The organism is Streptomyces sp. NPDC058307 (assembly GCF_042880295.1).
Taxonomy (GTDB): Bacteria; Actinomycetota; Actinomycetes; order Streptomycetales; family Streptomycetaceae; genus Streptomyces.
This window is the reverse complement of the sequence record NZ_JBHVYZ010000044.1, coordinates 1-57383: the sequence shown is the minus strand read 5'-3', so window position 1 is coordinate 57383 and position 57383 is coordinate 1. Positions and strand designations below refer to the sequence as shown.

Genomic DNA, 57383 nt, shown 5'->3' with positions numbered 1-57383 from the left:
CTGTCGGTGTCGCCCCGCTGCTCGATCCGAGGCGCGCTGCCCTGACCCGGCACGACGACCGGAGGCTCGGCGGGGCCGTGGCCCTGCGCTCCCGTGGTTTCGGGGCCGCCCGCGGACGCGCCCCAGCTCGCGGAGCCGTAGGCGTGACGGGTCCGGTCGGTGGGCGGCCGGGGTGAGGAGCCGCCGCCGGCGCGGCCCTCCTCCATGCCTGCCGACACCCTGCCCCGCGCGCGTGGCGGCCGCTGCGCCTGTGCGGGGACCGAGCCGGCCACACCTGTGCCGTTCTCGTGAGCTCCCGTCGTCCCGCGCCCCGGCACAGGGCTCACGCTCGGCCCATGACCACCGCCGCCGTTCGCTTCACCGGCCGATGCCGAACCTCCGTGTGCGGGGCTCCCGCCCGGAGTCACCCGTACATGTCCCTCGCCGTCCGGTTCCGTCCCGAGCCGTCGCCCCCCGCTCGGCGAGAGCCGGAGCACCGACTCGCCGATCCTCAGAAGCGCTCCCGGGGTGAACCGGACCGGGCGGGTGCCCACGCGGGAGCCGTCCAGGGTCGTGCCGTTGGTGGAGTCGAGGTCGGCCACCGAGACGCGGCCGTCGGGGGCGACCGTGACCGCGCAGTGCAGGCGGGAGACGTCGGGGTCGTCCAGGGGCACGTCGGCGTCGGCGGAGCGGCCGATGTGGATCTGGCCGCCGTGCAGCAGATGGACGCCGCCGGCGTCGGGGCCGGCGACCACGTGGAGCTGGGTGGGGGCGTCGTCGAGCTCCGGGTGGGGCTCGGGGGCCGCCGGGGCGCCCAGGGACAGCACGGCGCCGTCGATCAGCGGGGGCTCGCCCAGGGTGGCGCGCTGGGCGTCCAGCCGCTCGCCGTCCGCGTACAGCACGACGGGACCGCCGCCGCGCTCGGCCTCACCCGCGCGCGAGGCGCCGTCCCCTGGGACCGCCGAGGCGAGCGCGGTGGCCACCGCGGCCAGTGCGGTGCCGACGGGAGCGGTGACCAGCACGTCGCGGCTCGCGGCGCGGCCCCGGGTCCGGTCGGGCGGGCCCAGCGGGTCTACGACGGTCAGCCGGATCTGCATCGCCGTCAGCGGTCCCTTCTGCTCGGACGCGGACATCCCCACCCCGCACGAGCACCATCGGCCAGTACTGCACGCATCCTCGCACCTGACACTGACAACGCGCCCGTCGCCCGAGGGCAAGTGATCTTGATTGGTCAGCTCTGCCCCCAAAAGTGCCTGACCACTGCCGCGCCGGTGATCACTTGAGATCGGTCACGTCAACGTCCGGCAACCGGGGACCCGGACGGAGCGTCTTTCCTTCGAACGTGCTTGGCAGCGCTTACGTAGTGCTGTGAGGAGCGGCACTACAGTGGGTCGGAACGACAGCCAGCAGCAGGGAGTGCATGACGTGCGGCCGGTAGGCAGCAAGTACTTCCTCGAGGAGCCGCTCGGACGCGGTGCCACGGGGACCGTGTGGCGTGCCCGCCAGCGGGAGACCGCGGGCGCCGAGGCCGCCGTACCGGGACAGCCCGGCGAGACCGTCGCGATCAAGGTCCTCAAGGAGGAGCTCGCGAGCGACCCGGACATCGTGATGCGGTTCCTGCGCGAGCGCTCCGTCCTGCTGCGGCTGACCCATCCGAACATCGTGCGGGTGCGTGACCTGGTCGTCGAAGGCGATCTGCTCGCCCTGGTCATGGACCTCGTCGAGGGCCCCGACCTGCACCGCTATCTGCGCGAGAACGGGCCCTTCAGCCCCGTCGGCGCCGCCCTGATCACCGCCCAGATCGCCGACGCCCTCGCCGCCAGCCACGCCGACGGCGTGGTCCACCGCGACCTCAAGCCCGCCAACGTCCTGCTGCGGCAGTACGGCGGCCAGATGCACCCCCTGCTGACCGACTTCGGCATCGCGCGCCTCGCGGACTCCCCGGGCCTGACGCGGACCCAGGAATTCGTCGGCACGCCCGCGTACGTCGCGCCCGAGTCCGCCGAGGGCCGCCCGCAGACCTCCGCCGTCGACATCTACGGCGCCGGCATCCTGCTGTACGAGCTGGTCACCGGCCGTCCGCCGTTCGCCGGCGGTTCCGCACTCGAAGTCCTGCACCAGCACCTGAGCGCCGAGCCGCGCCGCCCCTCCACGGTCCCCGACCCGCTGTGGACGGTCATAGAGCGCTGTCTGAGCAAGAACCCGGAGCGCCGCCCCAGCGCCGAGAACCTCGCGCGCGGGCTGCGTGTCGTCGCCGAGGGCATCGGCGTGCACGCGAACTCCGCGCAGATCGCAGCGGCGGAAAACGTCGGCGCGCTGCTGCTGCCCGACCCGGACCCGGCCGCCGTGCCGGACACCCCGGGCGCCGCCGACCCGACACAGGTGCTGCCGCACAGCGCCGCGGGCGGCTACGACCCGAACGCCGCGACCAGCTTCCTGCCGCACACGGGCCCCGGGAGCCCCGTCGGCGCCGCCGACCCCACCGCCGTACTCCCGCACCGGGGCGCGGCCGATCCGACGGCCGTCATGCCGCCGGTACCGCCCGGACAGCCGGGACAGCCGGGACAGGGGCAGTACGGGCAGCAGGGTCAGCGCGGACAGCAGCCCGGCGGGCCCGAGGACCCGCACCCCTGGCAGAACCAACTGCGCGCGGCCCGCGACCGCAACGAACAGACGCAGGTGCAGTACCTCGACCCCAACGAGGACCCGCTGCGCCGCCGCCCCCAGCGGCAGGTCGCCCGACCGCAGCCGCAGCAGCCGCCCCAGCGGCAGCAGCGACCCCCGCAGCGGCCGCCGCAGGGCAATTACGGCCGTCAGCCGCAGCAGCAGCCCCAGCAATACGCCCCGCAGCAGCAGCAACCGCAGCGGTACGCGCCTCCGCCGCAGTCCGAGCGCCCTGCGCGCGAGCCCCGGCAGCGCAGCGCCAACCGGATGCGGATCCCGGGTCTGGGCTGCCTCAAGGGCTGTCTGTTCACGATCGTCATCCTGTTCGTCGCGAGCTGGCTGATCTGGGAGCTGAGCCCGCTGCAGGACTGGATCGGCACCGGCAAGGGCTACTGGCAGCAGATCGGGGACATCGTCGACACCGTCAGCAAGTGGATCGGGGATCTGGGCGGAAACTCCTCAGGTCAGCAGTAACTCTGGGGATTTGTCGACACCCAGCGGGTGATTTCCGTCTCCGCGGTGAAGGTTGGCTCTTCCGGCGCGTAGTTTTAGCGACAACACGCGTCTGTAGGAGCAGCCTTGGCACGGAAGATCGGCAGCCGGTACACCGCCAACCAGATCCTGGGGCGGGGCAGCGCCGGCACGGTGTGGCTGGGCGAGGGCCCCGAGGGTCCCGTCGCCGTCAAGCTGCTGCGCGAGGATCTCGCGTCCGACCAGGAACTCGTCGGACGCTTCGTCCAGGAGCGCACGGCTCTGCTGGGCCTGGAGCACCCCCACGTGGTCTCCGTACGCGACCTCGTGGTCGACGGCAACGACCTCGCGCTCGTCATGGACCTGGTCCGGGGCACCGATCTGCGCACCCGGCTCGACCGGGAGAAGCGGCTCGCCCCCGCGGCGGCGGTGGCGATCGTGGCGGATGTCGCGGACGGGCTGGCCGCCGCACACGCCAAGGGGGTCGTGCACCGGGACGTGAAGCCGGAGAACATCCTGCTGGACATGCAGGGGCCGCTGGGCCCCGGGGGCGCGCATCCCGCCCTGCTGACGGACTTCGGTGTGGCCAAGCTCATCGACTCGCCGCGACGGACCAGGGCCACGAAGATCATCGGGACGCCGGACTATCTGGCGCCGGAGATCGTCGAGGGGCTGCCGCCGCGGGCGTCCGTGGACATCTACGCCCTCGCGACCGTCCTGTACGAGCTGCTGGCCGGGTTCACGCCGTTCGGGGGCGGGCATCCCGGGGCGGTGCTGCGGCGGCATGTGACGGAGACGGTGGTTCCGCTTCCTGGCATCCCCGACGAGCTGTGGCAGCTGATGGTGCAGTGTCTGGCCAAGGCGCCGGCCTCCCGGCTGCGGGCGTCCGAGCTGGGGACGCGGTTGCGGGAGCTGCTCCCGTTGCTGGCCGGGATGCCCCCGCTGGACGTGGACGAGCCGGACGCGGAGCAGGACGAGGAACCGGACGGGGAGGCACCGACGGCGGCCCCCGACGGTGAGGCCGTGTCCTCCGGGCGGCCGGCGCGGCGGGGAGCCGTGCCGCTGGTGCCGGGCGCCAAGCCCGCCGACTCCAACCGGGACACGCACACCTCGATGAGGGTGCCGGCGCCCGACGAGCTGGCCGGGGGCGCGCGCGGGACCGCCCGGGTGCCGAGGCCCGCCGGGGCGCCGCGGCCGGGCTCCGCGCGCCACCGGGCGACCACGCGGCGGCGGCGGCTGGTCGTGGGGATCGCGGGACTGGTGCTGGTCGCGGCGGCGGGCGCCGGGATATGGGCGGCCACCTCGGGCGACGACGCGGGAGCGTCACCGCAGGACACGAAGAACTCGGCGCCCGCCTCCCCCTGAGCGGGCGGCGGGCCGGGGGACGACCGACGTCGGTTGCCACAGCCGTTAGGCTGGAGGGCGTGGCAGTCGTCGATGTATCCGAAGAGCTCAAGTCCCTCTCCTCGACCATGGAGTCGATCGAGGCCGTTCTGGACCTCGACAAGCTGAGGGCAGACATCGCCGTGCTCGAGGAGCAGGCGGCCGCGCCGTCCCTGTGGGACAACCCGGACGAGGCGCAGAAGATCACCAGCAAGCTGTCCCACCTCCAGGCGGAGGTCAGGAAGGCGGACGCGCTGCGCGGCCGCATCGACGACCTCTCCGTGCTGTTCCAGATGGCCGAGGAGGAGGACGACCCGGACACCCGTGCCGAGGCCGAGGCCGAGCTCGTGTCCGTCAAGAAGGCGCTCGACGAGATGGAGGTGCGGACCCTCCTCTCCGGCGAGTACGACTCCCGCGAGGCGCTCGTCAACATCCGCGCCGAGGCCGGCGGTGTCGACGCCGCCGACTTCGCCGAGAAGCTGCAGCGGATGTACCTGCGGTGGGCGGAGCAGCACGGCTACAAGACCGAGATCTACGAGACGTCGTATGCCGAAGAGGCCGGCATCAAGTCGACCACCTTCGCCGTGCAGATCCCGTACGCCTACGGCACTCTCTCGGTTGAGCAGGGCACGCACCGCCTCGTGCGGATCTCGCCCTTCGACAACCAGGGCCGCCGCCAGACCTCCTTCGCGGGCGTCGAGATCCTCCCCGTGGTCGAGCAGACCGACCACATCGAGATCGACGAGTCCGAGCTGCGCGTGGACGTCTACCGGTCGTCCGGTCCCGGCGGACAGGGCGTCAACACCACCGACTCCGCGGTCCGGTTGACCCACCTGCCCACCGGCATCGTCGTCTCCTGCCAGAACGAGCGCTCGCAGATCCAGAACAAGGCGAGCGCGATGAACGTCCTCCAGGCCAAGCTGCTGGAGCGGCGCCGCCAGGAGGAGCAGGCCGCGATGGACGCCCTCAAGGGCGACGGCGGCAACTCCTGGGGCAACCAGATGCGTTCGTACGTCCTGCACCCGTACCAGATGGTCAAGGACCTGCGCACCGACTTCGAGGTCGGCAACCCCGAGGCTGTGTTCAACGGCGAGATCGACGGCTTCCTCGAAGCCGGAATTCGCTGGCGCAAGCAGCAGGAGAAGTAACTTTGTCGACTTGACAACCGTTCTGCAACTGCCGCCCGTCGGGCGGCAGTTTGCTTTATGTCTGGGTTTTACATCACACTCACAGACCGCTTTCCCCGGCAAAGAGCGCTTACCGGGACATCGCGCCCGCAACGGCCTTGACGTTGCTTTGAAAAATAGGAATGGTAAAGCGTGGCATGCGTATCTCTGGGGCGCATGTGAACCGGGGGACTTGAGCAACCGCTACCTTCTCCCGTCGATCACAGCCCCGAGCGCCGCCTCATTGACGATGAGCTACTGGGGGTAGCAACCACATGACGAAGAAGACGCGGATCCGGATCGCGCGCATAGCCGCCGGTGCCGTGATCGCGGCCGGTGCCTCGCTGACCGCTGCCGGCGCTGCATCCGCGCTGGAGATCAACGTGGGCGTGGGCGACAGCGGGGTCGGCGTGAACGTCGACTCCGGCCTCGGCGACGACCCGACCGACCCGGTCACGGAGATTCCGACCGACCCGGTCACCGAACTCCCCACGGACCCGGCGACCGATCTTCCGACGGACCCGGTGACGCCGCCGGTCACCGAGGACCCGACCGACGACCCGACGGAGCCCACCGAGGACCCGACCGAGCCCACCGACGACCCGACCGACCCGGGCACCGGGAACGGGAACGGCAACGGGAATGGCAACGGCAACGGGAATGGCAACGGCAACGCCGGGGGCGGCAACAGCAACACCGACCCCAACGGCGGCTCCAACGCCTCCACCCAGGAGGAGGGCTCCTCGGCCCTCACCGTCACCGGCACCACGTCCAACACGTCGGCCCAGGGCAACGGGAAGGAGCTCGCCGAGACCGGTGCGGGTCAGACCGCCTTCCTGCTCATCGGTGCCGCCACGATGATCGCCGGCGGTGTCGGCTTCCGCCTGCTGCCGCGTCTGGCGGGCGGCCGTGGTGGCGCTGCTGCCTGACGGTGACCCCAGGTAGTCGCACGCCCGCCTAGCGTGCGCATACTGAACGACGAAGGGCCCGGAGCGTGTCCGCTCCGGGCCCTTCGTATGTCCTCGACCGCCGCCTACGCGGTCTGGTGCGCCAGCAGTGCCACCGTCGCGATCAGGACCGCGAGCAGGGCGATCAGGGCCGTCGGGTTCAGGCCCGCGAAGGGGTTGTCCTGCTGCAGCCGCTCGCGGTTCGCGCGGCACACCGGGCACCGGCCCTCGCTCACGGGTGCCGCGCAGTTTGCGCACACCAGGCGGTCGTACGTCATGCGCGTCACCCTTCTTGCGAATATGTTCTACGGGGAGAACGCCTCCGGGTCCCGGAACGTTCCCCTCTCCACTGTGCCAGGTTCCACTGGGGGCCGCCTGTGCGCTGCCGGAGCCGGGGTTCCCAGGTGGGCACAAAACCGCCCAAGCGATACGCAAACCGAACCGGCGCCTGCGCTCGCGCACCCGGTTCGCGTATGGTCACGCTCATCTACCCCCGGCCTACCGTGGTGCATCCGTGATCCGATTCGACAACGTATCCAAGGTCTACCCAAAGCAGACCCGCCCCGCACTCAGGGATGTCTCCCTGGAAGTGGAGAAGGGCGAGTTCGTGTTCCTCGTCGGGTCCTCCGGCTCCGGAAAGTCCACCTTCCTGCGGCTGATCCTCCGCGAGGAGCGGTGCAGCCAGGGACAGGTGCACGTGCTGGGCAAGGACCTCGCCCGTCTGTCCAACTGGAAGGTGCCGCAGATGCGGCGCCAGTTGGGGACGGTGTTCCAGGACTTCCGGCTCCTGCCCAACAAGACGGTCGCCGAGAACGTGGCCTTCGCGCAGGAGGTCATCGGCAAGTCGAAGGGCGAGATCCGCAAGTCCGTGCCGCAGGTGCTCGACCTCGTCGGGCTCGGCGGCAAGGAGGAGCGGATGCCCGGTGAGCTCTCGGGCGGTGAGCAGCAGCGCGTGGCGATCGCCCGGGCCTTCGTGAACCGGCCCAAGCTGCTGATCGCCGACGAGCCCACCGGCAACCTCGACCCGCAGACCTCCGTCGGCATCATGAAGCTGCTGGACCGGATCAACCGGACCGGCACGACCGTCCTGATGGCCACCCACGACCAGAACATCGTGGACCAGATGCGCAAGCGCGTCATCGAGCTGGAGAAGGGCCGTCTCGTCCGCGACCAGGCACGCGGCGTCTACGGCTACCAGCACTGACCGCCGTTCGAAGAGTTCCCGGAAAGGCCTGAAGAAGACGCCATGCGCGCCCAGTTCGTACTCTCCGAGATCGGTGTCGGTCTCCGTCGCAACCTCACGATGACGTTCGCGGTCATCGTCTCCGTCGCCCTGTCGCTCGCCCTGTTCGGCGGATCGCTCCTCATGAGCGACCAGGTCGGCGCCATGAAGGGCTACTGGTACGACAAGGTCAACGTCTCGATCTTCCTCTGCAACAAGAGCGACGCCGAGTCGGACCCCAACTGCGCCAAGGGCGCGGTGACCGAGGACCAGAAGAAGGACGTCCTCTCCGACCTGAAGAAGATGTCGGTCGTCGAGACGGTCATCCACGAGTCGCAGGACGAGGCGTACAAGCACTACAAGGAGCAGTTCGGCGACTCCCCGCTGGCCGCGTCCCTCACCCCGGACCAGATGCAGGAGTCGTACCGGATCAAGCTGAAGGACCCGGAGAAGTACCAGGTCATCGCGACCGCGTTCAACGGCCGGGACGGCGTGCAGTCCGTGCAGGACCAGAAGGGCATCCTGGACAACCTCTTCACGATGCTGAACCTGATGAACCGGGCCGCGCTCGGTGTCATGGCGCTCATGCTGATCGTCGCCCTGCTGCTGATCGTCAACACGGTGCGCGTCTCGGCGTTCAGCCGTCGGCGGGAGACCGGGATCATGCGGCTCGTGGGCGCGTCCGGCTTCTACATCCAGGCACCGTTCATCATGGAGGCCGCCGTCGCCGGTGCGATCGGCGGCGGGCTCGCCTGTGTCTTCCTGGTCGTCGGCCGGTACTTCACCGTCGATCACGGCATGGCCCTGGCCTCCAAGCTCAACCTGATCAACTTCGTGGGCTGGGACGCCGTCCTGACGAAGCTGCCGCTCATCCTCGCCGCGAGCGTGCTGATGCCCGCGTTGGCCGCGTTCTTCGCGCTGCGCAAGTACCTGAAGGTGTGACACATGCCAAGAGGGCCGTACGGTCAACCGGCCGTGCGGCCCTCTTGCGTTGTCCTAGACTCACCGGCATGTCGGGCCGAGATCCGTTCTGTCAGCCCCGCCGCATCCGCCGCGGGGCGGCCCTGACATTGGTGTTCGCGAGCGTGCTGGTGGCCGGCGCGGCGACCGGTTCCTTCCCCGAGGCCGACGGCGGCGACCACAAGTCCGCCTCGGACGCGGCCCGTTCGGTCGCCCCCGCCGGTCACCACCAGGACGTGGCCGAGGCGGCCGAGGAGGCCATGGCCGACGGCGCGTCCCCCGTGGAGGCCGCCGAGCGTGCCGTCAGCCGCAGCGGGGACCGCTGGGGTGCCGTCTACTCCCGGGGCGAGTACGAGGAGTTCGAGGAGGCCCTCGACGGCCGGTACACCGGCGTCGGCCTGTGGGCGCGGCGCGAGCGGGACGGCCGTATCGAGGTGACCAGGGTGAGCTCCCACTCGCCCGCGGCCGCCGCCGGAATCCGCGAGGGCGACCGGCTGCGCAGTGTCGACGGGGAGCGGGTGGACGGACAACCGGTCACCGAGGTGGTCTCCTTACTGCGCGGCGACGCCACCGACGCGGCCGCCGGTACGGCGGTCCGGCTCGGCCTCGAGCGCGGCACACGCGCGTGGACGCGGACCGTCCGGCGTGCCCGTCTGTCCACGGACTCGGTCGCCGTCCGGGAACTCGCCGACGGGATCACCCTCATCAGGATCGACTCGTTCACCAAGGGCGTCGGGGACGAGGTCCGTGCCGCCGTACGGCGGGCCCCGGCCGGCGGCGGGATCATCCTCGACCTGCGCGGCAACTCCGGCGGGCTGGTCACCGAGGCCGTCACCACGGCGTCCGCCTTCCTCGACGGGGGACTGGTGGCGACCTACGACGTCGACGGATCGCAGCAGGCGCTGCACGCCGAGCCGGGCGGGGACACGAGCCGGGCGTTGGTCGCGCTGGTCGACGGCGGGACGATGAGCGCGGCCGAGCTTCTCACCGGGGCCCTCCAGGACCGGGGGCGCGCGGTGGTCGTGGGGTCGCGGACCTTCGGCAAGGGATCGGTGCAGATGCCCAGCGCGCTGCCGGGCGGGTCCGTGGCAGAACTGACCGTGGGGCACTACAGGACTCCGTCGGGGCGAGGCGTCGACGGGCGCGGGATCACACCTGACCTGGAGGCGGACGACCGGGCCCTTCAGCAGGCGGAGACGGTGATCGCGGGGCTGGGCGCCTAGCGGTTGTCCTCGGTCCGGGAGGCCGTGCGGGAGGCCGTGCGGGAGGTCTCCCGCACCGCTCGATTAAGGGCTGGCCCCGGCCCCCCTCCCTAGTGCGAAAATGGCAGCACTATGAGCAAGGGAATGTACGTACCGAAGGAGTCCCAGCCGAAGCAGGGTGGCGGGGGCGGCAAGGCGCAGGACGGGGAGAAGGGGGGCAAGCGCAAGCTGGTCGCCCAGAACAAGAAGGCCCGGCACGACTACGCGATCATCGACACCTACGAGGCCGGGATCGTGCTCACCGGCACCGAGGTGAAGTCGCTGCGCCAGGGGCGGACCTCGCTGGCCGACGGCTTCGTCCAGATCGACGGCGGCGAGGCGTGGCTGCACAACGCCCACATCCCCGAGTACAGCCAGGGCAGCTGGACCAACCACTCCGCGCGCCGCAAGCGCAAGCTGCTGCTGCACCGCGAGGAGATCGACAAGCTGGAGACGAAGGCCCAGGAGACGGGTCACACGATCGTGCCCCTCGCCCTGTACTTCACCAACGGCCGGGCCAAGGCCGAGATCGCCCTCGCGCGAGGCAAGAAGGAGTACGACAAGCGGCAGACCCTGCGGGAGAAGCAGGACCGGCGGGAGTCGGACCGCGCGATCGCGGCGGTGAAGCGCAAGGAGCGGGGCCAGTAGACCCGGGGCCCGGGGCTCCGGAATACAGTGGCATCGGCGTGCGTTGGTCACGTACGATGGTGTCAACACCGGCCGCGGTCGGTGGGCTGATTGACAACACAACATGGGGATGATCGGTTTCGACAGCGGATGTCGAGGCAGGGGAAGCGTGTCGAGGAAGCGGCAATGATCTCGTAAACCATATGTCGCAACCAATAATCGCCAATTCCAAGAGCGATTCCCGCGTCTTCGCCCTCGCTGCCTAATAAGCAGTGAGCGAAGGCCCTAACGGGTGTCAGCCCGGGAGTGTTCCCGACCCGGATCCTGGCATAATTTAGGGGACTAAACCATCGAGCCCGGTCACGGGGTTCGATGGGAAACCAAACAGTGACTGGGCCCGTCGGCGACTTGTTCGCGTGATCGCCGGGGCCGAGAAAAGCGCAGCGAACTGCACACGGAGAAGCCCTGTTTCTGCACCGTTGGACGCGGGTTCGATTCCCGCCATCTCCACTCGCCTCTTCCGAGAGGCAACCCCATGTTTGTAATTGAACACAGTGACGAAGGCCCGGCAGCTTCACGGCTGCGGGGCCTTCGTCATGTCCTGAGGTTTCACGTGGGAGCGAACCCCGCATGACGCGAACTCCACGCCGGCTGCTGGTCCGTGCGCAGGGTGACGACGCACCGCTGTATCTCGCGGACGAGGAGGGCGCCGACGACCTCTCCCGGTTCACCCGCCCCGTGCCGCTCGACGACCCCGGGCTCGGGCTGACCGAGTCCCTGGCCAACCGGCTGACGTCCTGGTCGCGGGCTCGTCCCGGGGGAGGGCCCACGTCTCGTCAGACCTTGCGCAGATATGCGGAGCAGGGTCTGGAGGTCGCCCAGGCCCTGGCCCGGTACCTCGGGCCGCAGTGGCTGGTGCGGTACTGGGACGACGCGTACGCCACCGACAGGTTCGTCTGCTGGGGGTGCGGGCGACTGCACTGGTCCCTCGACGAGCACGACACGCCGCCGTATCCGCTCCGCATCACCGTCGAGGGCGAGTACAAGTGGCACCCGCTCCGCGCGGAGGGATACGGGGACTTCGCTCCCGACGACCCCGCCGCCGGACTGGACCTGTCCGACGAGCTGGTCGCGGACCTGTCCAGGTGGGCGGCCGACTTCAACGCCGGCATGGAGCAGTGGCTGAACGACAGGGACGATGCGAAGGACGACGCGAGGCGCAGGGAACTGGACCGGTGGGGCCGTAACCTGGCCGAACGCGTGGCCCGTGAAGTGGGCCCGGCAAGGACCGTCACCTATGGCGGACTCGCCTAGCGGTTCTGTCCACGGAGGTCGGTGACGGTCAGTGCGCAGTGTCGACGATTCCGACTTCGGTGTGACCTGGCTGATGAGTACGTTCCACCAGGACTGGACCCATAACGGGCCCACGGCCGCCGAGGCGGTCGGCTACCACTTCTGGGACGGACTGGACCCGGAGAGCGTCGTCGAGGTCCGGCGGGACGCGGCGCTGCTGCTGCGTCTGCCGTCGGCGACGATCGAGGTGCTGTGGCTGGCCGGTACGGAGACCGCTGTGCCCTTCTTCTCCGGAGGGCGTACCGGTGTCACCTCGGGAACGGGGTGGATGCAGACGCTCACCGGCCTGTGCGACACCTGGCTGTCCAGGCACGCCGGGGTCGAGGTGGCCGCCGCCGTCCCCGCCGAGTGGGACGGCGTGGAACTGGCCGACACGGTCCTCGCCGAGATCTCGGCGGCGGACTTCCTGCCGGACGAGGTCGGGCGGGCGCTGACGGAGTGCGTCCGCCGCTGCACACCGGATCTCGCGTTCCGCCTGCTGCTGCGGGCGATGGAGGAGATCGGTTCCACGTCCGGCGCGAGGCTCTCGCCGGAGCACTACGCGCGGCTCACGGCACTGGGCTCGGAGCTGCGGTACGGCGAGTTCGTGGTGCCGCAGGTGCAGCACCTGGTGGCGTGACGGACGGTGCCCCTGGCGTCAGGGGCACCGTCTTCTCATGCGCGGATCCGGAACACCGGATGGTCCGCCGGGTCCGGCAGTGCGTCCAGGACGCCCGTGACGGTCGGCATGGAGCCGTAGGCCTTGCGGTAGGCGGCGAGCAGTGGAGGACGGGAGGATTCCGGGACCTCCTCCACCGTGATCGGCTCGGTGCGGCCGCCGGTGGTGAGGCGGGCCTCGGGGATGGCGCGCAGGTTGAGGGCCCAGTCGCTCCGGCCGCGGTACGAGACGAGGTAGCGCTCGCCCTCGTGGTCCAGGACCGCCACGGGGACCGTGCGCTCGCGGCCCGAGCGGCGGCCTTTGACGGTGAGGCGGGAGATCATCGACCGCTGGAACAAGGGGACCAGCCGGTTGGCCACGTGGCGCTGCATCCAGGGCGGTTTCAGATAGACGCGCATCGCGAATGACTCCCCACGGAGAGTGTGCCGTCAGGCTCCCCACGATAGGGCGACCCCCGCAGACCGGTAACCCCGGCAGTCAGGCCACCGTCCGCCGCCCCGTACTAGCCCGCTCCGTCATCCTCGGCGGCAGCAAGGTCGACTCCGGTACGGATGTCCCGTTCAGTTTCTTCATCAGGAGCTCCACCGCCCGCGCGCCCAGCTCCGCCGACGGCAGCGTGACCGAGGTGATCGGGACGCGGACCGACTCGGCCAGTTCGTCGGGGCAGATCGCGGTGACCGACAGGTCGGCCGGGACGCGTAGGCCCAGGTGCTCGAAGGCGTCGACCAGGGGTTGCAGCAGGGGTTCGTTGTGGACGACGACTCCAGTCAAGGCGGGTTGCTCGCGCAGGAGTTGTTCGGCGACCGCGCGGGCGCCGTCCGGCTCGCAGGGGTGGACGGCCGACGACATCCCGGAGCGGTCCGCGGCGGCCGTGAAGCCCTGGACCACGCGCTGGGCGAAGGCCGTCCGGCGCACGTACACCTCCGGTGGGGAGCCGACCAGGGCCACCGACCGGTGACCCAGCCGCGCCAGATGCTCCACGCACGCCTCGCCCGCCGCCCTGAAGTCGAGGTCGACGCAGGTCAGGCCCTCCGGGGCGGCCGGGAAGCCGATCAGCACGGACGGCAGGTCCAGTGACCGCAGCAACGGCAGCCGTAGGTCGTCCAGTGCGACGTCCATCACGATCAGCGCGTCGACCAGCCCCGTGTCCGCGACCCGGGCCAGGCCGTCCTCCCCCTCCTCCTGGGTCAGCAGCAGCACGTCGTGGCCGTGCCGCCGGGCCGTCGTCACCACCGACACCGCGCACTGCATCACGGTGGGGACATGGATCCCGGACCGCAGGGGCACGACCAGGGCGAGCACGTTCGAGCGCCTGCCGGCCAGGGCGCGGGCGCCCGCGTGCGGGCGGTAGCCCAGCTCGCGGATGGCCGCCTCGACCCGCTGCCGGGTCTCCTCGGAGATCGGGCGCTTGCCGCTGAGCGCGTAGGAGACGGTGCTGGGGGAGACTCCGGCCCGCCGCGCCACATCGGTGATCTTCGCCATCAGCCCAGCTCCAGGGAGAGGAACCCGGTACCGGCTCGCGCCCGCGTCTCGCGCCCGCCCGCGGCGAGCCCCCAGGGCGCCGAGGGGTCGGAGCAGGACGCCCGCAGCGTGTCCCCCTCGCGTACGACGGTGAAGGCGACCTCGCCGACCCGTACCGTGACCTGCTCGCCCCGCCCGAGGCCGTACGCCCGCAGGGTGACGCCGTCGGCGTGGTCGTAGTCGGGCCGGTCGTCCACCGCGCCGACCGGGACCACCGCGCCCGGCCTGACCAGCAGCGGGACGCTCAGGAAGTCGTGCTTCTCGCGCACCCAGCGCGGCCCGGTCACCGTCTCGCCGGTCACGAAGTGGGTCCACGTGCCCTCGGGGACGTAGTAGGAGACCTCGCCCTCGTCGTCGAACACCGGCGCGACCAGCAGGTCGGGGCCGAGCATGTACTGCCGCTCCAGGTGCGCGCACCCGGGATCGTCCGGGAACTCCAGGACCATCGCCCGCATCACCGGCACGCCCTCGGCGTGGGCGGTGCGCGCGGCCTCGTAGAGGTACGGCATCAGCTTCAGCTTGAGGCGGGTGAAGTGCCGCAGGACGTCCACGGACTCCTCGTCGAACAGCCACGGCACCCGGTAGGAGGAGCTGCCGTGCAGCCGGCTGTGGGAGGAGAGGAGTCCGAAGGCCAGCCAGCGCTTGAACAGCGCCGGTGTCGGGGTGCCCTCGAAGCCGCCGATGTCGTGGCTCCAGAAGCCGAAGCCGGACAGGCCAAGGGAGAGGCCGCCGCGCAGGGACTCGGCCATCGACTCGTAGGTCGCCTCGCAGTCGCCGCCCCAGTGCACCGGGAACTGCTGGCTGCCCGCGGTGGCCGAGCGGGCGAAGACCACCGCCTCCTGTTCGCCGCGGTGCTTGCGCAGCACGTCGAAGACGGTCTGGTTGTAGAGGTACGCGTAGTAGTTGTGCATCCGCTCCGGATCGGAGCCGTCGGACCACTCCACGTCCAGCGGGACCCGCTCGCCGAAGTCGGTCTTGAAGCAGTCCACGCCCTGGGCGAGGAGTGCCTCCAGCTTGGACGCGTACCAGTCGCGGGCGGTCGGGCTGGTGAAGTCGACCAGCGCCATGCCGGGCTGCCACAGGTCCCACTGCCAGACGCTGCCGTCGGGGCGCCTGAGGAGATGGCCGAGCGCTTTGCCCTCCGCGAAGAGGGGGGAGCGCTGGGCGATGTACGGGTTGATCCACACGGAGACCCTGAGGCCCCGCTCGTGCAGCCGGGCGAGCATGCCCTCCGGGTCGGGGAAGACCCGCGGGTCCCACTGGAAGTCGCACCAGTTGAACTCGCGCATCCAGAAGCAGTCGAAGTGGAAGACAGAGAGCGGGAGTTCGCGCTCCCGCATGCCCTCGATGAAGGACGTCACCGTCTCCTCGTCGTACGAGGTCGTGAAGGACGTCGACAGCCACAGGCCGAAGGACCAGGCGGGCGGGAGGGCCGGGCGGCCGGTGAGGGCGGTGTACTTGCGGATGATCTCCTTCGGACTCGGGCCGTAGATGACGTAGTACGTCAACTCCTGTGTCTCCGCGCTGAACTGCACCCGGGAGACCGCTTCCGAGCCGACCTCGAAGGAGACCTTGCCCGGGTGGTCGACGAAGACGCCGTAGCCCGCGTCGGTGAGGTAGAACGGGACGTTCTTGTAGGCCTGTTCGGTGGCCGTGCCGCCGTCGGCGTTCCAGATGTCGACGACCTGGCCGTTCTTCACCAGCGGCCCGAAGCGTTCGCCGAGGCCGTACACCGAGGTGCCGACGCCGAGGCCCAGCTGCTCGCGCAGGTAGTGGGCGCCCGAGGCGTCCCGCATGATGCCCATGCCCTTGGGGCCGCTGCCGGTCAGCAGCCGGCCGCCCGCGAGGAAGTCGACCTGCCAGGTGCCGGTGCGGGCCACCCGGACGGACAGGGAGCCGGAGGTGAGGGTGGCGTACTCCTCGTCGTACTCCGTGTGCGCGGTGACGTCCTCCTTCCGCACCTCGAACCGGGGGCCCTGCGGCTGCTCGCCCTCGAAGTGGGTGAAGGTGACGCCGATGACGTCGGGTATCGGGGCGTGGGCGCTGATCGTCACGACCGGTCCCTTCAGCAGGTCGCCGCGGCGGCGGATGGGCTGGGTCGGCGCGAGGATGTCCAGTCGGCCGTCCGCCGCGGCGACCTCGTGGACCTGGGCCGGATGGGCGGCGGTGACGCCCTCGCGCAGCATCCAGTAGCCGTCGGTGAACTTCACTTGCCGCCTCCGGTGATGGTTTGGCTTCCTGGCCGGGGACTTTCCCGAAACACAGGGTGCTTACATGAAGAGGTAGGTAGCGTGTAAGCATGAAGCAGCAGGTGAAGCGGGCATTCAAGTACCGCTTCTATCCCACCAGTGAGCAAGCGACGGAGCTGACACGCACCTTCGGTTGCGTTCGCTACGTGTACAACTGGGCCCTGCAGCTTCGCTCTGAGGCGTACACCCTGCGTGGTGAGAAGATCGGCTATCCAGCTACGGATCGCTCGCTGACGGTACTCAAGGCGAGTGAAGAGACTGCGTTCCTGCGGGAAGTGTCCTCGGTGCCGTTGCAACAGGCACTGCGACATCTTCAACTTGCATTTCAGGCGTTCTTCGAGAAGCGGGCGAAATACCCAAGGTTCAAATCCCGCAAGAGATCGCGTTCCTCGGCCACGTACACCCGAGCCGCCTTCCGCTGGCGCGGTGGCGATCTGTTTCTGGCGAAGATGAGTGAACCGCTCGCCATCGTCTGGTCTCGGCGTCTGCCGGAAGGGGCCCATCCGTCCACGGTGACCGTCTCCCGGGATGCGGCGGGGCGCTGGTTCGTGTCCGTGCTGTGCGAGGACCTCGTAACGGCCGAAGAAGCCACCGGACGCATCGGAATGGACGCGGGAGTCACCAGTCTTCTCACACTGTCGACTGGCGAGAAGATCACGAACCCGAAGCAGGAAAAGCGTGAGCGCGCTCGGCTGGCGCGGGCACAACGCGAACTGTCGCGCAAACAGAAAGGGAGCAGGAATCGGGAGAAGGCCCGTGTCAAGGTCGCGAGAGTGCACGTTCGCATCGCCGACCGACGCAGGGACCACCTGCACAAGGTCACCACTCGTCTCGTTCAGGAGAACCAACTGATCGTGATCGAGGATTTGACGGTGCGGCACATGCTCAAGAACCGCAAACTCGCGCGTGCGATCTCGGACGCGTCGTGGGCGGAACTGCGGAGCATGTTGGAGTACAAGTGTGACTGGTACGGGCGGGAGTTGATCGCCGTTGATCGCTGGCATCCGAGCAGTAAGGCGTGCTCGGCATGTGGTCTGATCCGTGACCGGCTTCCCCTGAATGTTCGTGTTTGGACATGCGAGGGCTGCGGCGTGACCCACGACCGGGATACGAACGCGGCACGCAACCTTCTGGCCGCCGGGCTGGCGGTGTCGGCCTGTGGAGCCGGTGTAAGACCTCAACGGAAGATCCTTCCGGATGGGGCAGTCGGCGGCGAAGCAGGAAGGCTTCGAAGGAGCGTCATGTAATGGCGCGGAGTCGGAGCGTCTCCTCTGACGGAGGAGAGAGGTCAATTGACGGCACCCACGGCGGTGGCCGCGCGAGGGGACCGCACTGGTCGATCGAGGGGGTCACTTGATCGCACCCACGGCGATACCGCGGGTGAGGGTTCGCTGGAAGACGAGGAAGAACACGATCGCGGGGAGCACGCCGAGCAGGGCGGCCGCGTTGGTCATCGTGGCGTCCATCAGGCGCTGGCCCTGGAGGACGCCGAGGGCCACCGACACCGTCTGGTTGTCGTTGGAGATCAGCATGACCAGGGGGAGCAGGAACTCGTTCCAGGTCCAGATGAAGAAGAAGACCAGCAGCACACCGAGGGTGGGGCGGCTGACGGGGACGACGATCCGCCACAGGACCTGCCACTTGGTCGCGCCGTCGATCCGGGCCGCCTCCAGGATCTCGCGGGGGAACTGACCGAGGACCGCGGCGAGCAGATACGTGCCGAAGGCCGCCTGGATCACCGTGAACACGATGATCACGCTCAACCGGGTGTCGTAGAGGCCTGCTTCCTTGCTCAGGTAGTAGACCGGGTAGACCAGCGCCTCCTGCGGCAGCATGTTCGCCAGGACGAAGAAGGCGAGGACCCAGGTGCGGCCCTTGATACGGCCGATGCCGATCGCGTAGGCGTTCAGGACCGACAGGATTACGGCCAGTACGGCCACCGAGCCGCTGATCAGTACCGAGTTGGCCAGCTTCTGCCCGAAGTCGACGCGCTCCCAGAAGTCCTTGATGCCCTGGGTGTAGAGGCCGTCGGGGAGGCTGAGGGGGCCGTTCTGGGCGTACTCCGTGGGGGACTTGAAGGCGTTGACCGTGACGATGAGGAACGGCACGATCATGAACAGGGCCGCGATGCACAGGGCGATCAGCACCGGGTAGCGGCGCAGGGCGGTGGTCATGCGTCGGTCCTCTCCTGGAGCCTGAGACCGATCAGGGAGAGCGCGAGGATGATGACGGTGAGCACGGTGGAGATCGCGGCGCCGTAGCCGACCTGCGTCTTCTCGAAGAACGTGGTGAAGGAGAAGTAGGACGGCACGTCCGTGGCGCCGCCTGGCCCGCCCTTGGTCAGCACGTACACCGCGCCGAATACCTTGAGCGCGGCGATCGAGCACCAGGTCAGGACGACGTAGATCTCCGGGCGGATCTGCGGCAGCGTGATGTGCCAGAAGCGGCGCCACCAGCCGGCGCCGTCCAGCTCGGCCGCCTCGTGCAGTTGCGGGTCGACGCGTTGCAGGCCGGCCATGAAGATGACCAGCGGGAAGCCCAGTTGGACCCAGACCATGACGCCCATGACGCTGTAGAGGGCGAGATCGGGGTCGCCGAGCCAGTCCTGCTGCCAGCTGCCCAGGCCGATCGCCTTGAGGAGGGCGTTGAGGGAGCCGTTGTCGGGGGCGAGGATCCAGCTCCAGACGATGCCGGCGACCGCGATCGGCAGCACCTGGGGGAGGTAGAAGCAGGCGCGCAGGACGGCGGCTGTTCTCGACCCGAAGTGCTTGCCGACGTAGTCGAACAGGGCGGCGGCGAGGACCAGCCCGAGCACGGTGGGGATCGCCGCCATCGCCACGACCATGAACAGGCTGTGCCGGAACGACGCCCAGAACTCCGAATCGTCCAGCAGCTCGCGGTAGTTGGCGAGACCCGACCACTCGGGGGAGCCCACGCCCTGCCAGTCCGTGAAGCTCACGTACGTATTCATCACGAACGGCACGACGATGACCGCGAGGAAGGCGAGGGCACCGGGGAGGAGGAACAGGGCGTAGGAGTCGCGGGGGCGGCGCGGGGGCCGTGGGGTGCTGTCCTTGCCGACCGCCCGCGCACTCCGTTCGACGGTCGCCGTCATTGCTTCGGCGCGCCCTTGTCGTAGGCGTCCTGGAGATCGCTGAGGTAGCCGTCGGGCTTCTCGCTGCCCGTGATCAGCTTCTGGGTCTCCGAGACGAGGACGTCGTAGAAGCCGGGGACCGGCCAGTCGGGGTAGAAGGCCAGGCCGTCGTTCTTGGAAAGGGTGTTGAAGTCGTCGATCAGGGTCTTCGACCGGGGATCGGTGATGGCGGAGGCGTCGGCCGCGACCGGGACGCCGCCGGAGTTGCCGAGCAGGTTCTGGATCTTCTTCGACATGGTGATGTCGATGAAGTCGTAGGCGAGGTCCTTGTTCTTCGAACCCTTCGGTACGACCCAGAGGTTGCCGCCGGAGCCGAGGGTGAGCTTCGAGCCGGGCCAGCGGAAGGTGCCCCAGTCGAACGTGTTGTCCGTCTTGAAGCGGCCGTACCACCAGCTGCCGGAGAAGAGGATCGGCGCCTTGCCGGAGGTGAAGGAGACACCGGCGGCCTCTTCGTTCTGGCCGCTTGAACTCTTGCTGAAGTAGCCCTTCTTGACCCAGTCGGCGAAGGTCTCGGCGCCGTGGGTCCAGGCCGCGTCGTGGAAGTCGGTCCTGCCCTTGTAGAGCTGGTACGAGTTCACCCACGCGCGGTCGGCCTTCGAGAGCGCGAGCTGGTAGAGGTACTGCTGGGCCGGGTAGGCGGCGCCGCCGTTGGCGAGCGGGGTGACTCCCTCGTCCACGAACTTGTCCATGGCGGCGGTTAGTTCGGCGAACGTCTTCGGCTCGGCGATGCCGTACTTCTTGAAGAGGTCCTTGTTGTAGTAGACCAGCGTGTACTCGGCGTAGTTGGGGACGCCGTACCACTTGCCGGAGCCCATCACGCCGTTGGTGTCGTAGAGGCTCGTCGTGCGGACGCTCGGGCTGAGCTTCTTGTCCCAGCCGCGCTTGGTCGCCTCTTGTGTGAGGTCGGTGAGCAGGCCCTGCTTGGAGAGCAGGCCCGCGGTCGCGTTGCCCTTGTTGTACTCCATGAGGTCCGGCGCGTCCGAGGAGTTGAGGACCATCGGGGCGGTCTTCTGGATCTGGTCGAAGCTCTTCTCCTCGAACTCCACCTTCACACCGGGGTGCGTGGCCTCGAACTCCTTGATCGCCTCCTTCCAGGCGATGCCCATCGCGCTGGTCGGACCCTCGTAGTGCCACAGCCGCAGTGTCTTCCCGTCGGAGGACCCGCTGTCCGAGTCCCCGCAGGAGGTCATCAGCAGCGATCCGGTCAGGACCACCGCCGCCGCCACCACACGCCTTCGTGCCGTCAACATCCCGTACCTCCGGGGAGTCGGATGGTGCTTCGGGCCGCGCGTCGGGCAGGGGTCGTCGATTCGACTCGATTCGACGACCCCTGTCGAAGCGCTTCGACGAAGGAACGTATGTGGGGGTGTCGAAGGTCGTCAATGGGTTGTGCGGGATCAGGTGAAGCGATTCGACGACGGGGTGGGGAGGCGGCGATCGTCGGAACGGTGGATGGTGGTGTGACGTGGTGGGCCTTGTGGGGGTGAGGATGGTCGTCAGGGGTGCTGCGGCTGCTGCGACCGGGATGCCGTAGGCCGCCGTCGGTGACAGGTGATCCGCCGGACGGGCTTCTGGGGGCGGTGCTGGGGAGCGGGACGGTGACGGCGGGGGGGGGGCAGGCCGTTGTGGCGTCTGTCCGGGTGAGGGCGGTCGTCGGGCTGCTGGGGCTGTGGTGCCGGGGGTGCCGTAGGGCGTGGTGGCCGCCGGGACGGGTCTGTGCACCGGTGTCGCTCGTGGAAGCGTCTTGTTCGGGCGATCGGGCGAGGTTGGTCGTCAGGGCGGTTGCGGCTGCCGTGACCGGGATGCTGTAGGTCGCGCGGAAGCGTTGTCGGCTGCTGGGGTCGTGGTGCTGGTGGTCCTGCCCGGGTGGGAGCGGTCGTCGGGCTGCGGGCCGGTGGGGGCTGGTCGCGCAGTTCCCCGCGCCCCCAGGGAGCTGCCGTCGCCTGTGCCAGGACGGAACCGTCGGCCGACCCCGCGCGCTCCACACGCCCCGCCGGAGCCGCACGGGTCGCCGCAGGCACTCAGGGGCGCGGGGAACTGCGCACAACGCCCGCTCCCACGGGCTGCTGGGGCTGTTGTTACGGGGATGCCGTAGGTTGCGGCCCGACCGTCACCGGTCTGCGCGCCGGTGCCGTTCGTGGAAGCGTCCCGTCCGGGTGAGGGCGGTCATCAGGGCCGCCGCGGCCGCCGTGACCGGGATGCCGTAGGCCGCCGTCGGTGAGACGTGTTCCGCCGTCCATCCGCCGGCCGCGCTGCCGCAGGCGATGCCGCCGAGCAGGCCGGTCACGGCGAGGGTCATGCCCTCGTTGAGGCGGCCGGGCGGGGTGTGCCGCTGGACCAGGGTCATCCCGGTGACCATCGTCGGGGCGGTCGCCATCCCGACGACCAGCAGCGCGGCCGCCAGCGCGAGCAGGGAGCCGGTGAGGGAGGCGGCCAGCAGGGGGAGCGTCAGCAGGGCCGCCATGGCGGCTATGCACCACACATAGCGGTCCTCCGCGGACCCGGTCCGCCGTTTCGCCCCGTACACGAGCCCCGCCGCACACGAACCCGCCGCCTGGAGCGCGAGCACGATCCCGGCCGCCGAGCGGTGTCCCCGCGCGTCGGCGAAGGCGATGGTGGCGACCTCCATCGAGCCGAACACGGCGCCCATGGCGAGGCAGACGGCGAGCAGGGACGGGATGCCGCGAGCGCGCAAGGGCGCCTTCGCGAGACCGCCGCCCCCGCGCACCGGTGGTTCCGTCGAGCGCTGTGCCGTGAACACCAGCATGCCCGTCACCAGCAGCACGACCCCGGTCAGCGTGCCCGCCTCCGGGAAGAGCCTCGTGCACAGGAAGGCGGCGAGGACCGGGCCTACCATGAAGCACGCCTCGTCCACGACCTGCTCGAAGGAGTTCGCGACATGCAGCGACTCCTCGTCGCCGTGCAGCAGGTGGGCCCAGCGGGCCCGGGACATCCCACCGAGGTTGGGGGTCGTGGCGGTGGCGGCGTACGACATGAAGAGCGTCCACGCCGGGGCGCCGAGACGCACGCACAGCAGCAGCGCCAGCGAACCCAGTGCGGCGAGTGCCGTGGCCGGTACGGCGATCCTGGCCTGTCCGTGTCGGTCGACGAGCCGCGCGGTCCACGGAGCGACCACCGCCGTGGCCGCGAGGCCTGCCGCGGTGACGGCGCCGGCGAGGGCGTACGACCCACGCGTCCCCGCGATCATCACGACCGCGCTGACGCTGAACATGCCCATGGGAAGCCGGGCGAGAAGGTTCCCGACGGTGAAGGCGCGGGCTCCGGGGGTGACGAGGAGACGGCGGTAGGGGCCGGGCTCCCGTGAGTACGTAGAGCGCGCGCGTGATCCTCGTTCGCTGAAGTCGACGATGACCAGCGTGTCCGCGGTCATGGTGAACATCGGTCGGTCCGGTTGCGGCATGCACACACCGTCGCGCCCGGACGATCAAGCGGTCCAACACCTTCTCCGTACCGATTGACGCACCTGTGTTGTAAGTTCGCCCGATGTCCGTGCCCAGCCCGAGACCCGGCCCCCGCTCCCACCACCTCGACCCCCGTCTCCTGCGCGCCTTCCTCGCCGTCGCCGACGAGCTGCACTTCACGCGCGCGGCGGCCCGGCTCTACGTCGCCCAGCAGGCGCTCAGCCGTGATGTACGGCGCCTGGAGCGGGAGTTGGGCGCGGAGCTGTTCGTACGCACCACCCGGCAGGTGACCCTGACCGTCGACGGTGAGCGGCTGGTGCCGTACGCCCGCCGGGCCCTGGACGCCCAGGACGCGCTGCTCGCCGCCTTCGCGCAGGCCCGCCCCCTGCTCGTGGACTTGAACTTCCCCGACCAGGCCACCGCCCGCGCCGTGCTGCTGCGGGCCCGGGAACTCGCCCCCGACCAGGAGCTCATGGCCCGCTACGAGAGCGGGCTGACGGGTGCGGCGGGGGAACTGCTGGCCGGTCGCCTCGACGCGTCCTTCGGCCGGTTCACCGGTCTGGACCCGGCGCTGCGGGCGGGCCTGGACCACCAGCCCGTGCGGTACGAGCCCATGGCCGTCGTCCTTCCCGAGGACCACCGGCTGGCCTGCCTGGAGCGGGTGCCGCTCGCCGCCCTGGAGGGCGAGACGGTCTACGCGGGAGCCGGAAATCCGCGCACTCCGGAATGGACCGATCTCGCTCGTCGGTTGTTCGAAGGACGGGGCATCCAGCTCGCCCCGCCGGCCCCGCTCGCGGTCGGCGACGAGGAGTTCCGGCGGATCATGGCGAAGACCCGGAACCCGATTCTCGCGGTCATGGATTTTCCGGCTATGCCTGGCACCGTGCTGCGACCGCTGGTCGAACCGGTGCCGCTGTCGCCCGTGTCGCTGGTGTGGCGCAGGGGTCTGGTGCACCCCGCGTTCGATGCCCTTCGGCACGCCGCAATCGAACTGTCCGTCGAACTTGACTGGCTTCGTCGGCCCTCCGATGGATGGATTCCAGCCACCGATGAGGCCGATATGAACATCCACAAATGACACATGGCGCACACGGCCCGTGCCTCTGCGCTACATTCGTGGGCCTGAGCACGGCGTGGTAAAGGGGGCGCCAGGACCGGGTGGGGGCCCGGTTCGGCCGACGTGTGCTCAAGGTCGACAGCGCGCCCAGATCAGCCCGTGGGGGGATGTACGTGCGCGTGAAAAAGTGGCGAGAAGACGCCCAACCGGAATGGCCCGAGGTGGCATCAGGCACCCAGGACACCGGGACGACCGGGGGTGCCACCCAGGCCTTTCCGGAAACCGCAGAAATCAGGGAAAACGAAGAAGCCGGAATAACCGGAGCAACCGGAGCAACCGGACTAGCCGGAGCAACCGGACCAGCCGGATCAACCGGTGAAACCGGAGCCCCGGCCGGGGACGGGAAGGGTGACTTCCCGGGAGCCCCGAGAGCGGACCGCGACCGGGACCTCCCCGAGCCGCCCGGCCGTAGAGCCGTCGTACGCGATCCCTGGGACGAGTCCGGCAGCGGTGGCGGTGGCGGTGCCGACGGCGCCCACGACCCGCACGAGGTGACGGTCCAGCTCGACGGGATCAGCCTGAGCGGCGAGGGCCGTATCGAGGCCCGCCCCGGAGGCGACGGCGGATCCGAGGGCTCCGACGGCCCGGTCTTCGTCGACGCGTCGGGCCGGCGCAGCCGGCGCTTCCGCCGGATCGGCATCGCCGTCGGTCTGGCCTGCGCGGTCTACGCCGTCGTCATCGTCGTTACCCTGCTGTCCGGCAACTCCAACGCGCCCTGGCTCCCCATGACCGGCCCGAAGGACGACGCCCCGGCCGGCAAGGTCGACACCAGTCCGATGCCGGCCGAGTCCGCCGAGCCCTCCGCCGCCGCGGGGGTGATCCCGGGGACCACCCCGACGGTCAGCGGCGGGGCCACGCCGGTGCCCGGAGTCAGCGGCACCGCGCCCGGTGCCACCGTGAGCCCGGGCAGGCCGGGGGCGTCCGCCGATCCGTCGGCCACCGCCAGCCAGCCGGGCGGCAACCCGTCGGTCAGCGCGGATCCGTCGACGCAGCCGACGCAGTCGGTCACCCCGCCGCCCAGCGCGTCGGTCACCCCGCCGGTCACCACCAGCCCCGAACCCTCGGTCGCCCCGACCCAGACCACGGGCGGCGAAAGCGCCGGCCCCGGCACGGTCGCCGACGGCCCGGCCGCCCCCTCGCCCGTCGCGTCGGAGACGTCCCAGCCCTCGGCACCCGACACCTCCGCTCCGGCCGCGCCCTCCGGCGCGCCGCTCTCCTCCGGCGTCCCGCTCTCCTCCGGCGCCCCGCTTTCCTCCCCGTCCCCGGAGAACATCCTCTGATGGCATCCCGCACCCGCCGCCCGGGGGCCGCGCCAGGAGCCCCCGACGGCTCCAGGCGCCGTCGCCTGCCCATGCGCCTGCTGCTGCCCGTGCTCGTCCTCGTAGCCCTGATGGCGATGCTGATGCTGCGCGGCTACGTCCACAGCGAGATCCTCGCCGACCACCGCGTCCGGTCCGAGGCATCCACCGACAAGGTGCCGGAGAAGATCCTCGAAGGCGGGCCGGTGATCGACACCCGCGGCGGCCGCGTCACCAGCCTGAAGATGCCCGACCGCCGGCTCGTCCTCACCTTCGACGACGGCCCCGACCCGACCTGGACCCCGAAGGTCCTGGACGTGCTGAAGAAGCACCACGCGCACGCCGTCTTCTTCGTCACCGGCACCATGGCCTCCCGCTACCCGGACCTGGTCAAGCGCATCGTCGACGAGGGCCACGAGATCGGGCTGCACACCTTCAACCACCCCGACCTGTCCTTCCAGTCGAAGAAGCGCATCGACTGGGAGCTCTCCCAGAACCAGCTCGCCCTCGCCGGCGCGGCCGGTATCCGCACCTCGCTGTTCCGCCCTCCGTACTCCTCCTTCGCCGACGCCATGGACAACAGGTCCTGGCCGGTCACCGAGTACATCGGCACCCGCGGCTACATCACCGTCGTCAACAACACCGACAGCGAGGACTGGCAGAAGCCCGGCGTACGCCGGATCATCCGCAACGCCACGCCGAAGAACGGCAAGGGCGCGATCGTGCTGATGCACGACTCCGGCGGTGACCGCCACCAGACGGTCCAGGCACTCGACCGGTTCCTGCCCGCCATGAAGGACAAGGGCTACGCGTTCGACAACCTCACCGAGGCCCTCGACGCGCCCAGCGCGCACACCGCCGTCGCAGGCCCCGAACTGTGGAAGGGCAAGGCGTGGATCTTCTTGGTCCAGGCCTCCGAGCAGATCACCGACGTCCTCGTCGTCGGGCTCTCGATCATCGGTTCCCTGGTCATCGGCCGCTTCCTCCTCATGCTGCTGCTCTCGGGCATCCACGCCCGCCGGGTCCGCCGCAAGGACTTCCGCTGGGGAGCGCCGGTCACCCAGCCGGTGTCGGTGCTGGTCCCGGCGTACAACGAGGCCAAGTGCATCGAGAACACCGTCCGTTCACTGATGGCGAGCGAGCACCCCATCGAGGTGCTCGTCATCGACGACGGTTCGAGCGACGGCACCGCCCGGATCGTCGAGGCGATGGGCCTGCCGAACGTCCGGGTCGTACGCCAGCTCAACGCGGGCAAGCCGGCCGCGCTGAACCGCGGTCTGGCGAACGCCCGTCACGACATCATCGTGATGATGGACGGCGACACCGTCTTCGAACCGTCCACGGTCCGCGAGCTGGTGCAGCCCTTCGGCGACCCCCGCGTGGGAGCCGTCGCCGGCAACGCGAAGGTCGGCAACCGCGACTCGATGATCGGGGCCTGGCAGCACATCGAGTACGTGATGGGCTTCAACCTCGACCGCCGGATGTACGACGTCCTGCGCTGCATGCCGACGATCCCGGGTGCGGTGGGAGCCTTCCGCCGGTCCGCCCTGGAACGCGTCGGCGGCATGAGCGACGACACGCTCGCCGAGGACACCGACATCACCATGGCCATGCACCGGGACGGCTGGCGCGTGGTCTACGCCGAGAAGGCGCGCGCCTGGACGGAGGCACCGGAGTCGGTCCAACAGCTCTGGTCCCAGCGCTACCGGTGGTCGTACGGCACCATGCAGGCGATCTGGAAGCACCGCAAGGCACTGGTGGAACGGGGCCCGTCGGGCCGCTTCGGCCGCGTCGGCCTGCCCCTGGTCTCCCTCTTCATGGTGGTGGCGCCCCTGCTGGCCCCCCTGATCGACGTATTCCTTCTCTACGGCGTCGTGTTCGGCCCGACCGAGAGGACGATCGTGGCCTGGCTGGGCGTCCTCGCGCTCCAACTGGTCTGCGCCGCCTACGCGTTCCGCCTCGACCGGGAGCGCATGACCCACCTGATCTCGCTGCCGTTGCAGCAGATCCTCTACCGCCAGCTCATGTACGTCGTGTTGCTCCAGTCCTGGATCACGGCCCTCACGGGAGGCCGCCTGCGCTGGCAGAAGCTGCGCCGCACGGGAGTCGTCGAGGCACCGGGCGGACCGGTACCGCGGCAGCAGCGGCGAAGTGGCAGTGACGAGCGGAGGCCGGTCGGATGACGCAGGAGTACACGGCGGATCAGCGGGAGCAGCCCGGGGTGGTCGCCCCGCCCAAGCCGGCCGGTCGGGACCGCTATCTGGACCTTCTCCGCTCCCTGGCGCTGGTCCGAGTCGTCCTCTACCACCTCTTCGGCTGGGCCTGGCTGACGGTCCTGTTCCCGTCCATGGGCGTGATGTTCGCGCTGGCGGGCTCACTGATGGCGCGCTCGCTGAAGAGGCCGGCACTGAGCGTGATCAGGGGACGGCTCCGCCGACTCCTGCCGCCCCTCTGGGCGTTCAGCGCGGTGGTGCTGCCACTGATGTTCGTCGGCGGCTGGAAGCTATCGGAGGACCCGGACCACAGCGGCACCTGGGGCCTCCTGCAAATGGTCAACTACGCCATCCCGATCGGGGCCCCGCCGTACCCCTGGGAGGTCGGCTTCCCGAAGGACCTGCTGGAGAGCACATGGGCGGACCAGGCGGTGGGCCCGCTGTGGTACCTCCGCGCGTACCTGTGGTTCGTGCTGGCCTCCCCGCTGCTGCTGTGGGCGTTCCGCAGGGTGCCGTGGGCGACCCTGCTGGCTCCGCTGGCCCTGACGGCCGTAGTGGGAACGGGACTTGTGACCATCCCCGGCGAACTCGGCAACACCGTCTCAGACTTCGCGGTCTACGGCAGCTGCTGGATCCTCGGTTTCGCGCACCACGAGGGCGTACTGGCGAAGGTCCCGCGCTATCTCGCCGTCTCCGGCTCGGTCATGGTGATGGCCTTCGCCCTGTGGTGGGCCTCCGGTCATCAGGGCCCCGACGGCTGGGACCTGAACGACATCCCGCTCGCCCAGGCCGCCTGGTCCTTCGGATTCGTGGTGATCCTGCTCCAGTACTCACCGTCCTGGCAGGAGCTGCCGGGCCGCCTGGCCCGCTGGGACAGACTGGTGACCCTCTCCAACAACCGTGCCGTCACGATCTACCTGTGGCACAACCTGCTGATCATGGCCACGGTCCCGATCATCGACCTGGCCTACCGCCTCCCCTTCATGCAGAGCGACCGCGCGGTCGCGGCGCTCGACGCGACGGACATGCTGTGGATGTTCGTCCTGGTCTGGCCGCTGATCGCACTCGCGATCCTGGCGTTCGGGTGGATCGAGGACCTGGCGGCGAAGCGCAGGCCGAGGGTGTGGCCCGACGGTTCACGACGGGGTCGGGTGGGCGCTGCGGTGACCGGGGGACAGGGGTCCTGACGACTACGGGCTCCGCACCCGATACGGGAGGCGGAGCCCGGCGAGGCCAGGAGCCCGTGTGATCAGATCCGGGTCACCGGTGCCTGCAGTTCCGTCACCCAGTCGTCGCGGTTCTCGGGGCACTCCAGGTTGATCTCGCGTGGGTATCCGGTCGACTGGTAGCCGTTGCCGTCGATCCAGCGGGCCAGGGCCTGGGCGGTGGGGAGCACGGTGTCCATGGAGCCGCGGTGCACGATGGTCGCCGCCTGGTCGAGAGACGGCAGGTCGAGGATGCGGAAGTCGCCGTCCTGGAGAGGGGCGGAGACCTGGACGGCGGCGTGGACGCTGATCCTGCCACCGCCCTCCGGGGCGTCCTCGTAGTAGGCCACACCGGGGCCCGTGGGAGTGACACCCGCCGAGCCCAGCCGCCGGAACAGCTCGTCGTAGAGGGGCCCGATGACCGGGCCGATGTCCTCGGGCTCGAAACTCGCGGCGGTCGCGGTCAGCTCCGCCACCCGGACGGTGGGGACACTCTTGATCACAACGTCGTTCGTGGGCATGCGCCCCTCGCTCTCGATCGCTCGGAGCCTCGCCTCGACCTGGATCAGCCGTGCTCCCGCGGCAGCCATAGCGGTCTCCAGTTCGGCCCGCCGCAGCCGCAGCATGCCGCGTAGTTCCACCGCGCTGACCTTCTCGTCGACGATGTCCTGGACCTGCTGGAGGGTGAACCCGAGGTCCTTGAGCGCGATGATCCGGTTGAGGCGGGCGAGTTGGGCGGCGGTGTAGTAGCGGTAGCCGCTGGCGGGGTCGACATGAACCGGACGCAGCAGGCCGGTCGCGTCGTAGTGCCGCAGCATCCGGACTGACACGCGGCCGTGCCGGGCGAAGTCTCCGATGGTGAACATGATGTCTCCGAGCTGACCGCCTGACACGGTGTGAGGGTCAAGAAGCACGCCCATCAGGTGTCCAAGCCCGGCTGCCCTTCCGTGGTCTGGCGCGAGCGGCTGCTCGATGCGGTGTGCGAGATGAAGGCGGCCCAGGCGAAGGACTGGAAGACGAGGTGGGGGCTTTCCGTCGACTTTGAGTCGCGGACGTGCGTGGCGCTGGAGATGGCGGCTATCTCGACGCAGTTCGAGCTGTCGCCGCTGTAGCTGGACTTCTGCCAGTGGGGGGTCTGCACGGTACGGCCCTTTCACGTGTTCTGAATGAGGCGGTGGATCACGTCGCGTGACTCAGCGGTGCCGAGTGCGCAGGTTTCCATGTGATCAAGCACCGCACGGTACTTGCTCAACCATGCCTCCGTGTCGAGGAAGCCGCAGCCCCCGTGGTGTGTGTCCAGCTGAACGGTGTCGAGCTGGGGGACGGCGCCCTCTACGTAGTCGAAGGACTGGCCTGTGCTCGGGAAGAACTCGGTGCCGAAGGGGATCACGCGGACGGTGACGTGGGCCAGTTCGCTCATGTCCAGTAGATGCTTGAGCTGGCCGCGTACGACAGCGGGGCCGCCGAAGCCCATGCGCAGGGCTGTCTCGTGGATGAATGCCGAATACGCGGGCGGATCTTCCCGGTGCAGGATGCCTTGCCGCTTGATGCGGTGGGTGAGGCGGTGTTCGATCTCGTACTGCCGCATGGGCGGTACGACTGCTCGGAAGAGGGAACGAGCGTGGTCCGTCGTCTGCAGCAGCGCGGGGATGTGAATCACTAGGGCTACGCGCAGCCCCGTTGCGTGGTGCTCCAGTTCGGCCAGGTCGACCAGCGCCGCCGGTAGATGATCGCGGTACGTCTCCCACCAGCCGGGCGTCCGCCGTCCCGTCATCTCGGCCAGGGCGTCGATCAGAGCTTCGTCGGAGCAGGCGTAGGCGGACGCCATGGCCCGGACGCGGTCGGCGCTGAGGGGGCTGCGGCCGGTCTCGATCATGCTGATGCGCCCTTGGTTGACGCCGAACATCGAGGCGGCACCGGTCGTGGTGAAGCCGGCCTGCTCGCGGAGTTTGCGCAGTTCGGCCCCGAGTCGGCGCTGGCGCAGGGTGGGGTTGCTGGTGGGCGGCAAAGCGCGTCCTTCCGGGCTGCGGTGCGGTGGTCGTGTAACCCACACGAAGTAATAACGGGTGCATCTCTTCTATTCGGAAGATGTATCTCCCGCATGCCTCTACTGTACTTCTTGTCGCCCAACTCCCCCCGCCCATAAGCCGGAAGCGCACCCACAAGGCACAGCCACCGCACGGCGCGGCCGTTGAGCGAGTAGTCGTCGAAGCCCCGTTTCCCTTCCGCCGGAGGTATTCGATGGTCACCGTAGCCCTGCCCGACACCTGGGTGTACGCCCTTCGTCTGCCGCATGACCCCAGAGCCGCACGCGTCGCACGTACGACCGTGCGGGCCGCTCTGAACAGCCACGGCATGGCCGAAGTCCTCGACGCCGTGGAGCTGCTGACGTCCGAACTCGTCACCAACGCCTACCTGCACACCAAGGGGCCCGCCTCGTTGAGGCTGACCGCCCTGGGCGAGGGGCGGCTGTGGGTCGGGGTCTGGGACAGCCATCCCCACATCCCGGCACCCTTCGCCGAACCGCCCGGTGACCGTGTTCCGCCCGGCTCGGTGGGTGCTGTCGGCGGACGCGGGTTGTTCCTCGTCCAGGAGTTCGCCGATGCATGGGGTGGCTGGTCGCTGGGGGACGGGCTTCTCGACCGAGGTGCGGGGAAGCTGTTGTGGTTCGAGGTGGGCCGGGGTGACCGGTGCGGTGGGAAGCGTTGAGCAGTCCAGCCGCGGCTGTCGTACAAGCCCGGCATACTGCTGTCGTGGCCGAGCACGCACACAGAAGCAGGAGCGCGCCTTCCCGCTGGGGTTACGGGATGGAGCGGCTGCCGGTGACGCTCGACGAGCTGGCCGGACCCAAGAGCGGATCCGTCGCGCTTCCCCTGGAACTCGCATGGTCCGGGCTGCGGGTCTTCGATCTCGGTGATGTGAAGCTGCTGCTGGGCCTGTACCGGATCGTCCTGAACAACGGATCGACGGACGACTTCGTCCGCTATCTCGATCAGGGGCACCTCGTCCGCCACTGGCCGATCCTGCGCAAGATGCTGGGGCGTGGCGTGCGCGAGACGTGGGAGGAAGCCTTTCTCGAGCTCCGCCGTTCCGGTCCCGAGCTCCGCCGTTCCGGCTCGGTATGAAGCTGCCCCCGCTGCATCGCCGACTGCTGGCGGATGCCCTCGACGCGGGCGAGGACTACGAGCTCGCCCTCGCCGGCGGGTATGCCGTGCAGGCTCATGGCCTGGTCGCCCGTCCCAGTCAGGATCTGGACTTCGCGACTCGGCACCTTGCGTCGATGACCGACATCGTCCCGCGCCTTGCGGACGGCCTGCGGGGGAAGGGCTGGACGGTCGTCGTTGTCGATGTCAGGCCGCTCAAGGCACGGCTCCTCGTAACGGATCCGGACAGCCGGGAGGCCTGCGAAGTAGACCTCCTCAAAGAAGCCTTGGCTCGTCAACCGGTAGCCATGGACGTCGGCCCCGTGGTCGATCTCGAAGACCTGGTGGTCATGAAGGTACGCGCCCTCGGCGATCGCGGTCTGCCGCGTGACGTGATCGACGTCCACGCAGCCTGCCGGTACTACTCCGTCATCGAGCTGGAGCAGCTCGGCGCGCGGGACGAGAGCGAATTCGACCTCGTCGAGCTCCGCGACCGGCTCGAGAGCGTCGTATGGGTCAGTGACGAGGAGTTCGCCGCCTACGGGCTCAGCCCAGAGGACATCGCTGAGCTGCGGCGATGGGCCCTGGAGTGGGAGTCCGACCTGGGCCTGCGGCTGGCCGAGGACTACGACGATGTCGAGGATGCCGACGACTGAAGTGGTCGGAGCGGTCCTCACAGCACGGCCGCCCGACGCGCGGAGCTGTTCGTAACACAAAGCCCCCACGACCTCTCATCCCGCCCCCCGCCGGGGTGAGAGCAACGTTCCCTTCCGGTCACCCGGTGCCACAGGCAGGAAACGCGTCCTCCCTACCTTCGGATCAGCCACTCGAAGCAGGACCGAGCCCCGTCGCACCGTGGAGGCGTCATGACAGCCCCTAGTACAGCCCCCGCACCCCCGAGCAGGGGCGGTCGCTGGATCCAGCAGTGGGATCCGGAGGACGAGACCTTCTGGAAGGAGACCGGCGAGAAGGTCGCCAAGCGGAACCTGCTCTTCTCCGTTCTCTCCGAGCACATCGGGTTCTCGGTCTGGACCATGTGGTCCGTGCTGGTGCTCTTCATGGGCCCGGAGTACGGGCTCACCCCGGCCGACAAGTTCCTGCTCACGTCGATGGTCACGCTCGTCGGTGCCGTCGTCCGCGTCCCCTACACCTTCGCCGTCGCACTCTTCGGCGGGCGGAACTGGACGATCATCTCGGCCAGCCTGCTCCTCGTCCCCACCATCGCCGCGTTCACCGTGATGAAGCCGGGGACCTCGTTCAACACCTTCCTGCTGGTCGGCCTGCTGGCCGGCATCGGCGGCGGCAACTTCGCGTCGTCCATGACGAACATCAACGCGTTCTTCCCCCTCCGTAAGAAGGGGTGGGCGCTCGGGCTCAACGCCGGCGGCGGCAACATCGGCGTCCCGGTCATCCAGCTGGTCGCCCTCGCGATCATCGGCGCCAGCGGCGGACCCCGGGTGCTGCTCGGGATCTACATCCCGCTGATCCTCGTCGCCGCCGTCCTCGCCGCGCTCTTCATGGACAACATCGAGAACGTGAAGAACGACACCGGCGCCGCCAAGGACGCCGCGCGGGACGGTCACACCTGGATCATGTCCTTCCTCTACATCGGCACGTTCGGCTCGTTCATCGGCTACAGCTTCGCCTTCGGGCAGGTGCTGACGAACCAGTTCGGCCGGACCCCGCTGGAGGCCGCGTACGTCACCTTCATCGGCCCGCTGCTCGGCTCGCTGATCCGTCCGGTGGGCGGCGCGCTGGCCGACAAGTACGGCGGCGCGAAGATCACCCTGTACAACTACGTCGGCATGGGCGCGGCGACCGCGGTCCTGATCGCCGCCAGCATGCAGAAGTCGCTCGGACTGTTCACCACCGCGTTCGTGGTGCTCTTCGTCCTCAGCGGCCTCGGCAACGGCTCGACGTTCAAGATGATCCCCGGCATCTTCCACACGAAGGCCCTCGCCAAGGGGCTGGAGGGCGAAGCGGCCGCCGCCTACGGGCGTCGCCTCTCCGGTGCCTCCATGGGGCTGATCGGCGCGGTCGGCGCGCTCGGCGGCGTCGGCATCAACCTCGCCTTCCGCCAGTCCTTCCTCTCCTACGGCTCCGGAACCGGCGCGTTCGTCGCCTTCCTCGCCTTCTACGCGGCCTGCTTCCTGGTCACCTGGGCCGTATACCTTCGCCGTACGGCCGCCCAGGGCCGGGCCGCGACCGCCTCCGAGGCGAAGCCGCAGCTCAACTACGCCGAGGTGTGACGTAACACTGGCGACATGAACCCGAACCGAGCCTGTCACGAGCCGTTGACAGGCTCGGTCGGCATGTAGGTCGGACGACAGACAGCGGGACGACAGCCATGTACGACGAACAGCAGGCAACAGAGCAACACGGCCCCCTGGCGGGGTTCACCGTGGGAGTCACGGCCGCGCGCCGGGCGGACGAGCTCGGTGCGCTGCTCCAGCGCCGCGGGGCCGCGGTGCTGCACGCGCCCGCCCTGCGGATCGTGCCCCTCTCCGACGACAGCGAGCTGCTGGCGGCGACGAAGGACCTGATCGACCAGGCGCCCGACGTCGTGATCGCCACGACCGCCATCGGGTTCCGGGGGTGGGTCGAGGCCGCCGACGGGTGGGGGCTCGGTGAGGCGCTTCTCGACCGGCTGCGCGAGGTGGAGCTGCTCGCGCGCGGGCCCAAGGTCAAGGGGGCCGTACGGGCCGCCGGGCTGACGGAGGACTGGTCGCCGTCGTCCGAGTCCATGGCCGAGGTGCTGGACCGGCTGCTGGAGGAGGGCGTCGAGGGGCGCCGGGTCGCCATTCAGCTGCACGGGGAGCCGTTGCCCGGGTTCGTGGAGGCGCTGCGGGCCGGGGGAGCGGAGGTCGTGGGGGTGCCGGTGTACCGGTGGATGCCGCCGGAGGACATCGGGCCGGTGGACCGGCTGCTGGACGCGGCGGTCTCCCGCGGTCTCGACGCGCTCACCTTCACCAGCGCTCCCGCCGCGGCCTCGCTGCTGTCCCGGGCCGAGGACCGCGGTCTGCTGCCGGAACTGCTGGCCGCGCTCAACCATGACGTGCTGCCGGCGTGTGTCGGGCCGGTGACCGCGTTGCCCTTGCAGGCGCGGGGCGTGGACACGGTGTCGCCCGAGCGCTTCCGGCTCGGACCGCTCGTGCAGTTGCTGTGCCAGGAACTTCCCGGGCGGGCCCGGACCTTGCCCATCGCCGGCCACCGGGTGGAGATCCGGGGACACGCGGTGCTGGTCGACGGGACGCTGCGGCCGGTGCCCCCGGCGGGGATGTCGCTGCTGCGGTCGCTGTCCCGGCGGCCCGGCTGGGTGGTGTCCCGGGCCGAGCTCCTGCGGGCGCTGCCGGGCGCGGGCCGCGACGAACACGCGGTGGAGACGGCGATGGCCCGCCTCCGCACGGCCCTCGGCGCGCCCAAGCTGATCCAGACGGTGGTGAAGCGGGGGTACCGACTGGCACTGGACCCGGCGGCGGACGCGAAGTACTCGGACACCTAGTCGGCCGACCGGCCGACCTGGGCCGCACACCTGCCCGTCGCCTTCATCAGCAGCCCCAGCGCCCCCGTCAGCAACACCGCCCGCACCACGTCCACGCCACCCACGGGTCCTCGAACTCCTCGCGCAGGGCGCCGGGGTCGCGGCCCCGCGCGAGGGCGTCGTTGAGGGGATGTTGAAGGCGACGGTGACCAGGAAGGCCAGGGCGGACAGCGCCAGGGCCGCCCACACCCACCCCCGTCGGCCCGTGCCGCGCGCCTGCCAGGCCGCCACCGCCGGGAGCAGCGGGGCGCGCAGGAAGCCGAGGAAGAACACCGGGTTCTGGATGACCTCGTTGATGTCGCGCATCACCTCGACGTAGTGGCGACCGTGGCCGCGCCCAGTACGAACCCGCCCAGTACGAACCGGCCCAGGACAGGTCCGCTGCTCCCGGTGCTCTGTGTCATGGCTCCAGTCAAGGGCCCCGCCCAGAGCTCCTACATGGCCGAGACGCGCCGCCGCATACGTGCGCGTCCACGCACCGCCCACGGTTCGGGGGGTTCCGGCGGCGAGGGCGGGAGGGCACTGTTAGAGGGAGCCCCGGAACAGCCGCGAGCACCTCACCGAACCCTTACGGCCGGGGCACCCTAGGCGGTGACAGGCACATGGCACTGGGTACGGCCACGGTCGCGTACGAGCTGCGGTTCGACGCCGGACGGATCTGTCTCGACCTCCTCGCGACCACCCACCCCGAGGAACGCCTCGACTCGACGGAGGTGCTCGGCGCCTGGATCGTCGGTTCGGGGCTGGTGCCGGAGGGGACGGACCTGACGCACATGGACCCCTCCTGGCTCGTCGGCTTCCGGGAACTGCGCGGCCGCATCGGACAGTTGGTGCGCGGCACACCCGGTCACGGCCACGGCTACGACCTCGCGCTCGCCCACGTCAACGAGGCCGCCCGCGCCGCACCGCCCGCCCCGCGCGCCGTACCGGACACGGACGGCGCGCTGGTGCGCGAGCTGGACGGTCCGCCCGACTGCGCGGCGCTGCTCGGGGCGATCGCCAGGGACGCCGTAGGGCTGCTGACGGACCCGGTTGCGCGGGCCGGGATCAGAGAGTGCGAAGGGGACAACTGCCCCATCGTCTACCTCGATACGTCACGGGGGCGCAGGAGGCGCTGGTGCTCCAGTGAGGTGTGCGGGAACCGGGAAAGGGTGGCCCGGCATCGTCGGCGCGCGGCACTCTCGCAGAGCTGACTGGTCGTTATGTCCCTTCTGTGGAGCGGCTGTCGAAGTGATTTCGATTACATCTCGTTTACTCGCTCAACCTTACGGCCCGTAGTGGTGATCTTGCTCATGTGGTGGAAATGTAAAGATCGCGCGGCGGGAATGTGCCCCCATGTCCTGTCTCGTCACGTCACCCAGAACAAAACTGTCGTCGCACCTTGAACACCCGGCACCCCACGTCCGTACCCCTTCTCGAGCGACCGACTGGGGGAACCCCCGGACATCGGAGGTGGGCGTGCGCAAGGATTCCGTCGTGGCCAATGAACGTGGATCGAGGGCCCGACATCGCATGTCCCAGCCCTCGGAACCTGATGAGGAGCTGATGCGTGCCCTTTACAGGGAGCACGCCGGGCCTCTCCTTGCGTATGTCCTCCGGTTGGTTGCGGGTGACCGCCAGAGAGCCGAGGACGTGGTGCAGGAGACGCTCATCCGTGCCTGGAAGAACGCCGGACAGCTCAATCGAGCGACCGGATCGGTACGCCCCTGGCTGGTGACGGTCGCCCGGCGCATCGTCATCGACGGCCACCGCAGCCGGCAGGCCCGGCCGCAGGAGGTCGATCCGTCGCCGCTGGAGGTCATCCCCGCGGAGGACGAGATCGACAAGGCGCTGTGGTTGATGACGCTGTCGGACGCGCTCGACGACCTGACCCCGGCCCACCGGGAGGTGCTCGTCGAGACGTATTTCAAGGGGCGTACCGTCAACGAGGCGGCCGAGACACTGGGCATACCCAGCGGAACCGTTCGCTCGCGGGTCTTCTACGCCCTGCGGTCGATGAAGCTCGCACTGGAGGAGCGGGGGGTGACGGCGTGATGAGTGTGTACGGGGGTAACCAGGGATTCGGCACAGGTGGTTCGGGTATGTCAGGTTCCATGATGGGATCTCCGGTGCCGAACGAGCATGAGACCGTCGGCGCCTACGCCCTCGGGATCCTCGACGACGCCGAGGCAACCGCTTTCGAGGCCCATCTCGCGACCTGCGAATGGTGCGCCCAGCAGCTCGACGAGCTCGCCGGCATGGAGCCGATGCTCGCCGCCCTCGCGGACCTGCCGGGCTCCGGCACCCCCGCGATCGGGGAGTCGCTGTCCGCCAAGCCCAGTCCGCGGATCGTGAACAAGCTCGTGGACGAGGTCGCCGAGCGCCGTGCGCAGAAGCGGCGCCGCAGCTTCTACATGGTGGCGGCCGCGGGCGCGCTGATCATCGGCGGTCCGTTCGTCGCGATGGCGGCGAGCGGCGGCGACTCGGGCGGCGGGCCCAAGCAGAACCAGGTCCTCGCGGCCACTCCCAAGGAACTCTTCGAGTCCATGAACGACAAGGTGTCCGCGACCGACTCCAAGACCGGCGTCAGCGCGACCGTCGCCATGCAGGAGAAGAACTGGGGCACCTCGCTCGGCCTGGAGCTCAAGGGCGTCAAGGGACCGCTCAAGTGCTCCCTGATCGCGGTCGGCACCAACGGCGAGCGCTGGACGGCCTCCACCTGGTCCGTCGGCAAATGGGGCTACGGCATCCCCAACGGCAAGACCGCGGAGTCCAAGCAGCCGCTCTACATCGGCGGTGCGGTCGCTCCGGCCCAGAACGACATCGACCACTTCGAGGTCGTGGACTCCAACGGCAAGAAGCTCGTCCAGGTCGACGCCTGACTTCCCGCCGGGGTCCCCTTCGCGTACGGTTGACGGCTGCCCAGCACGTCAGAAGGGGGCCCGGTGGCCGCTCAGGCTCAACCAACCGCGGTCGGCTCGGTTCAGGACTCCGTCCGGGACCGTGAGATCAGCGTCGAACAGGAACATCTGGACCGGGTCTACCGGCGCCTCGAGGAGAAGATCCACGAGGCGGAGTTCCTGATGAACGACGCGGCCAAGCGCGGCCAAGTCGGCACGCCCGGCGCCCTCGCCGAGCGGGACGCCCAGGTCTTCCGGGCCGGCGTCCACCTCAACCGGCTGAACAACGAGTTCGAGGACTTCCTCTTCGGACGCATCGACCTGCTCCCCGGCAAGGACGGCAAGAAGGGGCCCGACGGCGCCTACACCGCCGTGGAACCCGCCGAGGGCGCGGTCCGCGAGGACAACACCGCCGACATCGCGGAGACCCTGCACATCGGCCGGATCGGGGTCCTGGACTCCGACTACGCACCGCTCGTCATCGACTGGCGGGCCCCGGCCGCCGCGCCCTTCTACAGGTCCACTCCGGTGGATCCCGGGCGTGTCGTACGGCGCCGGGTCATCCGCTCCAAGGGCCGCAAGGTCCTCGGCGTCGAGGACGACCTCATGCGCCCCGAGCTCAAGGCCCTCCTCGACGGCCACGAGCTGCCCGTCATCGGCGACGGCGCCCTGATGGCCGCGCTCGGCCAGGCCCGCAGCCACACCATGCGGGACATCGTCGCCTCCATCCAGGCCGAGCAGGACATGGTCATCCGGGCCCCCGCGGCCTCCGTGACCTACGTCGAGGGCGGCCCCGGCACCGGCAAGACCGCCGTGGCCCTGCACCGCGCCGCGTACCTGCTCTACCAGGACCGCCGCCGCTACGCGGGCGGCATCCTCATCGTCTCGCCCACCCCCCTGCTGGTCGCGTACACCGAGGGCGTGCTGCCCTCCCTCGGCGAGGAGGGCCAGGTCGCCATCCGCGCGATCGGCTCCCTGGTCGACGGCGTCGAGGCCACCCTGTACGACTCCCCGGCGGTGGCCCGCGCCAAGGGCTCGTACCGGATGCTGAAGGTGCTGCGGAAGGCGGCGCGCGGGGTCCTGGAGCTGGGCGCCGGCGGTACGGCCGCCGGGGAGGGCTCCGCGCGCGGCAGGGCGGCCCGTTCCGGCCGCTCCGACTCCGGGCAACTCTCCTTCGGAGACTTCGCCGGCCCCGACGAGGGTGCCGGGGACGGCAACGGCGCCGCCACCGCCGTATCTCCGCAGTCCCCCGCCGGACCCCCGGCCCGTCTGCGTGTCGTCGCCTTCGGGCGGCGGCTGGAGCTGGAGGCGGACGAGCTGGAACGTATCCGCCACAACGCCCTCAGTGGCACCGCGCCCGTGAACCTGCTGCGGCCCAGGGCGCGCAAGCTGCTCCTCGACGCGCTGTGGGCGCGGTCGGGGGCCGGGTCCCGGCACAACGACCCCGAACTGGCGGCCGAGCTGCGATCGTCGTTCGACGAGGACATCACCTCCGAGGACAGCTTCATCGAGTTCCTCGACGCCTGGTGGCCCGAGCTCACCCCGAAGACCGTCCTCGCCGCCATGGCCGACGAGCGGCGCCTGGGCCGCTGGGCCCGCCGCATCCTCAACCCCGGCGAGGTCCGCAGGGTCGCCCGCTCGCTCAGACGCGACGGCCTCTCCGTGCACGACATCGCCATGCTCGACGAGCTCCAGGCGCTCCTCGGCGCCCCCGCCCGCCCCAGGAGGCGGCGCGAGCTGGACCCGCTCGACCAGCTCACCGGCCTGGAGGAGCTGATGCCGGTCCGCGAGGAGACCCAGCGCGAGCGGGCCGAGCGGCTCGCGCAGGAGCGGGTCGAGTACGCCCACGTCATCGTCGACGAGGCCCAGGACCTCACGCCCATGCAGTGGCGCATGGTCGGCCGTCGCGGCCGGCACGCCACCTGGACGGTCGTGGGAGACCCCGCCCAGTCCTCCTGGTCCGACCCCGACGAGGCCGCCGAGGCCCGCGACGAGGCCCTCGGCAGCCGTCCCCGGCGCCGCTTCCAGCTCACCGTCAACTACCGCAACCCCTCCGAGATCGCCGACCTCGCGGCCCGCGTGCTGGCCCTCGCCATGCCAGGCGCCACCTCCCCGTCGGCGGTACGGTCCACCGGCGTCCAGCCCCGCTTCAGCGTCGTACGCAAGTCGCTGGGCGAGACCGTCCGCGAGGAGGCCGCCAGGCTCCTCGACCTCGTCGACGGCACCGTCGGCGTCGTCGTCGCCATGAACCGGCGCGAGGAGGCCGCCCGCTGGCTCACCGGACTCGGCGACCGGGTGGTGGCGCTCGGCAGCCTGGAGGCCAAGGGCCTGGAGTACGACGCGACGGTCGTCGTCTCCCCGGCGGAGATCGCCGACGAGTCGCCCGCCGGGCTGCGGGTGCTCTACGTCGCCCTGACCAGGGCGACCCAGCAGCTGACGATCGTCTCGGCGGAGCGGGACCAGCCAAACGCGGAGGGCGCGCCGGATCTGCTGAGAGATTGAACTCTCCGTACGGGAATGGTCTTTCGGGATCCGTTTGTTAGCCTGGACGAGACACCGGCCCGATCCAAGCCCCCGGGCCCAACCTTCGTCGCCACGAGCGACCACTTGCCGCGAGGCGAGCATGGCGGGTCGGTGTCACTGACCTGGTGAGAGGCCCACGTCCATGTGACGTGGGCCTCTTTCGCGTGCACGGCCCGTGGACGGCTCCTGGACGACTTCTGGACGGTTCCGTGAACACAAAGTCCGCAATCCGGGGCGGCTAACGCCTACTCATCAGTAGGTGCGACCATCGGACGGCAGCAGCGTCACAGGTGAAAGCAGAGGAAGTCGGCCATGGCAACGGCGCCCAGCGTCTCCTACTCGATTACGGTCCGGCTGGAGGTGCCCGCGAGCGGAACCGCGGTGTCCCAGATCACCACGGCCGTGGAGTCCCACGGAGGCTCGGTGACCGGCCTCGACGTGACCGCGTCCGGCCACGAGAAGCTCCGCATCGACGTCACCATCGCCGCCTCCTCCACCGCGCACGCCGACGAGATCGTCCAGCAGCTGCGCGGCATCGAGGGCGTCACGCTCGGCAAGGTCTCCGACCGTACGTTCCTGATGCACCTCGGCGGCAAGATCGAGATGCAGTCCAAGCACCCCATCCGCAACCGCGACGACCTCTCGATGATCTACACCCCGGGTGTCGCCCGCGTGTGCATGGCGATCGCCGAGAACCCCGAGGACGCCCGCCGCCTCACCATCAAGCGCAACTCCGTCGCGGTCGTGACGGACGGCTCGGCCGTGCTGGGCCTGGGCAACATCGGCCCCAAGGCCGCTCTCCCGGTCATGGAGGGCAAGGCGGCCCTCTTCAAGCGGTTCGCCGGCATCGACGCCTGGCCGCTGTGCCTGGACACCCAGGACACCGACGAGATCGTCGCCATCGTCAAGGCGATCGCCCCCGGCTTCGCCGGCATCAACCTCGAGGACATCTCCGCCCCCCGCTGCTTCGAGATCGAGGCCCGGCTGCGTGAGGCCCTCGACATCCCCGTCTTCCACGACGACCAGCACGGCACCGCGATCGTCGTCCTCGCCGCCCTGACGAACGCACTGCGCGTGACCGGCAAGGCGATCGAGAACATCCGGGTCGTCATGTCAGGCGCCGGCGCGGCCGGTACGGCCATTCTCAAGCTGCTGCTCGCCGCGGGCCTCAAGAACGCCGTCGTCGCCGACATCCACGGTGTCGTGCACGCCGGCCGCGAGGACCTCGTGGACGCCGCTCCGGGCTCGGCGCTGCGCTGGATCGCCGACAACACCAACCCCGAGAACCTGACCGGGACCCTGAAGGAGGCCGTCCGCGGCGCCGACGTCTTCATCGGCGTCTCGGCCCCGAACGTCCTGGACGGCGCCGACGTGGCCGCCATGGCGGAGGGCGCGATCGTGTTCGCGCTCGCGAATCCCGACCCCGAGGTCGACCCGGCGATCGCCCGTCTGACGGCGGCCGTCGTCGCCACGGGCCGCTCTGACTTCCCGAACCAGATCAACAACGTGCTGGTCTTCCCGGGTGTCTTCCGCGGCCTGCTGGACGCTCAGTCCCGCACGGTCAACACGGACATGATGCTTGCGGCCGCGAAGGCCCTCGCGGACGTCGTTACCCCGGACGAGCTGAACCCGAACTACATCATCCCGAGCGTCTTCAACGACAAGGTCGCTGGCGCGGTCGCTGGCGCGGTGCGCGACGCGGCGAAGGCCGCCGGGGCGACGGCGTAGGGTCCGCGTCCGGTCCCACGGCCCCGCGTCTACAGTGGGGTCAGTGGACGTCGTATGTTTGTTCGGCTGTGAGGATTGCCACGGTGGTCCTCCGGCCCGGCGCGTCGCGGAACCGGGCACTTCGGGGCACCCTCTAGGGTGGCGCCACGCCCAGGCCTCTGTTCGTGTGACCCCCTAGGGTGTTCATACGAGTTCTACGGGTGCCGGATTGGCTTTCCCGCAGCAGGTAGGGGCAGGATGCGTCCCTGGGCGCGAGCGCATCGGCTTCGCTGTGCCTCGTGTGCGGCCCCGCCGCGTGGCACACCCCAACGGCAAGAAGAACACGGGAGTAACAACATGAACCGCAGTGAGCTGGTGGCCGCGCTGGCCGACCGCGCCGAGGTGACCCGCAAGGACGCCGACGCCGTTCTGGCCGCGTTCGCCGAGACCGTCGGCGAGATCGTCGCCAAGGGCGACGAGAAGGTCACCATCCCCGGCTTCCTGACCTTCGAGCGCACCCACCGTGCCGCTCGTACCGCGCGCAACCCGCAGACCGGTGACCCGATCCAGATCCCGGCCGGCTACAGCGTCAAGGTTTCGGCGGGCTCCAAGCTCAAGGAAGCCGCCAAGGGCAAGTAAGCGCTCCGCTTCGAGCGCCGGGTGACTGCGGGCCGTTCTTCGGCTGTCGGGACGGCCGTGGCCGGCCGCGCAGTTCCCCGCGCCCCTTGAGGACGCTCAGCACAACGCCGATGGGGCGGTCACCCGAGTCCGGGTGACCGCCCCATCGGCGTACGTACGACCGCTGCCGCGCTGTGTCTGCCCGGAGCCCCCGGGTCCGGGGTGGGCCGGGCTGGGCTGCTCCCGGGCGGGCGCCGAGGGCTTTGCCAGGCGGCTCCGCCTTGGCGCCCAGTTCGACGAGCTTCTGCATGCTGTGTCTGCCCGGGAGGGGGGCACCCCCGGACCCCCGGCCGGAAGCGGCTGCTCCCTGGCCGGGGTCGGGCGGTGGGGTCAGCCGAGGGCCTTGCCCGGGAGTTCGACCTTGGCGCCCAGCTCGACGAGCTTCTCCATGCTGTGTCTTCCCGGGGGATGACCCCCGGACCCCCGGCAGAGCCGGACGCGGCCCGGCCTCGGAGGGTCGGGCGGTGGGGTCAGCCGAGGGCTTTGCCCGGCAGTTCCACCTTGGCGCCGAGCTCGACGAGCTTCTCCATGAAGTTCTCGTAGCCGCGGTTGATGAGGTCGATGCCGTGCACCCTGGACGTGCCCTGGGCCGCCAGCGCCGCGATCAGGTACGAGAAGCCGCCGCGGAGGTCCGGGATGACCAGGTCGGCGCCCTGCAGCCGGGTGGGGCCGGAGACGACCGCCGAGTGCAGGAAGTTGCGCTGGCCGAAGCGGCAGTTCGAGCCGCCCAGGCACTCGCGGTAGAGCTGGATGTGCGCACCCATCTGGTTGAGCGCGGAGGTGAAGCCGAGGCGGGACTCGTAGACCGTCTCGTGGATGATCGACAGACCGGTGGCCTGCGTGAGGGCGACCACCAGCGGCTGCTGCCAGTCCGTCTGGAAGCCCGGGTGCACGTCCGTCTCCAGCGCGATGGACTTCAGCTGCCCGCCGGGGTGCCAGAACCGGATGCCCTCGTCGTCGATCTCGAAGGCACCGCCCACCTTCCGGTAGGTGTTCAGGAACGTCATCATCGAGCGCTGCTGGGCGCCCTTGACGTAGATGTTGCCCTCGGTCGCCAGCGCCGCGGACGCCCAGGAGGCGGCCTCCAGACGGTCCGGCAGGGCGCGGTGGTTGTAGCCGCCGAGCCGGTCCACGCCCGTGACGCGGATGGTCCGGTCGGTGTCCATCGCGATGATGGCGCCCATCTTCTGCAGCACGCAGATGAGGTCCTCGATCTCCGGCTCCACCGCGGCGTTCGAGAGCTCGGTGACACCCTCGGCGAGGACCGCCGTCAGCAGCACCTGCTCGGTCGCGCCCACGGACGGGTACGGCAGCGTGATCTTCGTACCCCGGAGCCGCCGCGGCGCCTCCAGGTACTGCCCGTCCGCCCGCTTCTCGATCGTCGCGCCGAACTGACGCAGCACCTCGAAGTGGAAGTCGATGGGCCGGCCGCCGATGTCGCAGCCGCCGAGACCGGGGATGAAGGCGTGTCCCAGGCGGTGCAGCAGGGGACCGCACAGCAGGATCGGGATCCGCGAGGAACCCGCGTGGGCATCGATGTCAGCGACGTTGGCGCTCTCGACGTGCGTCGGGTCCATCACCAGCTCGCCCGGTTCCTCACCCGGACGGACCGTCACGCCGTGCAATTGCAGCAGTCCGCGTACGACCCGCACGTCACGGATGTCCGGAACGTTGCGCAGTCGACTCGGCTCGCTGCCCAGCAGGGCGGCCACCATGGCCTTCGGTACGAGGTTCTTCGCACCGCGGACCCGGATCTCGCCCTCCAGCGGGGTTCCGCCGTGGACAAGCAGTACGTCGTCAGAGCCGTTGACGGTCATGTATCTCGCGTTCCGATGAGTCGGGCAGGGGCCAGAAGGGCAAGGGTAATCGCCGCCCACCCCCCTTCTGTAAGCCCAACTGCCGCCCAGCCACGTCATAGCTCTGTCACAACACGAACCGCTAGTCGTCGGGCACATGCCGTCACGGGCGCCTGGCGTGCGCTTACGGCGCATCGGTGCGCTCTGAGCTGCATCCCCTGCCGTAAGCGCATTGCCGCCCCACTTCACGGGAAGATGCGGGATCATGTCTGGCATGACCGAGGTGTCCTCGCTCACAGGGCGGCTGCTCGTGGCAACGCCCGCCCTGGCGGACCCGAACTTCGACCGTGCGGTGGTGCTCCTTCTCGACCACGACGAGGAGGGCTCCCTCGGTGTCGTCCTCAACCGGCCCACCCCGGTGGACGTCGGCGACATCCTGGAGGGCTGGGCCGACCTCGCGGGCGAACCCGGCGTCGTCTTCCAGGGCGGCCCGGTCTCCCTGGACTCGGCCCTGGGGGTCGCCGTCATCCCCGGCGGCGGAGCCGTCGACGGGGCACCGCTGGGCTGGCGCAGAGTGCACGGCGCGATCGGCCTGGTCGACCTGGAGGCCCCGCCCGAGCTGCTCGCCTCGGCCCTCGGCAGCCTGCGCATCTTCGCCGGTTACGCCGGCTGGGGGCCCGGCCAGCTGGAGGACGAGCTGGTCGACGGCGCCTGGTACGTCGTCGAGTCGGAACCCGGCGATGTCTCCTCCCCGGCCCCGGAGAGACTGTGGCGCGAGGTCCTGCGCCGCCAGCGCAACGAACTCGCGATGGTGGCCACCTACCCCGACGACCCTTCGCTCAACTGATCCATGTGAGCTTCAGTACTCTTGGGCGTATGAGCACTCTCGAGCCCGAGCGCGGGACTGGTACGGGGACCCTCGTCGAGCCCACGCCGCAGACTTCCCACGGCGACGGCGACCACGAGCGCTTCGCCCACTACGTCCAGAAGGACAAGATCATGGCGAGCGCCCTCGACGGGACCCCCGTCGTGGCGCTGTGCGGCAAGGTGTGGGTACCCGGCCGCGATCCCAAGAAGTACCCGGTGTGTCCCATGTGCAAGGAGATCTACGAGTCCATGGGTTCCGGGGACGACGACAAGGGCGGCGGCGACAAGTAGGACCGACGTAGGACATCCGTAGGGCTGCCGCTCGGCTGAACTTCGCGAGGCCCCCGGGGCGCGCTGCGTGTGCCCCGGGGGCCTTTGCGTGTCGTTCGTCATCGGCGACACTTCGGCGACACTTCGCACCGACGCTGGTACTCAAGGACTGATGTGACCTCACTGATTCCGGCGCCGTCGAGCGTCGTCAGCCCCGGCGGCCCGGTGTTCGTCCTCGACGAGCACACCGGGATCGAGACCGGCCCCGGCGCCGGACGCGTGGCCCACTGGCTGCGCACCGCGGTCGGCGCGGCGACGGGCCTGCCGCTGGAGCCGTACGCCTCCGGCGGGCGCCGCATCCGGCTGCGGATCACGCCACCCCTCGCCGACGAACTCGGCAGCCCCGAGGCGTACCGCCTCACCGTGGACGAACACGCCGTCGTCATCGACGGGGCGAGCCCGCAGGGCCTGTTCTACGGCGCCCAGACCTTCCGCCAGCTGCTCGGCCCCGCCGCCTTCCGTCGCGCCCCCGTCACCTCCGAGGGCGTCTGGGAAGTACCCCCGGTCATCGTCAGCGACGCCCCCCGGTTCCGCTGGCGCGGCCTCATGCTCGACGTGGCCCGGCACTTCATGCCCAAGGACGGCGTCCTGCGCTACCTGGATCTGATGGCCGCGCACAAACTCAACGTCTTCCACTTCCACTTGACGGACGATCAGGGCTGGCGGATCGAGATCAAGAGGTACCCCCGGCTCACCGAGGTGGGCTCATGGCGGGCGCGTACCAGATTCGGCCACGGAGCCTCGCCGTTGTGGGAGGAGAAGCCGCACGGTGGCTTCTACACCCAGGACGACATCCGGGAGATCGTCGCCTACGCGGCCGAACGGCATATCACCGTCGTCCCCGAGATCGACGTACCCGGACACTCGCAGGCCGCCATCGCCGCGTACCCGGAACTCGGCAACACCGACATCATCGACACGTCCTCCCTCACGGTCTGGGACAGCTGGGGCATCTCCTTGAACGTACTCGCCCCCACTGACAACACCCTGCGCTTCTACGAGGGGGTCTTCGAGGAGCTGCTGGAGCTGTTCCCCGGCGAGTTCGTTCACATCGGCGGCGACGAATGCGCCAAGGAGCAGTGGCGGGAATCGCCCCTCGTCCAGGCCCGTATCGAGGAACTCGGCCTCGCGGACGAGGACGAGTTGCAGTCCTGGTTCATCGGACACTTCGACAAGTGGCTCTCCGCGCGCGGGCGCAGGCTCATCGGCTGGGACGAGATCCTGGAGGGCGGGCTCGCCGAGGGGGCGGCCGTCTCCTCGTGGCGCGGCTACGAGGGCGGGATCGCCGCCGCCCGCTCCGGCCACGACGTCGTCATGTGCCCCGAGCAGTATGTGTACCTGGACCACCGTCAGGACGCGGGCGCGGACGAGCCGGTCCCCATCGCCTACGTCCGCACCCTGGAGGACGTCTATCGGTTCGAGCCCGTTCCACCGGAGTTGACGCCGGAGGAGGCCGCGCACGTCCTCGGCGCGCAGGCCAATGTGTGGACCGAGGTGATGGAGGATCAGGGGCGCGTCGACTACCAGACTTTCCCCCGGCTCGCGGCCTTCGCCGAGGTGGCCTGGAGCGCTCTTCCCGCCCCCGGGGAACGGGACTTCGCCGACTTCGAGCGGCGGATGACCGCGCACTACGAAGTGCTCGACGCTCTGGGCGTCGGCTACCGGCCGCCCACGGGACCGCTGCCGTGGCAGAAACGGCCCGGTGTGCTCGGCCGGCCCATCGAGGGGACGCCCCCGAACAGGTAGCGGAAAAAGGCCTCAAGGGTCACCGAAGAGTGTCAATCGCCCTGTGCGGGAGATCCCGTACGAAAACGGACCATCTCCCTGACGGGGTGGGCGAATGCCGCCGAACGCCTCCTAGTGGACCCCTGTCTTCGGGTGTTGCGAAGATGTGCCAGAGTTGCCACGTCCGCCCTGTCAGCACGTACCGTACGGCGACAACAGGCAGGGCCGGCAGGACCAGGTGGGACAGCGGGAAGGGGCAGCCGGTTTGACCACGCACGCACCGCAGGCGGCGCAGGCCGTCACGCTGCCCACGACGCTGGACGAGGCCGTGGCGGCTCTCACCGCCATGCCCGCCGCCGTGCCCGTCGCCGGCGGCACCGACCTGATGGCCGCCGTCAACTCCGGGCAGCTCAGACCCGCCGCACTCGTCGGCCTGGGCCGGATCAGCGAGATCCGCGGCTGGCAGTACCAGGACGGACACGCGCTGCTCGGCGCGGGACTCACGCACGCGCGTATGGGCCGCCCCGACTTCGCCGCCCTCATCCCCGCCCTCGCGGCCGCCGCCCGCGCCGCCGGTCCGCCGCACATCCGCAACGCCGGCACCCTGGGCGGCAACATCGCCTCGGCGGCCCCCACGGGCGACGCGCTGCCCGTCCTCGCCGCCCTGGAGGCCACGCTGATCATCGCGGGCCCGGACGGGGCCCGCCGGGAGATGCCGGTCTCGCACCTGCTGGCCGGCATGGAGATGCTGCGCGCCGGCGAACTCATCGGCTTCGTGCGCGTGCCGCTGCTGCACGCCCCGCAGGTCTTCCTCAAGGTCACCGGCCGCACCGGCCCGGGCCGCGCGATGGCCTCCGTCGCGCTGGTCCTGGACCCGGCCCGGCGCGGGGTCAGGTGTGCCGTCGGGGCCATAGCGCCGATGCCGCTGCGGCCCCTGGACGCCGAGCAGTGGGTGGCCCGGCTCATCGACTGGGACAACAACCGCGCGATCGTCCCGGAGGCCCTGGAGGCCTTCGGCGAGTACGTCGCTGCGGCCTGCATCCCGGACCCGGCACCGGCCCCGGACGGTTCCGTGCCGCAGCATCCGCCCGCAGTACTGCACCTGCGGCGCACCGTCGCCGCGCTGGCCCGACGAGCACTGGGGAGGGCACTGTCATGACCGCCGACGACCAGCACGGAGAGGGCACGCCCCGGGCCGCCGGCCGCTGGGACCCGTTGCCCCAGGGTGACTACGACGACGGCGCGACCGCCTTCGTGAAACTCCCCGAAGGGGGCATCGACGCCCTCCTGGCCTCCGCCGACAGCCCGCTCGCCGCGCCCGGTCATGGCTATGTGCCGCCGCAGATAACGGCCTCGCAGGGCGAGGGGACCGACCCGGCGGGCACGGGCGCCTGGGCGGTGCCGGCCGAGGGCGCGCAGTGGCCCGACCCGAGCACCCTGCCGCAGGGCCACACCGGACAGTTCACGTACAACCCCGCGACCACCCAGCAGTGGCAGGTCGAGGACCCCCTGGCGGCCCCCGCCCCCGGGCACGACGTCACCGGCCAGTGGTCGATCCCCGTGGCCGGCGGCGACCTCCCGGACGAATCGGGCGAGTTCACCACGTCGTCCCTGGTCGAGCAGTGGGGCGGCACCCCTCCGGCGACCCTGCCGGGCGGCGCGTCCGCGCCCTGGGCGACACCGCAGGCACCGCAGGCACAGCCGTGGGCGGACCAGCCCCACGGTGGCCCGGGAACGGGACCCGAACACGGCGGACCGGCCGGGGAACAGCACGCGCACGTGCCGCACGGCAACGGACACGGCGGCTTCGACGCCGGTCACGATGGACACGGGGGCTTCGACGCCGGTCACGGTGGCGGTCACGGCGGTGCGGTCGACGACGGCCACGCGCACGTGCCCGCCGGTGAGATGCCGGGTGGCGAGGTCGACGAGGTCGGCGAGCGGCACGGTGACCCGGCCGGCGACGCCCCGCAGCGGCCCGAGCCCGACGAGGTGTCCCACCAGGCGGCACAGGACTCCGCGCAGCCGCATGCCGACACCGACGGCTACGGCGTCGCTCTCGCCGAACCGCACGGCACGGACCGGTCCCACGACCCCGTCGAGTCCTACGCGGACAGCCCCTCCGTAGCCGTCTCACAGCTCTCACCGGGCCCCGGTGAGGCGCCGACGGCACCGGTGGCCCCCAGGGCCCCCGAGGACGCCGAAGAGGCCGTAGAAGCCTCTGACGGCCCGCCCGGAACCGGTGGCGAGCTCGCCCCGGCCGTGGGCGGCGACGAACCGGCCCCGGAGGCCGCCGAGGAGTCCGCCGCCGACCCCGACGAGAACCCCGACGACCAGGCCCCCGCGACCTCCGGTGAGGAACACCCCCTCGCCTCCTACGTCCTGCGCGTCAACGGCGTCGACCGCCCCGTCACCGACGCCTGGATCGGCGAGTCGCTGCTCTACGTGCTGCGCGAGCGGCTCGGACTCGCCGGTGCCAAGGACGGCTGCTCGCAGGGCGAGTGCGGGGCGTGCAACGTCCAGGTCGACGGACGGCTCGTCGCGTCCTGCCTGGTGCCCGCTGTGACCGCCGCCGGCAGCGAGGTCCGTACCGTCGAGGGCCTCGCCGAGGACGGCAGCCCCTCCGACGTGCAGCGGGCGCTCGCCCGGTGCGGCGCCGTGCAGTGCGGGTTCTGCGTGCCCGGCATGGCGATGACCGTGCACGACCTGCTGGAGGGCAACCCCGCGCCCACCGAGCTGGAGACCCGCCAGGCGTTGTGCGGCAACCTCTGCCGCTGCTCCGGCTACCGGGGCGTCGTCGACGCCGTCAAGGAGGTCGTCGCCGAGCGCGAGGCCCACGCGGGCGGCGACGCTGAGACGGACGGCGACGGGGCACGTATTCCCCACCAGGCGGGCCCCGGGGCCGGAGGCGTCCACCCGTCGGCGTTCGACTCCCCGGGTTTCCCGAACGCCTCCGGACCGCATGAGCAGGCGTACGGACAGGGACAGGACGGAGGCCAGGCGTGAGCAACGAAGCCGCCACCGCGACCACCGCCGCGGAGGCAGCACCCGCCCCCGAGCCGATTCCGCACGGCATCGGCGTCTCCCTGCCGCCCGCCGACGCGCGCGCGAAGACCGAGGGCACCTTCCCCTACGCGGCCGACCTGTGGGCCGAGGGCCTGCTGTGGGCGGCCGTACTGCGCTCCCCGCACGCGCACGCGCGCATCGTGTCCATCGACACCTCCCACGCGCGTGAGATGCCCGGAGTCCGCGCGGTCGTCACCCACGAGGACGTGCCCGGCAGCCCGGTGCACGGCCGCGGCAGGGCCGACCGCCCGGTGTTCGCCTCCGAGGTCGTGCGCCACCACGGCGAGCCCATCGCGGCCGTCGCCGCCGACCATCCCGACACCGCGCGCATGGCAGCGGCCGCCGTCATCGTCGAGTACGAGGTCCTCGACCCCGTCACCGACCCGGAGCAGGCCTTCGAGGCCGAGCTCCTGCATCCGGACGGCAACCTGGTCCGGCACATCCCGCTCCAGCACGGCGACCCCTCGGCGACCGGCGAGATCGTCGTCGAGGGCCAGTACCGCATCGGCCGCCAGGACCCCGCCCCGATCGGCGCCGAGGCCGGCCTCGCCGTGCCCCGTCCCGACGGCGGCGTCGAGCTCTACCTCGCCTCCACCGACCCGCACGCCGACCGCGACACGGCCGCCGCCTGCTACGGCCTCGAACCGGAGCGCGTCAAGGTCGTCGTCACCGGTGTCCCCGGCGCCACCGCAGACCGCGAGGACCAGGGCTTCCAGCTCCCGCTCGGGCTGCTCGCGCTGAAGACGCAGTGCCCGGTGAAGCTGACCGCCACGCGCGAGGAGTCCTTCCTGGGCCACGTGCACCGGCATCCCACCCTGCTCCGCTACCGCCACCACGCCGACGCCGAGGGCAAGCTGGTCAAGGTCGAGGCGCAGATCCTGCTCGACTCGGGCGCCTACGCCGACACCTCCTCGGAGGCCCTGGCCGCCGCCGTGGGCTTCGCCTGCGGGCCGTACGTCGTCCCGAACGCCTTCATCGAGGGCTGGGCCGTGCGCACCAACAACCCGCCCTCCGGCCATGTCCGCGGCGAGGGCGCGATGCAGGTGTGCGCCGCCTACGAGGCGCAGATGGACAAGCTGGCGAAGAAGCTGGGCGTCGACCCGGCGGAACTGCGCCTGCGCAACGCCCTCGCCACCGGTGACGTACTCCCGACCGGCCAGACGGTGACCTGCCCGGCGCCGGTCGCCGAACTGCTCCAGGCGGTACGGGACTTCCCGCTGCCGGCGCTGCCCAAGGACACCCCCGAGGACGAGTGGCTGCTGCCCGGCGGCCCCGAGGGCGCGGGCGAGCCGGGCGCAATCCGCCGGGGCGTGGGCTACGGCCTCGGCATGGTGCACATGCTGGGCGCGGAGGGCGCGGACGAGGTCTCCACGGCCACCGTACGGGTCCAGGACGGCGTCGCCACGGTGCTCTGCGCGGCAGTCGAGACCGGCCAGGGCTTCACCACGCTGGCCCGCCAGATCGTCCAGGAGACGCTCGGCATCGACGACGTCCACGTGGCCCCCGTCGACACCGACCAGCCCCCGGCAGGGCCGGGCGCCCGCGGCCGCCACACCTGGGTCTCGGGCGGCGCGGTGGAACGTGCGGCCAAGATGGTCCGCACCCAGCTCCTCCAGCCCCTCGCGCACAAGTTCGGCATGTCCACCGAGCTGCTCCAGATCACCGACGGCAAGATCACCTCGTACGACGGCGTCCTGTCGACGACCGTCACCGAGGCCATGGACGGCAAGGAACTGTGGGCTACCGCCCAGTGCCGTCCGCACCCGACGGAACCCCTCAACGAGATCGGCCAGGGCGACGCCTTCGTCGGGATGGCGTTCTGCGCGATCCGCGCGGTGGTCGACGTCGACATCGAGCTCGGCTCGGTCCGCGTGGTCGAGCTGGCGCTCGCCCAGGACGTCGGCCGGATCCTCAACCCCGCCCAACTGGAGGCCCGTATCGAAGCGGGCGTCACCCAGGGCGTCGGGATAGCGCTGACGGAGAACCTGCGCAGCGCGCGCGGGCTGATCCGCCACCCGGACCTCACGGGGTACGCCCTGCCGACGGCCCTGGACGCGCCGGAGATCCGGATCGTCAAGCTCGTCGAGGAGCGGGACGTGGTCGCCCCGTTCGGCGCGAAGGCGGCCAGCGCGGTGCCGGTGGTCACGTCCCCCGCGGCCATCGCCTCCGCCGTACGGGCCGCGACGGGCCGTCCGGTCAACCGGCTGCCGATCCGCCCGCAGGCCGCGGTGGTGACGGACCGATGAGCTCTCCGGGACAGGAACCCCGCGAGTACGAACCGCCGCCAGGGCTGGGCAAGTTGGCGCTGTGGATCCTGCTGTTCGTGGTGGCGGCGATCGTGGTCGTGGTGGGCGGCGTGTACTTCGCGTGATGCGCGGAGTCGTGCTGGTCACCGGTGTGATGGCGGCCGGGAAGTCGACGGTCGCGCAGGCACTCGCGGGGCGGTTGCCGAGAGCCGCGCACGTGCGCGGGGACGTGTTCCGGCGGATGATCGTGTCCGGGCGCGAGGAGTACGTGCCCGGCGCAACCGGTGAGGCCTCCGCCCAACTCCGTCTGCGGTACCGGCTGTCGGCCGTGACGGCGGACGCGTACGCAGATGCCGGATTCGCGGCCGTCGTCCAGGACGTGGTGCTGGGCGAGGACCTGACGGCGTACGTCGGTCTGGTCCGGACCCGGCCGCTGTACGTCGTCGTCCTGGCGCCGGACGCCGGCACGGTGGCCGCGCGGGAGGCGGGCCGGGCGAAGACGGGCTACGACGACGCGACCTGGACGATCCCCGCGCTGGACGAGGTGCTGCGGGCGTCGACGCCGCCGGTCGGCCTGTGGCTGGACACCTCCGAACTGACCCCGGCACAGACGGTGGAGGCGATTCTCGCGGGGCGGGAACGCGCGAGCGTGCTCTGACGTCTCCCTGGTACGGGGGCGTTGTCAGTGGTGGCGCGTAGTGTTTCGAGCAGTGGGGGACGAGCGCAGGCCCGACGGGTTCGCCGTGCCGTGCCCGGCCGCGGGACTGCGTACGAAGCACACGGGGGAAGCCATGAGCACGACCGATGCCGCCGTAGCGGCGATCAGACTGACCGAGGACGAACTGCACCCGTACATCTCACATGTGTCGACCCGCCGCTGGCTCAGCGGCCCCGGACTGCCGGGCGACAGCGACCTGTTCACCTTCGAGGAACTGCGCAGGGAGGGCCTGCGGACGGTGGCGGACGCGACGTCCGACGCGGGCGGACACCTCAGCGAGGAGCTGCGCGGCCAGCTGGTGATAGGCGGACTCACGGACCTGCACGGCAGGGAGACGGAGTCGGTCCTGCTCGACGGGGTCACGGGCGAGGTCTCGACGACGGCGTTCTTCCACGCCCGCCCCGACCTGATGGACCGCATCCCCCTGGCCCCCTCTCTCCCCACCCTGGTCCGCTTCGCGACGGCGACGGACGAACTGACGGAGGTGCGCGGCCAGTTCGCCGCGTACGCCGGCCGCTTCGGCCCTACGGCCGTGGAGGACGCGACGCGTCAGCTGCTGACGGTGTTCGAGGAGGGCACGGGCGGCGATGTGCCGACGTTCTGGAAGATCGCGGCCCTGATCCGCCCCCTGGCCCTGGTGGCGGGCCCCGGCACGGACTCCGGCCTGGCCGTGGACCTCCCACCGCGCCTCCTGGACCAGGAGTTCGGCCGCAGTCATGTCGTCCGCTTCGAGGACATCGACTTCCCGTCCACGCTCACGCATGCCCCGACCCGCCGTTTCCTGGCGGAGACGGGCCTGCCCGAGGACGGCGTCCTCTTCCACACCGACCCGGACGCCCCGCTCCCGACCCTCGCCGAGCACCGGGCCGACCAGCTGGTCGCCCTCCCGCCCCGCGCCGACCACCTGATCGTCCTCGGCCACCTGATCGAGGACAACACCCTGGTCGTCGACGGCGAGACGGGCGGAGTCCTGAACTGGAGCGAGCGCGAGGGAACGCTCCACCCCCTGAACACCGACATCTCCACCCTCGCCTTCACCCTCTGGCTCCTGCACCGGGAGCGCCGGATAGACGAGTCACTCGCCCACGAACTGACGAACACGTTGTACGTCCAGGTCGCCAAGACGATGATCCGCGCCCTGTCCACCATCGACCCCACGGGCACGACGACGGACGCGGACTGGCACTACTGGACGGAGCTGTTCCAGGACGAGGCGGGCGGGGTGCTCTGAGCGTCTGCGCGGTGCAGGGTCGCCGAGAGGTGGTGCTGCAGGGGCTGCCCGACCGCGGCGAGGTCGTGGACGAACGTGAAGGTGTCCCTGTCGTCGCCGGGGGCCAGTGCGTACCGCCGACGGGTGGCCGTCACGTCCTTCGCAGTGGGGGTGAGGGCCACGGTGTGCGTGGCAAGTTCGACTGTGCCCTCTCGCGCGTCCCCGACCAGAACCTCCGTGATGCCGGTGGGTTGGGTGACCAGCGCCTCCACCCGCCCGTCCGGCTGAACCCGCCACCACCCGCTCTCCCGCGCCGCGGGCCTGAGCGGCGCCCCGTCACCGTTGAGCAGCCAGGCCCGGGCCTCGTACCGGAGGAAGGGCCGACCGTCGTGACTGAAGCGGACTTCCTGCGCGTACACGAAGTCGCCGTCGAGCGTCGGATACCCACCTCGCCCGCGACCGCGCCACACCCCCAGGAACCCGATCACAGGCTCGAGCAGCACATGAGGAGCAGGCCCCTGCTCCGCCCCCAGGCCATCAGGAAAAGGAGGCTCCGCCACACTCTCGACCACGCCCGCACTCCTCACTGACGGCCACTACCGACGGCAAGCCTAGGACGCGGAACAGCGGAGGGGACGGCACCTTGAGGATGCCGCCCCTTCCCCAACAGAGGCCGTGGCGGGAATCGAACCCGCGGCGTAACACGCTTTGCAGGTTGGTCTGTGCTGGTCAGGACGTGATTCGCGCGTGGTCAAGGGTGTTCATTTCCGTACGGGCGGCGCCCACCCTGGGTGGATGAACGGCCTCGGACGCCTGCGTACGACGACGAACGAGACGGAAACTGAGACGGTCCGCGACCGGACACGAGTCGCGGAGTCAACTCAGCCGGCTCGGCGTCTGCACTGAGCACGTCGACACTCTGCGCGGGGGTGCCGCTCCTCTGCGCATCATCTGCGGAGACTGTCAAGCAACGTGGTGACCAGGGGGCATGGCGTTGGACGGCGTTGGTAGCCGTTGAATCTGCGTGACGGTGTTGTGCCCTCTGATCGCCCTTACCAGGTAGACCGCCGACAGATTCACTTGCCGCATCCGTGGGGCGTGCCCTGATCTTGGACTCAGCTGCGCTGGTATTGATCGGCTCAGTCGGTAGATGTCCTGCACAGGCCCGAGGGCGACGCCGCATCGCGATGCAGTCCAGCTGGAGTTCACGTCGGCGCAGCTACTCGCCCGATCTGGCGGACGGCTCTTCTGTGTCCGCCGGCCAACTGGACACGATGAAGGTGTGACCGTCTTGCCCGTCCGGCCAATGATCTAGGACTTGCTGAGCATCGGGCGGTCGGCCCGGAAGGTCTTCGGATCGCAAGAACGCTCCGAGGCAAGCGATGGAGTCAAAGCACACGGCCATGCCGTTCTGGCGCCTCTCTACGTCACTTCGCACGTCACCGGAAGGACCAAGGTTGACGTACAGCGCATTGACACTTAGGCGTGAGCGCAACTCTGCGTCCGGCAGCCACTGCGAGTGCAATTGCATCGTGGCGGGATGACGCATCAGTGTTCGGTAGTGCTCACGCCGTTCCTCTTCAGAGAAGTCGTAGGTTCCGCGCCTGAGGAGCTGCTGGATGCTGAGGAGTTCGACCAAGAGTTGCTCTGCCGCTCCCGCCGCCTCGGTCCGCTTGCGCGCCATCAACGCTGCGCGTTCAGAGTGCAGCTGCTGGTAGACCACGCCACCGAAAGCAGCACCAGCGCCAGCGACAACGCCAATCAGGCCGATCAGAGCACCTGTCACCGAAGGGTCCATCCGAGGATGGTTGCACCTGGCTGGCCAGGATCACATGGGAACGGCTTTCAAGAGCGTCGCAATTCGCGACCGAACGGTACGCTGACCTGCGCCGATACACTAGTGTCCTGAGTCGCTAATTCATGGGCGGTTGTAGGGTGGGGTGATGCCTGGTCCGAAGCCGTTGTCGCTGGAGTTGTCCGATCACGAACGCCGGGTGCTGCGGGGCTGGTTGCGCAAGCAGACGGCGTCTCAGGCGCTGGTGTTGCGGTCGAGGATCGTGCTGGCGTGCGCGGAGGGCCGGCCGAACGCGCAGATCGCGCAGGA

General features: G+C 70.2%; 51 protein-coding genes, 1 other RNA gene and 1 pseudogene (1 of these 53 running past the window's edge). 37 read left to right on the top strand and 16 right to left on the bottom strand.

Annotated features, from left to right (window positions below; genetic code table 11):
- A protein-coding gene (locus ACFVYN_RS27950; RefSeq protein WP_390003098.1) for an FHA domain-containing protein crosses the window boundary here: on the bottom strand, window positions 1-1076 show its 5' portion. 2698 nt of this gene lie to the left of the window's left edge; 1076 of the gene's 3774 nt are visible here — the first part of the coding sequence; it begins with the start codon at window positions 1074-1076; its stop codon lies off the left edge, out of view.
- 328 nt (window positions 1077-1404) lie between these two features.
- On the opposite strand from ACFVYN_RS27950, the gene ACFVYN_RS27945 reads away from it, so the two are divergent.
- The 4 genes from ACFVYN_RS27945 to ACFVYN_RS27930 all read left to right on the top strand — a co-directional run bounded on the left by ACFVYN_RS27945 (window position 1405) and on the right by ACFVYN_RS27930 (window position 6592).
- A complete protein-coding gene (locus tag ACFVYN_RS27945) occupies window positions 1405-3117 on the top strand; it encodes a serine/threonine-protein kinase (RefSeq protein ID WP_390003095.1) in 1713 nt (570 codons plus the stop codon).
- A gap of 105 nt (window positions 3118-3222) precedes the next feature.
- The gene (locus ACFVYN_RS27940) at window positions 3223-4479 is read left to right on the top strand and encodes a serine/threonine-protein kinase (RefSeq protein ID WP_390003063.1); all 1257 of its coding nucleotides are present in this window, start codon (window positions 3223-3225) and stop codon (window positions 4477-4479) included.
- Window positions 4480-4538: 59 nt separating this feature from the next.
- Window positions 4539-5645 carry a peptide chain release factor 2 gene (gene prfB, locus ACFVYN_RS27935; RefSeq protein WP_390003060.1) on the top strand — a complete coding sequence of 369 codons (1107 nt, stop codon included), beginning with the start codon at window positions 4539-4541 and terminating at the stop codon, window positions 5643-5645.
- Window positions 5646-5938: 293 nt separating this feature from the next.
- Complete coding sequence (locus ACFVYN_RS27930; RefSeq protein WP_390003057.1) at window positions 5939-6592, top strand: hypothetical protein; 654 nt, start codon at window positions 5939-5941, stop codon at window positions 6590-6592.
- Between the two features lie 104 nt (window positions 6593-6696).
- Here the strand turns inward: ACFVYN_RS27930 and ACFVYN_RS27925 are convergent, their stop codons facing one another.
- Window positions 6697-6888: a hypothetical protein gene (locus ACFVYN_RS27925; protein WP_390003054.1), complete on the bottom strand. Its 192-nt coding sequence runs from the start codon at window positions 6886-6888 to the stop codon at window positions 6697-6699.
- A 236-nt stretch (window positions 6889-7124) separates the two neighbouring features.
- On the opposite strand from ACFVYN_RS27925, the gene ftsE reads away from it, so the two are divergent.
- From ftsE to ACFVYN_RS27890, 7 genes are all read left to right on the top strand, one after another.
- A complete protein-coding gene (ftsE, locus tag ACFVYN_RS27920) occupies window positions 7125-7814 on the top strand; it encodes a cell division ATP-binding protein FtsE (RefSeq protein ID WP_352391116.1) in 690 nt (229 codons plus the stop codon).
- Between the two features lie 42 nt (window positions 7815-7856).
- Window positions 7857-8774, top strand: a complete 918-nt coding sequence (gene ftsX / locus ACFVYN_RS27915) for a permease-like cell division protein FtsX (RefSeq protein ID WP_359433363.1) — start codon at window positions 7857-7859, stop codon at window positions 8772-8774.
- 68 nt (window positions 8775-8842) lie between these two features.
- Window positions 8843-10015: a S41 family peptidase gene (locus ACFVYN_RS27910; RefSeq protein WP_390003051.1), complete on the top strand. Its 1173-nt coding sequence runs from the start codon at window positions 8843-8845 to the stop codon at window positions 10013-10015.
- Between the two features lie 123 nt (window positions 10016-10138).
- Entirely contained in the window at window positions 10139-10681 is a 543-nt protein-coding gene (gene smpB / locus ACFVYN_RS27905) for an SsrA-binding protein SmpB (protein WP_352391203.1), read from the top strand.
- 105 nt (window positions 10682-10786) lie between these two features.
- Window positions 10787-11173: a transfer-messenger RNA gene (gene ssrA / locus ACFVYN_RS27900) on the top strand.
- Between the two features lie 117 nt (window positions 11174-11290).
- Entirely contained in the window at window positions 11291-11974 is a 684-nt protein-coding gene (locus ACFVYN_RS27895) for a hypothetical protein (RefSeq protein ID WP_390003048.1), read from the top strand.
- A 31-nt stretch (window positions 11975-12005) separates the two neighbouring features.
- Window positions 12006-12632: a hypothetical protein gene (locus ACFVYN_RS27890; protein WP_390003046.1), complete on the top strand. Its 627-nt coding sequence runs from the start codon at window positions 12006-12008 to the stop codon at window positions 12630-12632.
- A gap of 35 nt (window positions 12633-12667) precedes the next feature.
- Here the strand turns inward: ACFVYN_RS27890 and ACFVYN_RS27885 are convergent, their stop codons facing one another.
- The 3 genes from ACFVYN_RS27885 to yicI form a co-directional block, all read right to left on the bottom strand.
- Window positions 12668-13069 (bottom strand): nitroreductase family deazaflavin-dependent oxidoreductase, encoded by a 402-nt coding sequence (locus ACFVYN_RS27885; protein ID WP_390003043.1) that lies wholly within the window; start codon window positions 13067-13069, stop codon window positions 12668-12670.
- Between the two features lie 79 nt (window positions 13070-13148).
- Window positions 13149-14153, bottom strand: a complete 1005-nt coding sequence (locus tag ACFVYN_RS27880) for a LacI family DNA-binding transcriptional regulator (protein WP_390003040.1) — start codon at window positions 14151-14153, stop codon at window positions 13149-13151.
- Window positions 14153-16402 carry an alpha-xylosidase gene (gene yicI / locus ACFVYN_RS27875; protein WP_390003037.1) on the bottom strand — a complete coding sequence of 750 codons (2250 nt, stop codon included), beginning with the start codon at window positions 16400-16402 and terminating at the stop codon, window positions 14153-14155. Before yicI ends, ACFVYN_RS27880 begins: the two co-directional genes overlap by 1 nt.
- An 89-nt stretch (window positions 16403-16491) precedes the next feature.
- Between yicI and ACFVYN_RS27870 the strand changes: the two are divergent.
- Window positions 16492-17716, top strand: a pseudogene (locus tag ACFVYN_RS27870) (RNA-guided endonuclease InsQ/TnpB family protein).
- A 74-nt stretch (window positions 17717-17790) separates the two neighbouring features.
- On the opposite strand, the gene ACFVYN_RS27865 reads toward ACFVYN_RS27870, so the two are convergent.
- The 4 genes from ACFVYN_RS27865 to ACFVYN_RS27850 form a co-directional block, all read right to left on the bottom strand.
- On the bottom strand, window positions 17791-18615 hold the full coding sequence (locus ACFVYN_RS27865; RefSeq protein ID WP_390003034.1) for a carbohydrate ABC transporter permease: 825 nt from the start codon (window positions 18613-18615) through the stop codon (window positions 17791-17793).
- Window positions 18612-19556, bottom strand: a complete 945-nt coding sequence (locus ACFVYN_RS27860; RefSeq protein ID WP_390003031.1) for a carbohydrate ABC transporter permease — start codon at window positions 19554-19556, stop codon at window positions 18612-18614. Before ACFVYN_RS27860 ends, ACFVYN_RS27865 begins: the two co-directional genes overlap by 4 nt.
- Window positions 19553-20845, bottom strand: coding sequence for an ABC transporter substrate-binding protein (locus ACFVYN_RS27855; RefSeq protein ID WP_390003028.1), 1293 nt, complete (start codon window positions 20843-20845; stop codon window positions 19553-19555). The genes ACFVYN_RS27860 and ACFVYN_RS27855 overlap by 4 nt, the downstream gene beginning before the upstream one ends.
- A gap of 860 nt (window positions 20846-21705) precedes the next feature.
- Entirely contained in the window at window positions 21706-23016 is a 1311-nt protein-coding gene (locus tag ACFVYN_RS27850; protein WP_390003025.1) for an MFS transporter, read from the bottom strand.
- 83 nt (window positions 23017-23099) lie between these two features.
- Here ACFVYN_RS27850 and ACFVYN_RS27845 point away from each other — a divergent pair, with 83 nt between their 5' ends.
- Complete coding sequence (locus ACFVYN_RS27845) at window positions 23100-24095, top strand: LysR family transcriptional regulator (protein ID WP_390003022.1); 996 nt, start codon at window positions 23100-23102, stop codon at window positions 24093-24095.
- 347 nt (window positions 24096-24442) lie between these two features.
- Here ACFVYN_RS27845 and ACFVYN_RS27840 read toward each other — a convergent pair whose 3' ends face one another.
- Window positions 24443-24622, bottom strand: a complete 180-nt coding sequence (locus tag ACFVYN_RS27840) for a hypothetical protein (protein ID WP_390003019.1) — start codon at window positions 24620-24622, stop codon at window positions 24443-24445.
- Window positions 24623-24625: 3 nt separating this feature from the next.
- Here ACFVYN_RS27840 and ACFVYN_RS27835 point away from each other — a divergent pair, with 3 nt between their 5' ends.
- Genes ACFVYN_RS27835 through ACFVYN_RS27825 form a run of 3 tightly spaced genes read left to right on the top strand, consistent with a single transcriptional unit; the run spans window position 24626 to window position 28832 of the window.
- Window positions 24626-25414, top strand: coding sequence for a hypothetical protein (locus tag ACFVYN_RS27835; RefSeq protein WP_390003016.1), 789 nt, complete (start codon window positions 24626-24628; stop codon window positions 25412-25414).
- Window positions 25414-27615: a glycosyltransferase gene (locus ACFVYN_RS27830; protein WP_390003013.1), complete on the top strand. Its 2202-nt coding sequence runs from the start codon at window positions 25414-25416 to the stop codon at window positions 27613-27615. Before ACFVYN_RS27835 ends, ACFVYN_RS27830 begins: the two co-directional genes overlap by 1 nt.
- Window positions 27612-28832 (top strand): acyltransferase, encoded by a 1221-nt coding sequence (locus ACFVYN_RS27825; protein ID WP_390003010.1) that lies wholly within the window; start codon window positions 27612-27614, stop codon window positions 28830-28832. The genes ACFVYN_RS27830 and ACFVYN_RS27825 overlap by 4 nt, the downstream gene beginning before the upstream one ends.
- 62 nt (window positions 28833-28894) lie before the next feature.
- On the opposite strand, the gene ACFVYN_RS27820 is transcribed toward ACFVYN_RS27825, so the two are convergent.
- The 3 genes from ACFVYN_RS27820 to ACFVYN_RS27810 are packed head-to-tail and all read right to left on the bottom strand — an operon-like array spanning window position 28895 to window position 30858.
- Window positions 28895-29716: a MerR family transcriptional regulator gene (locus ACFVYN_RS27820; protein ID WP_390003008.1), complete on the bottom strand. Its 822-nt coding sequence runs from the start codon at window positions 29714-29716 to the stop codon at window positions 28895-28897.
- 53 nt (window positions 29717-29769) lie between these two features.
- A complete protein-coding gene (locus ACFVYN_RS27815) occupies window positions 29770-29991 on the bottom strand; it encodes a DUF397 domain-containing protein (RefSeq protein ID WP_390003006.1) in 222 nt (73 codons plus the stop codon).
- 12 nt (window positions 29992-30003) lie between these two features.
- On the bottom strand, window positions 30004-30858 hold the full coding sequence (locus ACFVYN_RS27810) for a helix-turn-helix domain-containing protein (protein WP_390003004.1): 855 nt from the start codon (window positions 30856-30858) through the stop codon (window positions 30004-30006).
- A 233-nt stretch (window positions 30859-31091) separates the two neighbouring features.
- Here ACFVYN_RS27810 and ACFVYN_RS27805 point away from each other — a divergent pair, with 233 nt between their 5' ends.
- The 12 genes from ACFVYN_RS27805 to ACFVYN_RS27750 all read left to right on the top strand — a co-directional run bounded on the left by ACFVYN_RS27805 (window position 31092) and on the right by ACFVYN_RS27750 (window position 43282).
- Complete coding sequence (locus ACFVYN_RS27805; protein ID WP_390003002.1) at window positions 31092-31559, top strand: ATP-binding protein; 468 nt, start codon at window positions 31092-31094, stop codon at window positions 31557-31559.
- A 113-nt stretch (window positions 31560-31672) separates the two neighbouring features.
- On the top strand, window positions 31673-31975 hold the full coding sequence (locus ACFVYN_RS27800) for a hypothetical protein (protein WP_390002999.1): 303 nt from the start codon (window positions 31673-31675) through the stop codon (window positions 31973-31975).
- Window positions 31972-32649: a nucleotidyl transferase AbiEii/AbiGii toxin family protein gene (locus ACFVYN_RS27795; protein ID WP_390002996.1), complete on the top strand. Its 678-nt coding sequence runs from the start codon at window positions 31972-31974 to the stop codon at window positions 32647-32649. Before ACFVYN_RS27800 ends, ACFVYN_RS27795 begins: the two co-directional genes overlap by 4 nt.
- A 210-nt stretch (window positions 32650-32859) precedes the next feature.
- Window positions 32860-34242 carry a nitrate/nitrite transporter gene (locus ACFVYN_RS27790; RefSeq protein ID WP_390002993.1) on the top strand — a complete coding sequence of 461 codons (1383 nt, stop codon included), beginning with the start codon at window positions 32860-32862 and terminating at the stop codon, window positions 34240-34242.
- 98 nt (window positions 34243-34340) lie between these two features.
- Window positions 34341-35495, top strand: a complete 1155-nt coding sequence (locus tag ACFVYN_RS27785; RefSeq protein ID WP_390002990.1) for a uroporphyrinogen-III synthase — start codon at window positions 34341-34343, stop codon at window positions 35493-35495.
- A gap of 169 nt (window positions 35496-35664) precedes the next feature.
- Window positions 35665-35853, top strand: coding sequence for a hypothetical protein (locus ACFVYN_RS27780; RefSeq protein WP_390002987.1), 189 nt, complete (start codon window positions 35665-35667; stop codon window positions 35851-35853).
- Window positions 35854-36136: 283 nt separating this feature from the next.
- Window positions 36137-36727, top strand: a complete 591-nt coding sequence (locus ACFVYN_RS27775) for a CGNR zinc finger domain-containing protein (protein ID WP_390002985.1) — start codon at window positions 36137-36139, stop codon at window positions 36725-36727.
- A 319-nt stretch (window positions 36728-37046) separates the two neighbouring features.
- Entirely contained in the window at window positions 37047-37568 is a 522-nt protein-coding gene (locus tag ACFVYN_RS27770) for a sigma-70 family RNA polymerase sigma factor (protein ID WP_010039908.1), read from the top strand.
- Window positions 37568-38395, top strand: a complete 828-nt coding sequence (locus ACFVYN_RS27765) for an anti-sigma factor family protein (RefSeq protein ID WP_390002982.1) — start codon at window positions 37568-37570, stop codon at window positions 38393-38395. The genes ACFVYN_RS27770 and ACFVYN_RS27765 overlap by 1 nt, the downstream gene beginning before the upstream one ends.
- Window positions 38396-38458: 63 nt before the next feature.
- Window positions 38459-40915 (top strand): HelD family protein, encoded by a 2457-nt coding sequence (locus ACFVYN_RS27760; protein ID WP_390002980.1) that lies wholly within the window; start codon window positions 38459-38461, stop codon window positions 40913-40915.
- Window positions 40916-41248: 333 nt separating this feature from the next.
- Entirely contained in the window at window positions 41249-42664 is a 1416-nt protein-coding gene (locus ACFVYN_RS27755) for an NAD-dependent malic enzyme (RefSeq protein WP_390002977.1), read from the top strand.
- 336 nt (window positions 42665-43000) lie between these two features.
- Entirely contained in the window at window positions 43001-43282 is a 282-nt protein-coding gene (locus ACFVYN_RS27750; RefSeq protein ID WP_007382399.1) for an HU family DNA-binding protein, read from the top strand.
- Window positions 43283-43791: 509 nt separating this feature from the next.
- On the opposite strand, the gene murA is transcribed toward ACFVYN_RS27750, so the two are convergent.
- Complete coding sequence (murA, locus tag ACFVYN_RS27745) at window positions 43792-45138, bottom strand: UDP-N-acetylglucosamine 1-carboxyvinyltransferase (protein WP_352391143.1); 1347 nt, start codon at window positions 45136-45138, stop codon at window positions 43792-43794.
- A gap of 253 nt (window positions 45139-45391) precedes the next feature.
- Here murA and ACFVYN_RS27740 point away from each other — a divergent pair, with 253 nt between their 5' ends.
- The 9 genes from ACFVYN_RS27740 (at window position 45392) to ACFVYN_RS27700 (ending at window position 55300) form a co-directional block, all read left to right on the top strand.
- Window positions 45392-45964 (top strand): YqgE/AlgH family protein, encoded by a 573-nt coding sequence (locus tag ACFVYN_RS27740; protein ID WP_390002974.1) that lies wholly within the window; start codon window positions 45392-45394, stop codon window positions 45962-45964.
- Between the two features lie 29 nt (window positions 45965-45993).
- Window positions 45994-46275 (top strand): DUF3039 domain-containing protein, encoded by a 282-nt coding sequence (locus tag ACFVYN_RS27735; RefSeq protein ID WP_390002971.1) that lies wholly within the window; start codon window positions 45994-45996, stop codon window positions 46273-46275.
- 153 nt (window positions 46276-46428) lie between these two features.
- On the top strand, window positions 46429-48060 hold the full coding sequence (locus tag ACFVYN_RS27730; RefSeq protein ID WP_390002968.1) for a beta-N-acetylhexosaminidase: 1632 nt from the start codon (window positions 46429-46431) through the stop codon (window positions 48058-48060).
- 244 nt (window positions 48061-48304) lie between these two features.
- Window positions 48305-49198 carry an FAD binding domain-containing protein gene (locus ACFVYN_RS27725; RefSeq protein ID WP_390002965.1) on the top strand — a complete coding sequence of 298 codons (894 nt, stop codon included), beginning with the start codon at window positions 48305-48307 and terminating at the stop codon, window positions 49196-49198.
- A complete protein-coding gene (locus ACFVYN_RS27720) occupies window positions 49195-51045 on the top strand; it encodes a 2Fe-2S iron-sulfur cluster-binding protein (protein ID WP_390002962.1) in 1851 nt (616 codons plus the stop codon). Before ACFVYN_RS27725 ends, ACFVYN_RS27720 begins: the two co-directional genes overlap by 4 nt.
- Window positions 51042-53351, top strand: coding sequence for a xanthine dehydrogenase family protein molybdopterin-binding subunit (locus tag ACFVYN_RS27715; protein WP_390002960.1), 2310 nt, complete (start codon window positions 51042-51044; stop codon window positions 53349-53351). Before ACFVYN_RS27720 ends, ACFVYN_RS27715 begins: the two co-directional genes overlap by 4 nt.
- Entirely contained in the window at window positions 53348-53476 is a 129-nt protein-coding gene (locus ACFVYN_RS27710; protein WP_256123013.1) for a hypothetical protein, read from the top strand. The genes ACFVYN_RS27715 and ACFVYN_RS27710 overlap by 4 nt, the downstream gene beginning before the upstream one ends.
- Entirely contained in the window at window positions 53476-54009 is a 534-nt protein-coding gene (locus tag ACFVYN_RS27705) for an AAA family ATPase (protein WP_390002957.1), read from the top strand. The genes ACFVYN_RS27710 and ACFVYN_RS27705 overlap by 1 nt, the downstream gene beginning before the upstream one ends.
- Window positions 54010-54142: 133 nt before the next feature.
- Entirely contained in the window at window positions 54143-55300 is a 1158-nt protein-coding gene (locus ACFVYN_RS27700; RefSeq protein ID WP_390002954.1) for an SUKH-4 family immunity protein, read from the top strand.
- On the opposite strand, the gene ACFVYN_RS27695 is transcribed toward ACFVYN_RS27700, so the two are convergent.
- Window positions 55255-55851, bottom strand: coding sequence for an FABP family protein (locus ACFVYN_RS27695; RefSeq protein ID WP_390002951.1), 597 nt, complete (start codon window positions 55849-55851; stop codon window positions 55255-55257). The genes ACFVYN_RS27700 and ACFVYN_RS27695 overlap by 46 nt on opposite strands.
- Window positions 55852-56498: 647 nt before the next feature.
- Window positions 56499-57077: a hypothetical protein gene (locus ACFVYN_RS27690; protein ID WP_390002949.1), complete on the bottom strand. Its 579-nt coding sequence runs from the start codon at window positions 57075-57077 to the stop codon at window positions 56499-56501.
- Window positions 57078-57383: the final 306 nt, after the last annotated feature.

Bases quoted from the DNA above. Each gene is read 5' to 3' on its own strand.
- ACFVYN_RS27930 (WP_390003057.1), top strand. From the start codon at position 5,939: ATGACGAAGAAGACGCGGATCCGGATCGCGCGCATAGCCGCCGGTGCC.
- ACFVYN_RS27925 (WP_390003054.1), bottom strand. From the start codon at position 6,888: ATGACGTACGACCGCCTGGTGTGCGCAAACTGCGCGGCACCCGTGAGC.
- ftsX (WP_359433363.1), top strand. From the start codon at position 7,857: ATGCGCGCCCAGTTCGTACTCTCCGAGATCGGTGTCGGTCTCCGTCGC.
- ACFVYN_RS27910 (WP_390003051.1), top strand. From the start codon at position 8,843: ATGTCGGGCCGAGATCCGTTCTGTCAGCCCCGCCGCATCCGCCGCGGG.
- smpB (WP_352391203.1), top strand. From the start codon at position 10,139: ATGTACGTACCGAAGGAGTCCCAGCCGAAGCAGGGTGGCGGGGGCGGC.
- ACFVYN_RS27895 (WP_390003048.1), top strand. From the start codon at position 11,291: ATGACGCGAACTCCACGCCGGCTGCTGGTCCGTGCGCAGGGTGACGAC.
- ACFVYN_RS27885 (WP_390003043.1), bottom strand. From the start codon at position 13,069: ATGCGCGTCTATCTGAAACCGCCCTGGATGCAGCGCCACGTGGCCAAC.
- ACFVYN_RS27880 (WP_390003040.1), bottom strand. From the start codon at position 14,153: ATGGCGAAGATCACCGATGTGGCGCGGCGGGCCGGAGTCTCCCCCAGC.
- ACFVYN_RS27865 (WP_390003034.1), bottom strand. From the start codon at position 18,615: ATGACCACCGCCCTGCGCCGCTACCCGGTGCTGATCGCCCTGTGCATC.
- ACFVYN_RS27860 (WP_390003031.1), bottom strand. From the start codon at position 19,556: ATGACGGCGACCGTCGAACGGAGTGCGCGGGCGGTCGGCAAGGACAGC.
- ACFVYN_RS27855 (WP_390003028.1), bottom strand. From the start codon at position 20,845: ATGTTGACGGCACGAAGGCGTGTGGTGGCGGCGGCGGTGGTCCTGACC.
- ACFVYN_RS27850 (WP_390003025.1), bottom strand. From the start codon at position 23,016: ATGCCGCAACCGGACCGACCGATGTTCACCATGACCGCGGACACGCTG.
- ACFVYN_RS27845 (WP_390003022.1), top strand. From the start codon at position 23,100: ATGTCCGTGCCCAGCCCGAGACCCGGCCCCCGCTCCCACCACCTCGAC.
- ACFVYN_RS27830 (WP_390003013.1), top strand. From the start codon at position 25,414: ATGGCATCCCGCACCCGCCGCCCGGGGGCCGCGCCAGGAGCCCCCGAC.
- ACFVYN_RS27825 (WP_390003010.1), top strand. From the start codon at position 27,612: ATGACGCAGGAGTACACGGCGGATCAGCGGGAGCAGCCCGGGGTGGTC.
- ACFVYN_RS27820 (WP_390003008.1), bottom strand. From the start codon at position 29,716: ATGTTCACCATCGGAGACTTCGCCCGGCACGGCCGCGTGTCAGTCCGG.
- ACFVYN_RS27805 (WP_390003002.1), top strand. From the start codon at position 31,092: ATGGTCACCGTAGCCCTGCCCGACACCTGGGTGTACGCCCTTCGTCTG.
- ACFVYN_RS27795 (WP_390002996.1), top strand. From the start codon at position 31,972: ATGAAGCTGCCCCCGCTGCATCGCCGACTGCTGGCGGATGCCCTCGAC.
- ACFVYN_RS27790 (WP_390002993.1), top strand. From the start codon at position 32,860: ATGACAGCCCCTAGTACAGCCCCCGCACCCCCGAGCAGGGGCGGTCGC.
- ACFVYN_RS27785 (WP_390002990.1), top strand. From the start codon at position 34,341: ATGTACGACGAACAGCAGGCAACAGAGCAACACGGCCCCCTGGCGGGG.
- ACFVYN_RS27780 (WP_390002987.1), top strand. From the start codon at position 35,665: ATGTTGAAGGCGACGGTGACCAGGAAGGCCAGGGCGGACAGCGCCAGG.
- ACFVYN_RS27775 (WP_390002985.1), top strand. From the start codon at position 36,137: ATGGCACTGGGTACGGCCACGGTCGCGTACGAGCTGCGGTTCGACGCC.
- ACFVYN_RS27770 (WP_010039908.1), top strand. From the start codon at position 37,047: ATGTCCCAGCCCTCGGAACCTGATGAGGAGCTGATGCGTGCCCTTTAC.
- ACFVYN_RS27765 (WP_390002982.1), top strand. From the start codon at position 37,568: ATGAGTGTGTACGGGGGTAACCAGGGATTCGGCACAGGTGGTTCGGGT.
- ACFVYN_RS27755 (WP_390002977.1), top strand. From the start codon at position 41,249: ATGGCAACGGCGCCCAGCGTCTCCTACTCGATTACGGTCCGGCTGGAG.
- ACFVYN_RS27750 (WP_007382399.1), top strand. From the start codon at position 43,001: ATGAACCGCAGTGAGCTGGTGGCCGCGCTGGCCGACCGCGCCGAGGTG.
- murA (WP_352391143.1), bottom strand. From the start codon at position 45,138: ATGACCGTCAACGGCTCTGACGACGTACTGCTTGTCCACGGCGGAACC.
- ACFVYN_RS27740 (WP_390002974.1), top strand. From the start codon at position 45,392: ATGACCGAGGTGTCCTCGCTCACAGGGCGGCTGCTCGTGGCAACGCCC.
- ACFVYN_RS27735 (WP_390002971.1), top strand. From the start codon at position 45,994: ATGAGCACTCTCGAGCCCGAGCGCGGGACTGGTACGGGGACCCTCGTC.
- ACFVYN_RS27720 (WP_390002962.1), top strand. From the start codon at position 49,195: ATGACCGCCGACGACCAGCACGGAGAGGGCACGCCCCGGGCCGCCGGC.
- ACFVYN_RS27710 (WP_256123013.1), top strand. From the start codon at position 53,348: ATGAGCTCTCCGGGACAGGAACCCCGCGAGTACGAACCGCCGCCAGGG.
- ACFVYN_RS27705 (WP_390002957.1), top strand. From the start codon at position 53,476: ATGCGCGGAGTCGTGCTGGTCACCGGTGTGATGGCGGCCGGGAAGTCG.
- ACFVYN_RS27700 (WP_390002954.1), top strand. From the start codon at position 54,143: ATGAGCACGACCGATGCCGCCGTAGCGGCGATCAGACTGACCGAGGAC.
- ACFVYN_RS27690 (WP_390002949.1), bottom strand. From the start codon at position 57,077: ATGGACCCTTCGGTGACAGGTGCTCTGATCGGCCTGATTGGCGTTGTC.